Annotated in this window: 52 protein-coding genes and 10 pseudogenes; 25 read left to right on the top strand and 37 right to left on the bottom strand. The window is 68.4% G+C overall.

Going from position 1 to position 55,317, the window contains the following annotated elements:
- Positions 1-72: 72 nt before the first annotated feature.
- The 3 genes and pseudogenes from ACZ5NH_RS35200 to ACZ5NH_RS35190 form a co-directional block, all read right to left on the bottom strand.
- Complete coding sequence (locus ACZ5NH_RS35200) at positions 73-1,062, bottom strand: glycosyltransferase family 2 protein (RefSeq protein ID WP_468781124.1); 990 nt, start codon at positions 1,060-1,062, stop codon at positions 73-75.
- 287 nt (positions 1,063-1,349) lie between these two features.
- Complete coding sequence (locus ACZ5NH_RS35195) at positions 1,350-3,344, bottom strand: GtrA family protein (RefSeq protein ID WP_468781122.1); 1,995 nt, start codon at positions 3,342-3,344, stop codon at positions 1,350-1,352.
- A 120-nt stretch (positions 3,345-3,464) separates the two neighbouring features.
- Positions 3,465-3,725, bottom strand: a pseudogene (locus ACZ5NH_RS35190) (IS5/IS1182 family transposase); the annotation flags it as partial.
- 484 nt (positions 3,726-4,209) lie between these two features.
- Between ACZ5NH_RS35190 and ACZ5NH_RS35185 the strand changes: the two are divergent.
- Both ACZ5NH_RS35185 and ACZ5NH_RS35180 read left to right on the top strand, forming a co-directional pair.
- A complete protein-coding gene (locus tag ACZ5NH_RS35185) occupies positions 4,210-4,815 on the top strand; it encodes a PRC-barrel domain-containing protein (protein ID WP_468781120.1) in 606 nt (201 codons plus the stop codon).
- Positions 4,812-5,252 (top strand): PRC-barrel domain-containing protein, encoded by a 441-nt coding sequence (locus ACZ5NH_RS35180; RefSeq protein ID WP_468781118.1) that lies wholly within the window; start codon positions 4,812-4,814, stop codon positions 5,250-5,252. Before ACZ5NH_RS35185 ends, ACZ5NH_RS35180 begins: the two co-directional genes overlap by 4 nt.
- A 247-nt stretch (positions 5,253-5,499) precedes the next feature.
- On the opposite strand, the gene ACZ5NH_RS35175 is transcribed toward ACZ5NH_RS35180, so the two are convergent.
- Complete coding sequence (locus ACZ5NH_RS35175) at positions 5,500-6,345, bottom strand: RNA polymerase sigma factor SigF (protein WP_468781215.1); 846 nt, start codon at positions 6,343-6,345, stop codon at positions 5,500-5,502.
- Positions 6,346-7,265: 920 nt separating this feature from the next.
- Between ACZ5NH_RS35175 and ACZ5NH_RS35170 the strand changes: the two genes are divergently transcribed.
- The gene (locus ACZ5NH_RS35170; protein ID WP_451551672.1) at positions 7,266-7,775 is read left to right on the top strand and encodes a MarR family winged helix-turn-helix transcriptional regulator; all 510 of its coding nucleotides are present in this window, start codon (positions 7,266-7,268) and stop codon (positions 7,773-7,775) included.
- 336 nt (positions 7,776-8,111) lie between these two features.
- On the opposite strand, the gene ACZ5NH_RS35165 is transcribed toward ACZ5NH_RS35170, so the two are convergent.
- The 6 genes from ACZ5NH_RS35165 to ACZ5NH_RS35140 form a co-directional block, all read right to left on the bottom strand.
- Positions 8,112-9,842, bottom strand: a complete 1,731-nt coding sequence (locus tag ACZ5NH_RS35165) for a PP2C family protein-serine/threonine phosphatase (protein ID WP_388635596.1) — start codon at positions 9,840-9,842, stop codon at positions 8,112-8,114.
- Entirely contained in the window at positions 9,829-10,887 is a 1,059-nt protein-coding gene (locus ACZ5NH_RS35160; RefSeq protein WP_468781115.1) for a SpoIIE family protein phosphatase, read from the bottom strand. Before ACZ5NH_RS35160 ends, ACZ5NH_RS35165 begins: the two co-directional genes overlap by 14 nt.
- Positions 10,887-11,330 (bottom strand): anti-sigma regulatory factor, encoded by a 444-nt coding sequence (locus ACZ5NH_RS35155; RefSeq protein WP_351605392.1) that lies wholly within the window; start codon positions 11,328-11,330, stop codon positions 10,887-10,889. Before ACZ5NH_RS35155 ends, ACZ5NH_RS35160 begins: the two co-directional genes overlap by 1 nt.
- Positions 11,330-11,743, bottom strand: a complete 414-nt coding sequence (locus tag ACZ5NH_RS35150) for an STAS domain-containing protein (protein WP_468781112.1) — start codon at positions 11,741-11,743, stop codon at positions 11,330-11,332. The genes ACZ5NH_RS35155 and ACZ5NH_RS35150 overlap by 1 nt, the downstream gene beginning before the upstream one ends.
- On the bottom strand, positions 11,740-12,624 hold the full coding sequence (locus tag ACZ5NH_RS35145) for an STAS domain-containing protein (RefSeq protein WP_468781213.1): 885 nt from the start codon (positions 12,622-12,624) through the stop codon (positions 11,740-11,742). The genes ACZ5NH_RS35150 and ACZ5NH_RS35145 overlap by 4 nt, the downstream gene beginning before the upstream one ends.
- A 140-nt stretch (positions 12,625-12,764) precedes the next feature.
- The gene (locus tag ACZ5NH_RS35140; protein WP_468781110.1) at positions 12,765-13,913 is read right to left on the bottom strand and encodes a PP2C family protein-serine/threonine phosphatase; all 1,149 of its coding nucleotides are present in this window, start codon (positions 13,911-13,913) and stop codon (positions 12,765-12,767) included.
- A 158-nt stretch (positions 13,914-14,071) separates the two neighbouring features.
- On the opposite strand from ACZ5NH_RS35140, the gene ACZ5NH_RS35135 reads away from it, so the two are divergent.
- From ACZ5NH_RS35135 to ACZ5NH_RS35125, 3 genes and pseudogenes are all read left to right on the top strand, one after another.
- Positions 14,072-14,557 carry a MarR family winged helix-turn-helix transcriptional regulator gene (locus ACZ5NH_RS35135; RefSeq protein ID WP_468781108.1) on the top strand — a complete coding sequence of 162 codons (486 nt, stop codon included), beginning with the start codon at positions 14,072-14,074 and terminating at the stop codon, positions 14,555-14,557.
- A gap of 312 nt (positions 14,558-14,869) precedes the next feature.
- A complete protein-coding gene (locus tag ACZ5NH_RS35130) occupies positions 14,870-15,247 on the top strand; it encodes an ATP-binding protein (RefSeq protein ID WP_451551665.1) in 378 nt (125 codons plus the stop codon).
- A gap of 239 nt (positions 15,248-15,486) precedes the next feature.
- A pseudogene (locus ACZ5NH_RS35125) lies at positions 15,487-15,828 on the top strand (metallophosphoesterase); the annotation flags it as partial.
- Here the strand turns inward: ACZ5NH_RS35125 and ACZ5NH_RS35120 are convergent.
- The 4 genes and pseudogenes from ACZ5NH_RS35120 to ACZ5NH_RS35105 all read right to left on the bottom strand — a co-directional run.
- Positions 15,829-16,070: pseudogene (locus tag ACZ5NH_RS35120) on the bottom strand (IS630 family transposase); the annotation flags it as partial.
- A gap of 132 nt (positions 16,071-16,202) precedes the next feature.
- Positions 16,203-16,862 carry a hypothetical protein gene (locus ACZ5NH_RS35115; protein ID WP_468781106.1) on the bottom strand — a complete coding sequence of 220 codons (660 nt, stop codon included), beginning with the start codon at positions 16,860-16,862 and terminating at the stop codon, positions 16,203-16,205.
- Positions 16,863-17,000: 138 nt separating this feature from the next.
- Positions 17,001-17,303 (bottom strand): hypothetical protein, encoded by a 303-nt coding sequence (locus ACZ5NH_RS35110; RefSeq protein WP_468781104.1) that lies wholly within the window; start codon positions 17,301-17,303, stop codon positions 17,001-17,003.
- Positions 17,304-17,695: 392 nt separating this feature from the next.
- The gene (locus ACZ5NH_RS35105; protein WP_388635614.1) at positions 17,696-18,301 is read right to left on the bottom strand and encodes a class I SAM-dependent methyltransferase; all 606 of its coding nucleotides are present in this window, start codon (positions 18,299-18,301) and stop codon (positions 17,696-17,698) included.
- A gap of 1,623 nt (positions 18,302-19,924) precedes the next feature.
- Between ACZ5NH_RS35105 and ACZ5NH_RS35100 the strand changes: the two genes are divergently transcribed.
- A complete protein-coding gene (locus ACZ5NH_RS35100; protein ID WP_451554988.1) occupies positions 19,925-20,929 on the top strand; it encodes an alkaline phosphatase family protein in 1,005 nt (334 codons plus the stop codon).
- A gap of 684 nt (positions 20,930-21,613) precedes the next feature.
- Here the strand turns inward: ACZ5NH_RS35100 and ACZ5NH_RS35095 are convergent.
- A pseudogene (locus tag ACZ5NH_RS35095) lies at positions 21,614-21,967 on the bottom strand (integrase core domain-containing protein); the annotation flags it as partial.
- A 116-nt stretch (positions 21,968-22,083) separates the two neighbouring features.
- Between ACZ5NH_RS35095 and ACZ5NH_RS35090 the strand changes: the two are divergent.
- Positions 22,084-22,653, top strand: coding sequence for a DinB family protein (locus tag ACZ5NH_RS35090; RefSeq protein ID WP_468781102.1), 570 nt, complete (start codon positions 22,084-22,086; stop codon positions 22,651-22,653).
- Between the two features lie 389 nt (positions 22,654-23,042).
- Complete coding sequence (locus ACZ5NH_RS35085) at positions 23,043-23,216, top strand: hypothetical protein (RefSeq protein WP_388633965.1); 174 nt, start codon at positions 23,043-23,045, stop codon at positions 23,214-23,216.
- Between the two features lie 71 nt (positions 23,217-23,287).
- Here the strand turns inward: ACZ5NH_RS35085 and ACZ5NH_RS35080 are convergent, their stop codons facing one another.
- The 3 genes from ACZ5NH_RS35080 to ACZ5NH_RS35070 all read right to left on the bottom strand — a co-directional run bounded on the left by ACZ5NH_RS35080 (position 23,288) and on the right by ACZ5NH_RS35070 (position 26,094).
- Complete coding sequence (locus tag ACZ5NH_RS35080; RefSeq protein ID WP_468781100.1) at positions 23,288-23,509, bottom strand: STAS domain-containing protein; 222 nt, start codon at positions 23,507-23,509, stop codon at positions 23,288-23,290.
- Between the two features lie 495 nt (positions 23,510-24,004).
- The gene (locus tag ACZ5NH_RS35075; RefSeq protein ID WP_451337167.1) at positions 24,005-24,358 is read right to left on the bottom strand and encodes a hypothetical protein; all 354 of its coding nucleotides are present in this window, start codon (positions 24,356-24,358) and stop codon (positions 24,005-24,007) included.
- A 215-nt stretch (positions 24,359-24,573) separates the two neighbouring features.
- Complete coding sequence (locus ACZ5NH_RS35070) at positions 24,574-26,094, bottom strand: helix-turn-helix domain-containing protein (protein ID WP_468781098.1); 1,521 nt, start codon at positions 26,092-26,094, stop codon at positions 24,574-24,576.
- Between the two features lie 1,015 nt (positions 26,095-27,109).
- On the opposite strand from ACZ5NH_RS35070, the gene ACZ5NH_RS35065 reads away from it, so the two are divergent.
- Positions 27,110-27,634, top strand: coding sequence for a hypothetical protein (locus ACZ5NH_RS35065; RefSeq protein WP_468781096.1), 525 nt, complete (start codon positions 27,110-27,112; stop codon positions 27,632-27,634).
- A 205-nt stretch (positions 27,635-27,839) separates the two neighbouring features.
- Here the strand turns inward: ACZ5NH_RS35065 and ACZ5NH_RS35060 are convergent.
- Positions 27,840-28,259: pseudogene (locus ACZ5NH_RS35060) on the bottom strand (DUF6928 family protein); the annotation flags it as partial.
- A gap of 212 nt (positions 28,260-28,471) precedes the next feature.
- The gene (locus tag ACZ5NH_RS35055; RefSeq protein ID WP_388633952.1) at positions 28,472-28,906 is read right to left on the bottom strand and encodes a hypothetical protein; all 435 of its coding nucleotides are present in this window, start codon (positions 28,904-28,906) and stop codon (positions 28,472-28,474) included.
- Between the two features lie 587 nt (positions 28,907-29,493).
- Between ACZ5NH_RS35055 and ACZ5NH_RS35050 the strand changes: the two genes are divergently transcribed.
- Complete coding sequence (locus ACZ5NH_RS35050) at positions 29,494-29,871, top strand: hypothetical protein (protein ID WP_030825962.1); 378 nt, start codon at positions 29,494-29,496, stop codon at positions 29,869-29,871.
- A gap of 72 nt (positions 29,872-29,943) precedes the next feature.
- Here the strand turns inward: ACZ5NH_RS35050 and ACZ5NH_RS35045 are convergent.
- A pseudogene (locus ACZ5NH_RS35045) lies at positions 29,944-30,554 on the bottom strand (transposase); the annotation flags it as partial.
- Between the two features lie 415 nt (positions 30,555-30,969).
- Between ACZ5NH_RS35045 and ACZ5NH_RS35040 the strand changes: the two are divergent.
- Both ACZ5NH_RS35040 and ACZ5NH_RS35035 read left to right on the top strand, forming a co-directional pair.
- The gene (locus tag ACZ5NH_RS35040) at positions 30,970-32,427 is read left to right on the top strand and encodes a nucleobase:cation symporter-2 family protein (RefSeq protein WP_468781094.1); all 1,458 of its coding nucleotides are present in this window, start codon (positions 30,970-30,972) and stop codon (positions 32,425-32,427) included.
- Positions 32,428-32,697: 270 nt separating this feature from the next.
- Positions 32,698-32,841, top strand: coding sequence for a hypothetical protein (locus tag ACZ5NH_RS35035; RefSeq protein WP_468781092.1), 144 nt, complete (start codon positions 32,698-32,700; stop codon positions 32,839-32,841).
- Between the two features lie 308 nt (positions 32,842-33,149).
- Here the strand turns inward: ACZ5NH_RS35035 and ACZ5NH_RS35030 are convergent, their stop codons facing one another.
- On the bottom strand, positions 33,150-33,488 hold the full coding sequence (locus ACZ5NH_RS35030; RefSeq protein ID WP_468781090.1) for a DUF1801 domain-containing protein: 339 nt from the start codon (positions 33,486-33,488) through the stop codon (positions 33,150-33,152).
- Positions 33,489-33,664: 176 nt separating this feature from the next.
- Here ACZ5NH_RS35030 and ACZ5NH_RS35025 point away from each other — a divergent pair, with 176 nt between their 5' ends.
- The 5 genes from ACZ5NH_RS35025 (at position 33,665) to ACZ5NH_RS35005 (ending at position 36,888) form a co-directional block, all read left to right on the top strand.
- Entirely contained in the window at positions 33,665-34,114 is a 450-nt protein-coding gene (locus tag ACZ5NH_RS35025; protein WP_468781088.1) for a response regulator transcription factor, read from the top strand.
- A gap of 6 nt (positions 34,115-34,120) precedes the next feature.
- On the top strand, positions 34,121-34,318 hold the full coding sequence (locus ACZ5NH_RS35020) for a helix-turn-helix domain-containing protein (RefSeq protein WP_468781211.1): 198 nt from the start codon (positions 34,121-34,123) through the stop codon (positions 34,316-34,318).
- Entirely contained in the window at positions 34,309-35,013 is a 705-nt protein-coding gene (locus ACZ5NH_RS35015) for a COG4705 family protein (RefSeq protein ID WP_468781086.1), read from the top strand. Before ACZ5NH_RS35020 ends, ACZ5NH_RS35015 begins: the two co-directional genes overlap by 10 nt.
- Before the next feature lie 29 nt (positions 35,014-35,042).
- Positions 35,043-35,966 (top strand): helix-turn-helix transcriptional regulator, encoded by a 924-nt coding sequence (locus ACZ5NH_RS35010; protein WP_468781084.1) that lies wholly within the window; start codon positions 35,043-35,045, stop codon positions 35,964-35,966.
- A gap of 220 nt (positions 35,967-36,186) precedes the next feature.
- Positions 36,187-36,888, top strand: a complete 702-nt coding sequence (locus ACZ5NH_RS35005; protein ID WP_468781082.1) for a class I SAM-dependent methyltransferase — start codon at positions 36,187-36,189, stop codon at positions 36,886-36,888.
- 167 nt (positions 36,889-37,055) lie between these two features.
- Here ACZ5NH_RS35005 and ACZ5NH_RS35000 read toward each other — a convergent pair.
- A pseudogene (locus ACZ5NH_RS35000) lies at positions 37,056-37,310 on the bottom strand (Tn3 family transposase); the annotation flags it as partial.
- A 134-nt stretch (positions 37,311-37,444) separates the two neighbouring features.
- On the opposite strand from ACZ5NH_RS35000, the gene ACZ5NH_RS34995 reads away from it, so the two are divergent.
- On the top strand, positions 37,445-37,807 hold the full coding sequence (locus ACZ5NH_RS34995; RefSeq protein WP_468781080.1) for a transposase: 363 nt from the start codon (positions 37,445-37,447) through the stop codon (positions 37,805-37,807).
- 48 nt (positions 37,808-37,855) lie between these two features.
- Here ACZ5NH_RS34995 and phoU read toward each other — a convergent pair whose 3' ends face one another.
- The 3 genes and pseudogenes from phoU to ACZ5NH_RS34980 form a co-directional block, all read right to left on the bottom strand.
- Positions 37,856-38,530, bottom strand: a complete 675-nt coding sequence (phoU, locus tag ACZ5NH_RS34990) for a phosphate signaling complex protein PhoU (RefSeq protein WP_468781078.1) — start codon at positions 38,528-38,530, stop codon at positions 37,856-37,858.
- A gap of 99 nt (positions 38,531-38,629) precedes the next feature.
- Positions 38,630-39,114: pseudogene (locus tag ACZ5NH_RS34985) on the bottom strand (DUF6328 family protein).
- Positions 39,115-39,372: 258 nt separating this feature from the next.
- Positions 39,373-40,511: pseudogene (locus ACZ5NH_RS34980) on the bottom strand (PP2C family protein-serine/threonine phosphatase).
- A 325-nt stretch (positions 40,512-40,836) separates the two neighbouring features.
- Here ACZ5NH_RS34980 and ACZ5NH_RS34975 point away from each other — a divergent pair.
- Both ACZ5NH_RS34975 and ACZ5NH_RS34970 read left to right on the top strand, forming a co-directional pair.
- Positions 40,837-40,962, top strand: coding sequence for a hypothetical protein (locus tag ACZ5NH_RS34975; RefSeq protein ID WP_468781076.1), 126 nt, complete (start codon positions 40,837-40,839; stop codon positions 40,960-40,962).
- Positions 40,929-41,360, top strand: coding sequence for a GNAT family N-acetyltransferase (locus ACZ5NH_RS34970; protein ID WP_468781074.1), 432 nt, complete (start codon positions 40,929-40,931; stop codon positions 41,358-41,360). Before ACZ5NH_RS34975 ends, ACZ5NH_RS34970 begins: the two co-directional genes overlap by 34 nt.
- Positions 41,361-41,426: 66 nt before the next feature.
- Here the strand turns inward: ACZ5NH_RS34970 and ACZ5NH_RS34965 are convergent, their stop codons facing one another.
- Positions 41,427-41,888, bottom strand: a complete 462-nt coding sequence (locus ACZ5NH_RS34965) for a DUF6417 family protein (protein WP_468781072.1) — start codon at positions 41,886-41,888, stop codon at positions 41,427-41,429.
- 406 nt (positions 41,889-42,294) lie between these two features.
- On the opposite strand from ACZ5NH_RS34965, the gene ACZ5NH_RS34960 reads away from it, so the two are divergent.
- On the top strand, positions 42,295-42,552 hold the full coding sequence (locus tag ACZ5NH_RS34960; RefSeq protein ID WP_468781070.1) for a hypothetical protein: 258 nt from the start codon (positions 42,295-42,297) through the stop codon (positions 42,550-42,552).
- A 242-nt stretch (positions 42,553-42,794) separates the two neighbouring features.
- On the opposite strand, the gene ACZ5NH_RS34955 is transcribed toward ACZ5NH_RS34960, so the two are convergent.
- Together ACZ5NH_RS34955 and ACZ5NH_RS34950 are read right to left on the bottom strand one after the other, a co-directional pair.
- Positions 42,795-42,998 (bottom strand): hypothetical protein, encoded by a 204-nt coding sequence (locus tag ACZ5NH_RS34955; RefSeq protein ID WP_468781068.1) that lies wholly within the window; start codon positions 42,996-42,998, stop codon positions 42,795-42,797.
- A complete protein-coding gene (locus ACZ5NH_RS34950) occupies positions 42,995-43,213 on the bottom strand; it encodes a LexA family protein (protein WP_468781066.1) in 219 nt (72 codons plus the stop codon). The genes ACZ5NH_RS34955 and ACZ5NH_RS34950 overlap by 4 nt, the downstream gene beginning before the upstream one ends.
- A gap of 278 nt (positions 43,214-43,491) precedes the next feature.
- On the opposite strand from ACZ5NH_RS34950, the gene ACZ5NH_RS34945 reads away from it, so the two are divergent.
- Entirely contained in the window at positions 43,492-43,644 is a 153-nt protein-coding gene (locus ACZ5NH_RS34945) for a DUF6233 domain-containing protein (protein ID WP_468781064.1), read from the top strand.
- 11 nt (positions 43,645-43,655) lie between these two features.
- Here ACZ5NH_RS34945 and ku read toward each other — a convergent pair whose 3' ends face one another.
- The gene (gene ku / locus ACZ5NH_RS34940) at positions 43,656-44,579 is read right to left on the bottom strand and encodes a non-homologous end joining protein Ku (protein WP_468781063.1); all 924 of its coding nucleotides are present in this window, start codon (positions 44,577-44,579) and stop codon (positions 43,656-43,658) included.
- A gap of 95 nt (positions 44,580-44,674) precedes the next feature.
- Here ku and ACZ5NH_RS34935 point away from each other — a divergent pair, with 95 nt between their 5' ends.
- On the top strand, positions 44,675-44,896 hold the full coding sequence (locus tag ACZ5NH_RS34935) for a hypothetical protein (protein ID WP_468781061.1): 222 nt from the start codon (positions 44,675-44,677) through the stop codon (positions 44,894-44,896).
- A gap of 235 nt (positions 44,897-45,131) precedes the next feature.
- On the opposite strand, the gene ACZ5NH_RS34930 is transcribed toward ACZ5NH_RS34935, so the two are convergent.
- The 7 genes and pseudogenes from ACZ5NH_RS34930 to ACZ5NH_RS34900 all read right to left on the bottom strand — a co-directional run bounded on the left by ACZ5NH_RS34930 (position 45,132) and on the right by ACZ5NH_RS34900 (position 54,794).
- A complete protein-coding gene (locus ACZ5NH_RS34930; RefSeq protein ID WP_468781059.1) occupies positions 45,132-47,360 on the bottom strand; it encodes a Hint domain-containing protein in 2,229 nt (742 codons plus the stop codon).
- Positions 47,361-47,509: 149 nt separating this feature from the next.
- Positions 47,510-49,906: a phage tail family protein gene (locus ACZ5NH_RS34925; protein ID WP_468781056.1), complete on the bottom strand. Its 2,397-nt coding sequence runs from the start codon at positions 49,904-49,906 to the stop codon at positions 47,510-47,512.
- Positions 49,907-50,116: 210 nt separating this feature from the next.
- Positions 50,117-50,971, bottom strand: a pseudogene (locus tag ACZ5NH_RS34920) (RNA polymerase sigma factor); the annotation flags it as partial.
- 409 nt (positions 50,972-51,380) lie between these two features.
- Positions 51,381-51,671: a hypothetical protein gene (locus tag ACZ5NH_RS34915; RefSeq protein WP_468781054.1), complete on the bottom strand. Its 291-nt coding sequence runs from the start codon at positions 51,669-51,671 to the stop codon at positions 51,381-51,383.
- On the bottom strand, positions 51,644-52,447 hold the full coding sequence (locus ACZ5NH_RS34910; RefSeq protein WP_468781209.1) for an IS630 family transposase: 804 nt from the start codon (positions 52,445-52,447) through the stop codon (positions 51,644-51,646). The genes ACZ5NH_RS34915 and ACZ5NH_RS34910 overlap by 28 nt, the downstream gene beginning before the upstream one ends.
- A 239-nt stretch (positions 52,448-52,686) precedes the next feature.
- Positions 52,687-53,604, bottom strand: a complete 918-nt coding sequence (locus tag ACZ5NH_RS34905; RefSeq protein ID WP_468781052.1) for an RNA polymerase sigma-70 factor — start codon at positions 53,602-53,604, stop codon at positions 52,687-52,689.
- Positions 53,601-54,794 carry an NAD(P)/FAD-dependent oxidoreductase gene (locus ACZ5NH_RS34900; RefSeq protein ID WP_468781050.1) on the bottom strand — a complete coding sequence of 398 codons (1,194 nt, stop codon included), beginning with the start codon at positions 54,792-54,794 and terminating at the stop codon, positions 53,601-53,603. The genes ACZ5NH_RS34905 and ACZ5NH_RS34900 overlap by 4 nt, the downstream gene beginning before the upstream one ends.
- Before the next feature lie 167 nt (positions 54,795-54,961).
- On the opposite strand from ACZ5NH_RS34900, the gene ACZ5NH_RS34895 reads away from it, so the two are divergent.
- A complete protein-coding gene (locus ACZ5NH_RS34895; RefSeq protein ID WP_468781048.1) occupies positions 54,962-55,099 on the top strand; it encodes a hypothetical protein in 138 nt (45 codons plus the stop codon).
- Positions 55,100-55,317: the final 218 nt, after the last annotated feature.

Here is a 55,317-nt window from a genome sequence, read left to right as displayed (position 1 = left end):
CTCGCCGATCTGCGTCAGCGTCGGGTACTCCCCCTTGTACGCCACCCACTCGCGGATGATGCGGGGGATTTCTCAGGCAACGGCCCCCGGCCCGGACCCCTGCGGCGCGCTGCCCAGCTCCTCCGGCACGAAGTCGACGCCGCGGGACGGTGCGAGATAACGCAGGTGGGCGAGGCGTGCCTGCTCCTGGCGCATGTGCATGAAGGACTCGAGTATGTAGCCGACCAGCAGAACGAGCACCGCGATGATCATGATGGCGGCGGCCAGTAGGGCGGTCGGAAGCCGCAACACGACGCCGGTCTGCACGAAGTCGATGACCACCGGCAGGCCCAGGGCGAGCGAGATGATCGTCAACAGAGCGGCGATCACTGCGTGGAACTGCGAGGGCCGCTGGCGCCGGGCCAGGCCCAGGATGAGCTTCAGGATGCGCCAACCGTCGCGGTACGTGCGCAGCTTGCTCACGCTTCCGGCGGGCCGATCCTTGAAGTCGATCTCCAGCTCGGTGGTGGGCAGCCGCAGACTGAGGGCGTGCACCGTCATCTCGGTCTCTGTCTCGAACTCGTGTGACAGTGCCGGGAAGGACTTTATGTAACGCCGGGAGAACACGCGATAACCGCTGAGCATGTCACTCACGTCGTTGCCGAACAGCATCCGCACGGCGCCCGTGAGCATCTTGTTGCCGACCGCGTGCCCGGGCCGGTAGGCGCTCTCCTCGACCTCTCGACGAGCGCCGACTACCTGGTCGTAGGGGCCTTCGAAGAGCAGGTCGACCATCTCACGGGCACGGGAGGCGTCATAGGTGTCGTCGCCGTCGATGATCAGCAGTGCGTCGGCCTCGACGTCGGCGAACGCCCGTCGAATCACGTTGCCCTTGCCCTTGCGCGGCTCTTGGCGCACGATCGCGCCCGCCGCCAGAGCCTCGGCGACGGTGTTGTCCGTCGAAGCGTTGTCGTAGACGTAGATGACCGCCTCGGGCAGCGACGCACGCAGATCGCGCACGACCTTGCCTACGGCAGCCTCCTCGTTGTAGCAGGGTACGACGCACGCGATTGTAGGGTTCATTCCGTGATCCTCTAGGGAGTGTTCTGAGTTGAGATCACGAGATCGGTCTTTCTTGCTACAGGGTGGAGCTGGGTGCGGTAGACCGGTCGCGTGACGCGTGGTGATCTGACAGATGGGCAATGCGGGAGTTGATCGAGCCGCACCTGCCGCTGGGGGCGCTCGGCCGATCCCTGACCTGCGCAGCCACTTCAACGCGGTGATGTGGCGGTTCCGTACCGACAGGCCCTTGGCGGGACGTGCCGGAGAGCTGCGGCAGCCACCCGGCACGGGCGCGACCGGCGCCGGGATCAGCCGGTGGTCACGTCCAGGCGAGGGCCGGAGCCGACGGGGTGCGGCGCGGTCGGGTCTGCCGTGAACGGACCGTTCACGAGTGCCTCGACCGCCGCGGTGGACCCGGTGTCCTGGGTGGCGTGGGCCGTGCGCCGGGCCACGATCGCTCCGCTCACCGCCAGCAGCATCCCGACGGTGCCGGCGATCGCCGGCCAGTACACGTAGCGGTAGTTGGCCGAAGGGGCGGTGGGCAGGTAGGTGGCGATGTAGATGACACCACTCACGCCGAGCAGCCGCAGCTCCCGCGACCACGGGCCGGGCCAGCGGCGGCGCAGTGCCAGCACCAGCGAGACCACCAGCCAGAACCAGCCCTGGAACAGCCAGGGGAAGTCGCGGTCGAAGCCCATCACATAGGACTTCATGGCCGCGTCCAGTGTCTTGTTGACCTGGACGTCCTTCGGCATGACGGCGGAGTCACCGCCGAGGTACTGGAGATTGCCCTGGAACAGCAGCCGGGCGAAGGTGAGGGAGCGGTACTCGACGTAGCCGGTCGCGTGGTGCGGCATCTGCTGCGTCCACATCTTGAGCAGGACGTCGGCCTGGTCGGCCTCGAAGCCGACCTGATCACCCGGCTTGTGCGGGTAGCAGGCGAGGTAGGCGTCCCAGACGATGTCCTTGCGTTGGCAGGTTCGCGCGGTCGCCACCAGGTCGTCGGTGAACTCCGGGGTCGCCCCGGCCTTCGTCGCGGCGGAGCGCACCTGCTGAGGGGTGAGTACGTGGACCACGTCGTCGAGGGGTATCTGCGCATACTGGCGCACCGCGAGCGGATGGGCGGCCGAGGACACCCCCAGGCTGCCGACGGCGGCGAGCGCCAGCAGTGACCCCGCGGCGACCAGCCAGCGGCGCCGCCCGGGACGCGGCCAGAGCGCGAACATCAGCAGCAGGAAGATCGGTACGACGGCTGGGAGCCCGTTCTTGCGCACCAGCATCGCGTAGGTGAGGAAGAGCATGCCGAGGAGCAGCAATCCCCAACGAGCCCGCTCCCGTCCCTCCGGCAGCTCTCGCGCGACGAGCGCGATCGCGCACGCGGCCAGCAGCGTGTATGCCATGTGCACGTCCTTCCACACCACCCCGGTGAAGGTAAGGACATGCGGGGCGAGGCCGAAGCCGAGCATCAGCAGCGACAAGGGGCGGCTGCCGGTCCGACGCCACAGCACGACCGCGAGCACCCAGAGGGTGCCCCACAGCAGGGCGGCCTGGAGCGCGGCCATCGCCGACAGCGCACCGGTGATGTCGATGAGCGTGCGCCAGAACAGAGCCAGGATTGGCGGGTGCCAGTCGGTCACCGGCTGCTTCCCCTGTGCCTGCGCCAGCTGGGAAAGGCTGTCCGGGCTGAGGAAGCCGGGGTGGAACGCGACGGAGACGGCCCACCCGCAGATCGCGGCCACCACGGCCAGGAAGCCGGGCCAGAGCAGGTCGTCCGGCCGGGTGGCACGGGAGATCGCACGCCAACTGCCGGTCGTCGCGGGCATGTCCAGGGAGTCCTCTCGGTATGCGGTGAAGACGAGGGTGCGGTACGCGGCGAACCGCATCAGCGTCGCCACCGCCCAGCCCACCAGGCGGGCCGCGTTGTCGCTCAACGGGGAGGACATTCCGAACACTTCGTGCGCAACGTAGACGGGGAAGGCGGTGACCGCCAGCCCGGCCAGGTTGACGGCGATGAACCAGGCGACCTCGCGTCGGTCGACCGCTCCCTTGCGGTCCCGATAGGTCCAGTAGCGATTGCCCAGCCAGCTGACCATCATGGCCAGGAGCGTGGCGATCACGGAGGCGAGGACCGGTGTGGAGCCCAGCGGCCCGCCGTGGTCCGGCGAACCGAAGAGCAGGAAGTTGAAGCTCGCGGTCTCCACCACGAACGCAACGGCGCCGACGAGACCGAAGGCCACGACCTCACGCCAGATGTTGCGTACCCATGAGGACATATGCCGGCGCCAGAGCGTCAAGTGCAGCATGGCGGGAAGGTAAGTGTTTCAATTAAGAACATCATGCAACTTGTACATGATTCAAATATGAACACTTGTCGTCGAGCTTAGAGCGTCCGCCAGTGGGTAGTGAGCCGGGTTATCGGATGCGGGGCCTGGGGGGCGGGTGTCCCAGCGGTGGGTGTACCAGGCGTGGCGGATGAGGCTACACGCAGCGATAGTGGTAGCAGCCAGGGCAAGGTAGAACTCCGCGCAGGAGCGGCGTCGTTCGGTGTTGCGGCGGAGTTCGCCGAAGTTGTTCATCCACGAGTTCGCGTGCCCGACGACCCAGCGGCCGTCGGTCTGGATCGGAGTCTTGGTGCCGCGATTGGTGATCAGCAGCTCGGTGTAGACGGGTTGGAAGTCATAGCCGTCGGCCTCGACGGTCCGGGCACGACTGCCCAGTCGCACTCCCCCGCTGCAGAACGTCCCGTATCCGGGCGTCAACAGCCATGCAGGATTCCTCACTTCCACCGGTGTCATAGTCATCGCGTCCGTGCTGCTCTACTGAGCCTCCTTCAAGCGCAAGGACTGGACCTGAGCTCTTGCCGCAGCGAGGGCCCTGCCCGTTCCGGCGCCTTACCCGCCCCGCCGACTTCCGCCACCCGGCGCACCGATGGCGTGCCCTGCCCGAACCAGGGGCAACCGGATAGCGAAGGGACAGGCCGGACCGGGGGCGGCCCGGCGATGACGGCACCGAGGAGGTCGTGGCGATGCAGTGGTGGGGCTTGATGGTCCTCCTGGTCGCGCTGGCGGGTCTGCTCACAGCGGCGACGCTGGCAGTCCAGGCCAAACGCCGCGGGGGAACGGTGATCGCGGTGCGCTCGGCCCGCTGTCCCCGCCGGGAGGGACCGCGGTGATCACCCTCATTCTCGCGTCGGAACTGACCAAGCGGGTGGTCGTGACGCTGAGCGGCGACGCCGTCGCCCAAGTCCGGGACACCGTGTTCGACGCGCGGGCGGGCCGGATCAGCGGCTTCACCTTGAGCGGGTGCGGTCTGCTCGCCGGCCCGCTCAAGAAGAGCCTGCCGTTCTCCGGGGTGCACGCCATCGGACCGTCCGCAGTGATGATCCCCAGCGAGGCCGTCGTGGAGGAGTCGGACGTGGTCGTGGGCGCCGGCGAAGCCGACCGCGGCCAGGTCATCGGCGCACCTGTTCTCACGGACCACGGAACCGCGGTGGGCACAGTGCTGGACGTCGTGATAGAGGCCGGCACGAGCGGACGAGTCATCGGCTTCGAAATGGCCAGCAACGAGAATCCGGACCACCGCAAACGGAAGGCGTTCGTCCCGCGCGGCGAGACACTGGCCGTCTCCGGGCGGGCCATGGTCGTCCCGGCGCACGCCCGCCGCTTCATCGCCGAGGACCTGCCCAGCTTCGGCGCCCAGGTCGAGGCGTTCCGCGCACACACGGCGCAGCCGTACACCGACCCGACCGTCAGCGCGGAAGGGGGCCGACCATGATGCTCTTCACACAGGCCAAGGGCCTTCCCGTGATCACCGCCGAAGAAGCCGAGTCCCTGGGACGGGTGGAGAGCCTGACCATCGACGCCCGCACCGGGAACATCGCTTGCCTGCGGCTGTCCGGTGCATCCGAACACGCCCGGGTCATCGTCTGGGACGCGGTCGAAGGGATGGGACGGGATGCCGTGATCGTTCGTTCCCGTGCCGCCGCCGACCCGAGTCGGCGCGCGCTCCCCGACCATCAAGAGGCCCTCGGGCACCGCGTCCTGACGGAACACGGCGCCACGCACGGCACGGTCAAGGACATCGCCTTCGACGACACGACCGGAGCCGTACTGACGCTGTACACGGCGCTTGGCGACATCTCCGGAGACCGTCTCATCGGTCTCGGCTCCTACGCCGTGGTGGTGTGTGACGAGCCCGTCCGGCAGGAGTGACCGGGGCCATCGCTGCGCCGGACAATGGCGAGCCCGGCCTGCCGGAAGGCCAAGGCGCTGGTCGAGTAGCCCACCCGGCCACGCCCGGCAGGCCGGGGAAGACGTCGAGGGCCAAGGGTGTGCAAAGCCGTCGATGGCCACTCCTGATCGACGGCTTTTCCTCATCGACGGCTTTGCCGGCAGGCTCTCGGAGATCCGGCGGGAACGAGGTGTCGGTGTGGACCGCCTGTGCGGCCGGTCCCGGCCGTTATTCCGTGCTGAGCATGCCTTCGCGCAGGCGTGCCAGGAGCCGCTTGATCAGACGGGAGACGTGCATCTGGGAGATGCCGAGGCGTTCGCCGATCTGTGCCTGGGTCTGTTCCTCGACGAAGCGCCAGTGGATGATCTTGCGGTCGCGTTCGTCGAGTTCCGCGATCAGCGGTACGAGGGCATGGAAGTCCTCGACCAGTTGCAGAGCCTCGTCCTCGTCGCCGATGAAGTTCGCCAGCGCGGCCTCGCCGTCCTCGCTGCTGTTGATCGCCGCGTCCAAGGAGGCCGACTTGTAGCCGTTGGCGGCCAGTTGAGCCTCGACGACCTCGTCCTCCGGAAGGCTCATCAGCTCGGAGAGCTCTTTGTTCGTCGGCGTCCGCCCCAGTCGGGTGCGCAGTTCCTCGTTGGCCCGAGCCAGTTGGGAGCGGGCTTCCTGGAGCCGTCGCGGCACGTGCACGGCCCAGGAGGTGTCACGGAAGAACCGCTTGATCTCCCCCACGATGTACGGGACCGCGAAGGAGGTGAACTCCACTTCCCGGGACAGCTCGAACCGGTCGATCGCCTTGATCAGCCCGATCATGCCGACCTGGACGATGTCCTCCATCTCCTCCGGCCCCCGGCTGCGGAACCGGCCGGCCGCATAGCGGACGAGGGACATGTTCATCTCGATCAGCGTGTTGCGCGCGTAGCTGTACTCGGGCGTGCCCTCCTCCAGCACGGCCAACTGACCGAAGAACAGTTTCGACAGCTCCCGCGCGTTCTTCGGCGCGACCTTGGACGGGTCCGCGATCTCCGGAACGTCCACCGTCTGCCCGGCAGTCCGTGTGGTCGTCGTCGGCGTCATGCGCCCCTCCCGGTCGTTGGGTCTCGTCCTCGCCGGCACATCGTCCGGCAGCACCCGTCTACCCCAGCCGCCGATCAGCACTCCTCGAACCTCCGTCAGTACGGGCCACGGCAGTCGTCCACGTCGGACGGTGAAACGGTCCGGATCGGCGGCCTTCCAGTCGGTCGCCCACGAAGGTGGTGGTTCGGCGAGCAACTGCTCCGGTTCCAGCCACTCCGACATCTCCTCGTACGAGCGCTCGGTGAAGGGGTCGACGCGTCGACGGAGCATGTGAGGACGCAGGTCCGCGGCCTTGCCGGAGAACTCGGCCGCGTCGAAACCGGCGTCCTGCGTGCGGCAGCCGAAGTACCCGGTGCCTATCTCCCACACGAGCTCGCCGCCCGGACGCAGGTGGAACTCCGACAGGCCGCCCTCACCGGTGTCCTGCGCGAAACCCCCTGCCGCCGCACCACCGAATGTCGACGCTGCACCGGACACCCACCGCCCCCACGAAAGCGAGCGGGAGCGCCGCGAACCACCAGGAGGGCGAGATCCCAACCGCCGCGGCCGAAGCCGACAGAGCGGTCACCAGAGTCAGTACGACGACTCCAACGTGTGTCACACCCGGCGCATTGCCCGGATGGCGGTCGCCATGCGCTCTGCAATCTGGATCCGCCCCTGGCCCTGAGGGCGCCGCCGCTCCGTCCGTCGCCTACTGTCTCTCCAACCACAGCAGCCGGATGTCCGCGCCGGCCGCTTACGACCGGGTCCCCCGGTTCCGAGGACGTAAAGCCATGGGTCTTACCATGAAGCGACGCCCAGGCGGCCCACTTCGGTCGGGGTCGGCCGGGAAACGGCTTGCTGCCCCTGCCGTCGGGTACACAGCGATTTGATGAGGGTGACCTCAGCAGCGTCCGATACCCAGTGAAAGCGATGTGTTCGTGACCCGTCTCGACGGCTCTGGCGATGACCGTGTGGAGGGGCCGGGCGCTGGCCCGGACGCCGTCGCGCTGGAGATCGCGGACGCCGTGGAGAGTCTCACGAACCTGTGGTCGCTGGCCGCTCAGGAAGCGCCCCTGCGCCTGTCCCTCCACCAGCTCCGCGCTCTGCGGACGCTGGAGGCGGCACCTGAGCTGAACCTCACCGCTCTGGCCGAGCGGCTGCACATAGGGCTGCCCACGGCCAGCCGGCTGTGTGACCGGCTGGAAGCGGCGGGAATGCTGGAACGCGCACTGCACCCGCGGAATCGCCGTGAGGTACGGCTGAGCCTCACCGCGCAGGGACGACGGGTGCTGGACGACGTGGCGTCGCGCCGGGCCCAGGCACTGACGGCTGCGCTGACGGCCTTGCAACCGGCGGAGCGGTCGGCCCTGCGTCGGGGGCTGAAGGCTTTACTCGCCGCTCAGAGAAGGGTATCGCCCGCTCCGGACGAGCCGCCTGGCAAGCGGTGACGGGGCTGGTCCAGGAACTCTGGACCGGCCCTGCCGACGGCCCTGCGAGTCCTCCGGTCCGCTGATTCCGTCGCGGTCTCGTGCGGCGGGCTCCGCGGGCCGCGCTCAGGACCTGGCGCGGTGGGCGCCCGCCGCCGAGGTCCCCGGTCGCCGAGCGGAGGCCGCGGGCGCCGGCTCCCAGGCGGCCGCCAGGCTTCATGTGAGCAGACTGCTCGGACAGGGTCTCTTCGACCATCGCCAGGAGCGGGGCGGCCCGGAGTCGGGCCCTCCGCGGACGGGAGCGGTGCAGGGTCATCCCGGGACCGGCATCGGCCGCATGCCGGTCCGTGTCTCCTGTCAGGGGCTCCGGAGCGGAGCGGTGCGGCACAGAAGGACGCACACGTCGTCGTCGCGCTCCGACTCATGGACAAGGGGTTTGAGGAGGGACTCCGCGCTCGCGTCGAGGTCTTCGAGGTCGGGTTCGTCCAATGCTGCCAGGGTCCGGGCGAGCAACTCAATCCCGGCATCGATGCCTTGGGCACGCCGCTCGACCAGGCCGTCGGTGTAGAGCACCAGCGTGGAGCCCGGTTCGATCTCGGTCGTACGGTCCTCGTACTCGAAGGGGATCGGGACGCCCAGCATGACCCCGGGCCTGTCGTCCAGGACGCGGACGGCGCCGCCGGGAGCACGGACCACGGCCGGCGGGTGGCCGGCGGCGGCCCACGTCACCTGGAAATCGTCCGGTCTGAAGCGCGCGATCGTGGCAGTGGCGTAGAGGTTGGGCTGCTGGTGGCACAGCATGCGGTGCAGCCGTGTGAGGATCCGGGCGGGGCTGGTCTCGTCGATCGCGTACGCCCGCAGTGCCGTGCGCAGCTGGCCCATGATGACGGCGGCGCGCAGTCCGTGCCCGGTCACGTCTCCTATGACGGTCAGCAGGCTGCCGTCGGGCTGGAAGAAGGCGTCGTACCAGTCACCGCCGATGTTGAGGCCGCGGGTGGCGGGCAGGTACCGGGCGGCCAGGTGCAAGCCGTCCGCGGAGGGCAGGTCGGTGAGCTGGGCGCGCTGGAGTTCCTCGGCGGTGTCCCGGTGCTGTTCGTAGCGCAGGGCGTTGTCCAGGGCGATGGCCACACGGCGGGCCAGTTCGAGCAGCATGACGCTGGTGTCGGCGTCGAAGCGGTCGCCGGGTGCCGTGAGCGTCAGGACACCCAGGGATCGCCGCACGGTGAGGGGGATGCACAGCAGAGGCCGGTCCGGCGACAGGGCGGAGGGCGGGCGGTCGTCGATGCCGGGCAGGTCGCCAGGGTGCGGTCCGGCGTGCTGCGGGCGGTCGGTGCGGGCGGCGGCCACCGCGGCGGCGGAGTGGAGGTCGTTTCCGGCTGTCTTCTCGTCTTCGTCGAAGAGCCACACGTCGACCTGGCTCGCGTACTCCGGAACGAGGAGGTCGGGCAGGCGGCGCACGATGTCCCGGTGATCGAGCGACGCGGTGACGACCGCGCTGGCGTTGGCGAGGAAGGTCAGCAGGCGTCGTGCCTTCTCCGCCTCGCCGCGCGCGGCTCGTTCCGCGTCAAGCAGTTCCTGTTGGGTCAGCGCGGCGGCGTCCAGTTCGGCGTGCAGGGCCAGCACGCCCTGGTTGGTCTGGTGCAGTTCCTCACGGTGGAGCTGGAGCAGCTTCTCCGACTCGTCCAGCTTCTGCAGAACCGCCGCGGTCTCCTCGTCCGCTGCCAGCAGAGCTTCGGCGGACGCGGTCGCGGTGGCGTCGGGGTGCGCCGGGCAAGGCGGGTCCTGTGTCAGGGGACCGGGGCAGGAGAGGGCCAGGCGCCACGGCGAGGCCTGTCCCGGGGACGGCGTGGCCGGTTGTACGGCAGCCTGTACGCGTACGGGCTTGTCCGGGGCTGATTGCCGGACAGTGAGGGTGAGTTCGGCGCCGCCTTGGCCGAGAGACTTCCGCAACTGTGCGGTGAGGGCGGTGAGGAAGCGCGCCCGTCCGATATCGGGCGCGCCCAGGGAGGCCGTGAGGTGTGCCGCGAAGCTCCGAGCTCGGGCGGCCTCGGCGGGTGTGGTGATCTTCCGGATGTCAGGCGGGATCATGGCGTCGGTCCACGGGGTCGGAGGCCAGGACGGCCACGCTGGTGTCGTCGCGCACTGGGTTGGCGGCACTGCTGGCATCGCGCAGGATGGTCGCCGCGACCACTGCCGGTTCATGGGCGAGGAGGCCGAGATCGTTCGGCGGTATCCATCGGCTGGGCAGACCGTCGCTGTGCAGGACGAGCAGGTCACCGGGCCGCCAGGGCCGGCGGCGTACGGGCACGGACGCCGGGAACTGGGCGCCGACGATGCCCGGGTGGGAGACCAGGTGGTCCCATGAGTCGCCGGCGTGCAGGCGGGCTCCGATGTTGCCGACGCCGGCGAAGGCCAGTTCTCCGGTGTCCGTGTCGACTTGTGCCACCGCGACTGCCGCGCCGCGGGTGGGCCGAAGGGCCGGGTGCATGTGGCGCAGGATCTCCTCCGGTGGCAGGTGGGCCGAGCGGTGCAGCTCGTCGGCGGCGGCGCTGGACGCGTGCGCCGCGTGCGCGCCGTGGCCGAGGCCGTCGGCGAGGATCAGGGTGAGGCGGCTGCCCGCGCGGGCGCAGCTCCAGGCGTCTCCCGAGTGCTCGGCGTGGCCGAGGGGAACGTTGATCCCTCCCGCTCTCGGGCCCTGCCGGTTCCCTTCCCGACGCGTTGCCGGCTCCTGGTCGAAGCGGGCGACCGCGACGGTGCCACGGGAGGTGCTGTACAGGTCGAAATCGCTGGCTATGCGCATGCACGTACCCAGGCCGGCGCCGAGTGACGCCTCGCTGGTCGAATACCCGTCGCGCAGGGCCGCGGTGATGTCCGGGATGCCCGGGCCGTAGTCGATGGCTGCCACCTGCACGGCGGGGGCGCGGGTGGCTCCAGGCCGGTCGACGAGGTCGATCAGGACCCGACCGCCGCTGGCGTGCTTGACCAGGTTGGTGGCCAGTTCAGTGGCGACCAGGGCGGCGACCGCGGTGCGGTGCGGGTCGAGACGGGCATGGGCGCTGGCCGCCTCGACCGCCACCCGGACGTCCCGTACGCGGGTGGAGTCGTGCACCGGGATGTCCCAGACGCGTCCCATCACGCCCCCGGCCGTGCCGCGGGTACGCCTGTGGTCCAGGCGATGACCGTGACGGTCGTGCCCCGGCCCGGCTCGGTGTCGATCTCGAACTCGTCGACGAGGCGCTTGGCACCGCTGAGACCGAGCCCCAGGCCGCCGCCACTGGTGTACCCGTCGGTCATGGCAAGCCCGACGTCGCGGATGCCCGGACCGCTGTCGGCGAAGGTCAGCCGCAGACCCCGGCTCACGCCTCGGTTCAGTGGCGTGATCTCCACGTGTCCGCCGCCGCCGTGGACCAGGGTGTTGCGGGCCAGTTCACTGGCGGCCGTGACCAGCTTCGTCTGCTGCACCAGTCCGAAGCCGAGGTCGGCCGCGCTCTGGCGTACGTGCTGGCGCACCCACGCGAGGTCCGCGTCCGAGCGGATCGGCAGGCTTGTCTCGACGGCGGGGTCGGAAGCCGGCATCACGTCGCCCTCTCGCGTGCGGTCGAGGCGCCCGGCGTGGACGTTCCAGCAAGGATTTCCAGGGCGCGGTCGACGTCGAGCGCGGTGGTCAGTCCGGGCAGGGTGAGGCCCAGCTCGACCAGGGTGATCGCCACGGCCGGCCGCATGCCGGCGACGACCGTGCGGGCCGCCAGCAGACTGGCGCTGGCCGCGATCTCGGCGAGGATCCGGCCAAGAAAGGAGTCGACGACCTCCACACCGGAGATGTCGATGACCACGCCGGTCGCCCCGCTGCCGGCGATTCGGTGACTGATGTCCTGCTGGAGTTGCTCGGCCATGCCGTCGTGCAGCTCACCCTGAAGGCTGACCAGCAGGGTGTCCCCCAGCGCCAGGACCGGCACCACGGTCGCGTGGCCCGGGAAGGGAGCGGTCACCGCATGCTCGCACGGGGAGAGACCTCGATGCCCAGCCGGCTGAGGGCGTAGGCGAGGGCGTCGGCGAGTGAGGCGCGGGTGAGAACGGAACTGAGATCGATGCCGAGTTGCACGATGGTCTGTGCGATGGCCGGTCGGATGCCGGAGACGATGCACTCGGCGCCCATCAGCCGCGCCGCGGCCACCGTCTTCATCAGGTGCTGCGCGACGAGCGAGTCGACCGTGGGCACACCGGTGATGTCCAGGATGGCGTATCGGGCCCGCTGGTCCACGATGCCCGCCAGCAGGGACTCCATGACGACCTGACTGCGGGCGCTGTCCAGCGTGCCGATCAGCGGTACGGCGACGACGCCTTCCCACAGGCTGATGACCGGCGTGGCCACTTCGAGCAGCTGCTGCCGCTGCCGTGCGATCAGCTCCTCGCCCGAACTCAGCGCCGTCTGCATCACCACCAGCCGCAGGGTGCCCATCAGGGCCGTCAACGCCAGCAGGCCCTCGGCCGCCTCGGGCGTTGAGGGGTCGGAGTACTCGCCCCGCAGCAACTCGGCCGCCGGGGCCCGCAGGGCGGTCACCTCGTCCGCGATCCGGGCCGGACTCCATCCCGCCCGGGTCTGACTACCGGACATGCGTCCCAACTGGTCGCGCACGCCGTCGAAACCGGACGAGGTGATGTCCTCCAGGCGTCCGGACAAGGCTACGTCGGACAGCGCGTCCACCACTGCCTTGCACGCCTCCACCGCTTCTTCGCGCGATACGGTGAACACCGTCCGGAAGAGCGGCGCATCGGCCCAGCGCTGAGCGATCTGCTCCCGGCGGCGCTTCAGGAAAATCCCCAGCCGGCGCGCCGTCGACTCGACCGCCTCCTGCTCCGACACCTTCATCGCCTCCTCCTGTACAGGGCCGTCGATCGACCACGCCTGAGACTGGATCATTGCCTCATGGCAAACGTTAGCGTCGACGGTCTGGTGCGAACAACACGGGATCGCTACACATCAAAGTGCCCGGGCGATCCGGTCCGGGGTCAGGTGCCGTGCCAGTCGAGGCAGACGACGAGCGCGTCGTCGTCGGGGGCGCAACGACCGCGGTGGCCGGTCAACTCCCGCAGGATGGCGCGCGGGACATCGGCGGCCGGCAGCAGCCGAGTGGCCTGGATCGCCCGGGCAAGGGCGACATCGCCGTACGCCTCACCCTTGGGGTCGGCGACCGCGTACACCCCGTCGCTGACGAACACGAGCCGGTCACCGGGCTCGACTTGGAACTCCTGAGCCACGTAGTCGGTCTCCTCGAACATGCCCAATGGAAGCTGCGCCTCGAATGTGACGTGTTCCACCGTGCCGCCGCGCAGCCGCAGCATCTGCGGCGAGCCGGCGTCCACCACCTCGGCGCGGCCCGTCGCGAGGTCGAAGTCGAACATCAGCACCGACAGGTAGCCGCGGCCCCGGTAGTGGGCGTACACCGCCTGGTCCGCCAGGGCGGCCTGGTCGTCGATGGCGAGCCCGGCGCGGCGTGCGTTGCGCAGGGCGTTGATGGCCAGGTTCGTCAGCAGGGAGGCTTCTATTCCCTCCCCCATGCCGTTGGTGACGTACAGCGTCAGGCGGTCGGCCGTGGCGGACCAGTCGAAGTTGTCACCGAAGATCGCGTACGCCGGCTCCAACTGCCCCGCCAGTTCGTACTCTCGGCGGGAGCATGAGCGTCCGGGCAGCAGCTGCCACTGCATCTCGGCGGCCAGGGTGAGCCGGTCCTTGCGCCGCGCCTGCACGTAGATGTCGGTGTCCCGCTCCGCGACGAGCAGCTCGTGGCCGAGCACCTCAGCGATGTCGGAGAGTTCACCGAGCAGTTCCCGGACCCCGCCCCTGCGCGCGAGGGTCACGGACAGCACTCCCTGCCGGTCCCCGCGCACGCTGACCGGCAGGTGCACCCGCACGCGGCCGCCGGAAGCGGATTCGACGACCGGTTCCTGGGCACCGAAAGCACGGCCCGCCGCACTGTTGTGCACGGACACCGGCTCCTCGGTGTTCGGCAGCACCGACACAGGCTGAAGCACCGTCAGCCCGTAGTCGGCCATCAGCAGGTCGACGGACTCCGCGCCGTACTGCTCGACCAGCACGCGACGGACGGCGTCGAGCAACTCGTGGGATGCCGCTGTGCGCAGAGCCCGCTCAGCGGTCACGTATCTGTTCACGGTGGTAAACACACCAATCCTTCGGCGGACACGTACCGGCCTCGCTCGCGAGGAGGCCGCTCGGTAGCCGCGCCAAGCCGTTCAAACCATCTGTTGCCGTTGCGGGTGCCTAGTACGCTGGCGACCGTCCCAGTGCCTGCGAGAGTGTGACAGTGACCGCATTCCGTCCCCGCCCGGAACCCCTCGAGGTCGCCCGAGTGACCGCGACGGCCGGAGAGTTGCTGGAAGTCCTGTGGGGCCGGGCCTCCACCGCGCCGGCGTCGGCGTCGCAGATGCGGGTGCTGTTGACCCTGGAGCACCAGGACGGTATCAACCTGCGCGCCCTGTGTGACGCGCTCTCCTCCGCGCCCCCCGCGACCAGTCGGCTCTGTGACCGGCTGGTCGCGGCCGGCTTCGTCGAGCGCGTGATCGGCAAGGCCGACCGGCGCGAGATCCGGCTGCACCTCAGCAAGCGGGGCCGCGCCTTCCTCGACGAACTTCGCACGCGCAGGGAGCAGGAGCTGCAGACGGTGCTGAGGCTCATGCCCGTCGGCAAACGAGCGGCGCTGCTGGAGGGGTTGGAGGCGTTCTGCGACGCGGCGACACTACAGATGGACGACAAAGACGCGCGGACCGGCGACCGCACGGCCTGAACGCCGGGTCGCGCCACCGGGTCTCCCGACCCTCCTGGGCGTCGATGGGTGGTGCGCGGAGCGGTTGCCGTCCGCCGGAACATTCCACATCCCTCCTCGTGCGGTACGGCACGGCTGGTTGGTCGGTCTTCGGTCATTGTTCCCGCAGGGCAACGAACGCCTTGGGGGCTTTCACGGCTTCGGATACCCCCAGACCGCCGTCGATCGACCTGCGGACTCACCTGTAAGTGGAACGCGTCTGATCCCGGCCCTGCCGGGTAAGCGGACAAAAGCACCCATTGAGATCGGAGGTGAGTGATGGTGCCCTCCTTCATGGAGGATGTGCACCGGTCCGCCAGGAGCCCTCGAACAGCCGAGGACGCACGGGGTATCACGCGGATCTTCCTGTCCGTCCTGGAGCCCGACGACTCCGCTCAGGCGGAAGCGATACTCCTCGCGGTGTCGGAGCTCGTCGCGAACGCCATCCGGCACGCCGGCGGAGTGACCGGCTTCGGACTGCGGGCGGACGAGGAAACCGTGACCGTACGGGTGGCGGACGCCAGCCCCACGCCTCCTCACCGGCGCAACACGCCGCTGTGGGAGCCCGGCGGATTCGGCTGGCCGCTGGTCTTGGAACTGGCGCAAGAGGTACGAGTCAGCACACACAGGTCCGGCAAGACGGTAGAGGCCGTGCTCGCGCTGGCCCACTGAGCCCGGCGCTCCACACCGAAGGAGGCCGGTGCCAACTCCGCCGCCCTCCAGATCTCCAGCGCCCTCTCCGACGTCGTGCTGCTCGCCGCGACCGGCGCGGCCTTCGCCTCCCTCGGCGACGGCCGACTCCGGTTCCCAACCGACCGCCTTCCTTCGCCCCACGGGGCCGCACCCATGAACGCCCCTCCGGCCGGCCCGAGGACGACCGGCTACAGTGCGCGAGACGGCAGCCTGGTCAGGTGGTCGCCGGCGTGGACGACGTCACCGCCGAGTCCTCCGGCCTGGCAGGCCATCGCGCCCACCTCGCCGGAGCCTTGGACGGCGCCGACCCCGACCTGCCCGTCCTGCTCCTGGCACACCAGCCCAAGTTCGTCGACCGGGCGGCAGCCGCCGGCGTCGACCTCCAGTTCTCCGGCCATACCCACGGCGGCCAGATATGGCCCTTCCACCACCTGGTCCGCATCGACCAGCCCGCCCTCGCCGGCCTCAGCCACCACGGCACCCGCACCCTCCTCTACACCAGCCGCGGCACCGGCTTCTGGGGCCCGCCGTTCCGCGTCTTCGCCCCCAGCGGGATCACCCCCGGTGCCGGCGAGGCAGCCGTCGACGAGGTCAGGGCGGAGCTGGATGTGGCGCAGACCTCGGCGGAGGGTGCGTTCCGAGGTGCTCGTCGTCGGTGAAGGCGGTGTTGGCCAGTGGAACGCGCCGTAACAGCGACGAGACACCCTCGACCGGATTCAAGTCCAGTACGTGTGACGGAAGTTGCCAGCCAGTCGTGTGCGGCTGCGTACCCACGCATCCCGGCAGCCCGGTGCGTGTGGAGAGGGTGGTACGCGAGCTGATGCCCGTTTTGCTACTTCGGTTGGGTGCAGATCCCTTCAGGGGACCGCACCTTTACGGATAACTGGAACATCGCAGGTCGCGCTCCCCCGGCGCTGCGGCCAGGCGTGGCAGGTTACTCCTTGTCGATGGTCTGCAGCTCGACGGGCCGGTCGGCCACGTCCATCGTCTGCGGCGTGGCCAGCAGCTTGTTCAGCCCAAGGGTCAACTGCACCACGAACACGCTCAGTAGGACGGCCAGGGCTATTCGGACCAGGCTGTAGCCGGCGTCGACGTTCGCCGCGGTCTCGTAGTCGCCGGGCGTTTGGAGGTTGGAGTTGGTCACGAACGAGACGTAGACCGCGGCGAAAACCGACAGGAACCACGCGCCGTAGGTCCAGACGACTCCGCGGCCGCCTGGCAGGGCCCTGATCCAACCCAGCCCGATGTCGGCGCGTGACATGGCGTTCGCGTGGCCGGCGCGCGCCCACCGCTGGTAGGCGTACCAAACTGCCATGAAGACTACGAAGCGCAACATGCTCGTGGTGTTGATCGTTTGGAGTGCGCTGTGCAAAGCCTGCCGGTCATAGCCGTTGTTAGCGGCGGCCAAGGCCCATTGGTGGGCCCGCGTGCGCTCGGCGTAGAACCGCACAGCCTCGGCGACGATGGATACCGCGGCTGCGGCCAGCACCATAAGCAGTGGGCCCGACAGCGAGACCCGCCCGGGACTCACCTTGGACTGGACCAGCAACGCCGCCTTGTCGTTGCGCCCCCGACGCTGAGGCGGCTTCGACAAGTCGCTCTCCTGCTGACAGACCGGACACAGTCCTTTGATCCCGTCAAAGGCAACTCCGCGCTGCCGACACTTCCGGCACGTCAGTAGCATCCCGCGCCCCCCTCCTTGCTTGATCGCGGTTGAATTGAGCGCCGCATCCTATTGGGCCCGCCAGAGACGCGTCGATACCTCTAACGCAGTGAAGATCGAGAATGGGTGCAGATCCCCTGAGGGGACCTGCACCCATTTCGGTTGGTGCGGGCGGCCTGGCCGTGGGCTCGATGGACGGCTACGGCCGCGGCCGGACAATCCCTGCTCGGTCTCGATCAGAATCCCGCTCTCGGCCAGCCGCTTGAGCTTCAGGCGGACATTGTTCACGTGGTCGGGCGCGATCTGCACGTCCATCGCCTCGCACACCGCCCGCGCCCGCAACGGGGAGCCGGCCGCGGTGAACACCGCCATGATCTCCTGGACGGCCGGATGGTCTGGCAGCTTCGAAGCTTGGACCAGCCAGAGAGTGTTGACAGGTCGTCGTAATCGTTGGAGGTCTCTCGGGACGGCCAGGTGCCACAACCACCACTCCGGTGACCTCTCGTCGGACCGTCCACTACTGTCGAACGCGACCGAGCCTTGCCGCTGAATACGTGACAGCGTTGCAGGTGGTGGAGAACGGATTGGCGTCGCGTCCCCGTCGCGCCGAAGACCGGCGCGGGAATCGTCGCCACACGTGACCCCAGGCAGAGGCGGCACACCAACCCACGGGCCCCCTCCGATGTACGTCGTCACCGATCGGCGGGGTGAGTCGACGGCAGACGATACGTTCGTGGTGGCGGAAGGACACCTCGTGGTGCAGCTCAGCGGCGGTGGACGCTGACGGCGTAGCCGCCGCCGTCGTAGGGGTCGGCGTCCCAGGTGGCGAAGCGGTCGACGAGCGTGAGGCCGGCCGTGGCGCAGCAGTCGTCGTACTCGGGCAGCGTGATGCTGGGCGGCAGGGGCAGGTGGGCTTCGTCCAGTCCGAAGCCGGCCACCAGCAGACCGCCCGGGCGCAGGGCCGCGGCCAGGCGTTCGACCACCGTGGCCTCGGTGCCGGCGGCCAGCAGCGGGAAGATGTTGCCCGCCGCGACCACGAGATCGAAGTAGGCTGCGACACCGAGCGCGGCCGGCTCGAATTCGGCCAGATCGGCCTGGAACCAGGGCAGCTCGGGCGCCTGTTTCCGGGCCACTGCCAGCATCGACGCATCGAGGTCCACCCCGACACACTCGTACCCGAGACGCGCGAGCCGGATCATGACCCGGCCGGTACCGCACCCGGCGTCCAGCACCCGTGCTCCGGCGGGCACGAGCGACGCGCAGAACCGCGCCTCACCGTGCATGTCCTTCCCGCTACGGGCCAGAGCCGCGAACCGTGCAGCGTAGTCCTGTCCGGACGTGCCCCCGGTCAACTCCTTCCAACGGCTCATGCGGTCCAATATAGGGCGCCGTGTACGCTCGACGATGCGACTGAGTCCGCGGCGCTGAAGGCCGTCGCCGAGAAGGACGGGAGGGCAGCACGCGTCGGCGTGGCGACGTCATCAGCACAACCGACACCGGGCCGGCGGCGGCGACGTCTGCGCCCCGGTCCGAGACCCGACCTGCGTCTCGGGGCAGAGTGTGAGGCCGATCGGATCCTCGACACCGTCGTGAGCCGACCGGACGAGCACACCGGCCACGGGCGGCAGCTGACGGGAACCGCTCGCAACCGTCGAACGAGCCGGGAACCACCGCATGGCACTGCGACGCTCAAGGGCCGGCCGTCCGAGTCCGTTCCTCCCACGGTTCGTCAAACCCTCCTCGCCCGCTCCTGCGGGGAAGCCCGCCCTCGAGTCAGCACCGGCCGCAGCGCGGCCGTCGCAGCCGCGGACGACATCATCACGCACCGACGCCGACTGATCCTGCTCATGACCGCGTCGGACCCACCGGCAGGAAGCCGTTGGTCGGACCGCTCAGCCACTCAAAGGAGAGCCGGAAGTTTAGCCCGCGGGAATGATTCCCAGGCGCCGCAGGGTGAACCACGCAGCGTGACTCCGTGTCTGCGGTTGTCGCCGGCGTACGGCCGTTAGCGTCGGCTCCTGTGCCGCTGAGCTATGTATGCGTGAACCTCAAACCCGGAGTGGGGAAGACGATCAGCGCCGTCTGGTCGGCCTACGCGCCGCACACTTCGGGCCTGTCACCCTTGCTGGTGGACAGCGACCCGCTTTCTTCCGCCGCCGCGTTGGAGCGAACTGGCGGGCGTTTTTCCGTTCCCCGTGCTCGCCATGCTCGACGCCCCGCAGCTGGAAGACCACGCCCACATCGCCCGGGGCGTCATGCGGCAGGCAGGCGAGTGGATCGTGCCCGTCACCCCGACCCCGATCGAGCCGGACCGCACGGCGCCCGTCGACCGCGAAATGGATGACATGCAGTCCCTGCCCTCCCAGTCGGCCCGCACCGCCGTCCTGCTGAATCTCGCGAATCGTCCCGACACCACGCGTACCGGTCCCGAATCCGACGCACGCGAAGCCCTCACCGAGCGTGGTCTCGAGTGTTGCCCACCCATATCCAGCGGCTCGACGTGTACCCCCAGTCATTCCGCAGCCCCGTCAAGGTGAAGGGTACGGCGTACACCGCCGCTCCCGCCAAAGCCACTCGGCTGGATACCCGCTACGTCAAGGTGATCACCGAACGGGACCGCCTTTGCCCATGCACTCACCGACTGGGCCGGACAACCGCTCTCAGCCCTCGTGCGCGCCGACGGGGCAGTCCTACGACCACTGTTACGCACGGGTAAGGCCTTGCAGTTTTCCCGATGGTGAGGGAGCCTCAGGCGCGCACGCCGTCCCGTCTCACGCAACGAGTTGTAAATCTAGCAACATGAGGCAGAGCTCGGTCGAGGCGGTGTGCCCTCAGTCCGGGAGAGAGAAGGGGTCTTGTCGATGCGGAAGGCGAAACGCCTTGTCGGGGCAGTTTGTGCGGCACTGCTGGCGGGAGCGGCGTCCGGAGTGGCCGACGCCGCTCCTCGCCCGCACGATGAGGGCAGGGGCCGCCTCGACCACATCTTCGTGATCATGTTGGAGAATCACTCGAAGGACGGCGTCATCGGCGATCCGGACGCCCCCCGTATCACCCGGCTCGCCCGCACATATGGGATGGCCGACCACTACTTCGGGGTCACCCACCCGAGCATGCCCAACTACCTCGCGGCGACGGCCGGTGACACCTTCGGCATCCAGGACGACGAGGACGAGAACGTCACTCGCCTCACCGCCCGCAACGTTGTGGACCAGTTGGAGGAACACGGCAGGACCTGGGCGGCGTACATGGAGGACCTGCCGACGGACAAGCAGGCCCGCTTCGGCCCCGTGGTGAACGGCAGCCAGGTCCATCTGTACGCGCGCAAGCACAACCCCTTCGTGCTCTTCAACGACATCGCCGAAAACCCGGCCCGGATGGCAGCGGTGAAGCCTTACAGCGCGCTCGCCGCAGATCTGGCGAGCGGTGACATCCCGGACTTCGCATGGCTCACGCCGAACCAGTGCAACGACATGCACGGCGGAGTGAACGTCGCGGTACCCGGTCACCCCGAGACGCCCTGCCCGTACGCCGGGTCCCCGGGCGACGCCAACGACCAGGCCCTCAAGGGGAAGTCCGACGTCTGGGTCCAGCAAGCCGTCGACACGATCACGCACTCTGCGGCCTGGAAGGAGAACAGTGCGATCTTCATCGTCGCCGACGAGAACGACTGGATCGGCGGCGAGGACAACGGCGGATACGAAAGCGCCGATGGCTGCTGCGACTCCCCGTACGTGCCGCTGCACGACGTCCGCCTCAACCCGGACTACCCCGCCTCCACCACCCCATCGAACTGGCCCGGTGGTCCCTACGGCGGCGGTCTGAGCCCGGCCGTGGTCATCACCAGCCGCGGTCCGCGCGGTGCCGTGAGCCACACGCCGTACAACCACTACTCCCTGCTGCGCACCGTCCAGGACAACTGGCGCCTCGGCCACCTGCGGTACTCCGGTGACACCGAGGGCGGCGTCCTGCCGATGACGGACCTGCTGACCAGGCGTTAGCTCACGGCGGTCTTGTCCTCGCACGTCGCTCGCCCCGCCGCGACACGTGGTTCCGACGGCCCGTGACACGGCCGCCCTCCATGCTTCGAGGCCGGGCAACCGAGCATGCCGGCAAAGCCGTTCAGCACGGGTTCTTCGGCCGAAGCCCCCGCCGTGCCGGCGAGCCGGCACCGGCGGGAAGGCACCGGCGCGGGGCTGTGCGACGGCTCACGGATGGGCCCTCGTCGAGGCGCGGTACGGTGCCCATCCGGCCGACCCGGGACACCCGCCGCGCCTTCCCGACGGGAAGTCAGCCGCACGTCCGCGTGCCCGCCGACGCGCTGACGGCTCCTTCCCCTGTCGGGCCGGAACGGCAGCGGGTGTCCTGGCCTTTTCTGTCCCTGGGCTCGGGCCGGTTCCTCAGGCGTGGGGAACCAGGTTGTGCTCGGTGCCGGGGCGGTCCATGTCGGTGTCGGCGTACAGCGTGGTCTCGCCGTCGGATTGATATCGGCGATGCGGTGGATCACGGCTGTTCCAGCTTGGTGACGGTGGCCGGCGCCGGCTACTCGGGGGTTGCCAAGAAACCGCGTCGGCCGAACGTGGGCCGATGGTCGCCTCGCGGTCGGGTGGCGATGGTGGCCAGCCCGGCGGTGCCCGCCTACGACCCTGTCGACCTGCGCAGATGGCTCCGATGGAATCGGTGAGCCTCGTGTGGTGGGGGCGGTGCTGGTTGTAGTGCCGGATGTACTCGGCCAGGACCGCTTGGACGGGGGCCTCGTTGTAGATCAGGATCCGGTCGAGGAGCTCGCGCCGGAGGGTGCCCACGGCTCTCTCACAGATCGCGTTCGCTCTCGGTGCCTGCGGCGGGCTGAGCAGGATCTGCACGTCGTCGGCCTGGAAGACGGCGTCGAAGGCGTCGGTGTACTTCGCATCCCGGTCCCGCGGCAGAAAGCGCAGCGAGTCCATCCGGCACCCCAACGTCATGGCGAGATTCCTCGCCTGCTGGACGGCCCACTGCGCGGTGGGGTGGGCGGTGACGCCGGCGAGGTGTAGTCGGCGATCGGGGAGTGGATCACGGAAATCTCGCCTTTCCTCGATTTAGGTCAGAATCTGACCTCTATGGCCCCTAGCGTCTTCCTTGCCCGGCGGAACACAAACCACGGAAGGCAGCGACCATGAGCGAGACCATGACTGTCAACGAACTGGCCACCCACGACCCGGCCGATGCGCCGACCGCCACCGGCGAGCGCGCCGACTTGTTGGAGGCGCTGGCCAAGCAGCGGCACTTCCTGCGTTTCACCACCCGCGACCTCACCGACGGGCAGGCCGGGCGCCGGACCACCGCCAGCCAGCTGTGCCTGGGCGGCCTGATCAAGCATGTCACTGCGGTCGAGCGAACCTGGGTGCAGTTCGTCCTCGACGGCCCGTCGGCAATGCCCGACTTCACCACCATGACCGAGGCCGACTGGGCCCGGCGGGCCGACGAGTTCCGGATGCTGCCCGGCGAGACGCTGGCCGGCGTGCTCGCCGACTACTCCGAGGTGGCCCGCCGGACCGATGAGCTGGTCGTCACCCTGCCCGACCTGGACGCCACACAACCGCTGCCGAAGGCCCCATGGTCCGAGTCGGGCGCGCGATGGTCGGCCCGCCGGGTGCTGATGCACATCATCGCCGAGACCGCCCAGCACGCCGGCCACGCCGACATCATCCGGGAGTCCCTGGACGGCGCCAAGACCATGGGTTAGCCAGCGACACGCCCTGTGACCCCGCAAACGCCTTGCCCCATGATCCGCGGGTCAGGGCGTCGGGCGAGCCAGCTGACATCTACGCCATACATCAACGGGCGCGGGCGGTTCTCCCGTCGCTGGCAGGTGCCGAGGAACTCGGCTGCCCTGCAGCCGCGCGAAGGGGGTCATGCCAGAACCGCGCCAGGTTGTGCGGGGAACCACGGGGAATGGCGGGGAGCAGGTCGGCGGCCAGTCAGATGCTGTAGCTGCTCCGCCGCAGGCCAGCCCAGCAATGGCCCGTCGAAGACCCAAGCTTCCCAAGCTGAGGGCGCTGATGGGACATCACGCGCTCAGGGGTTGCTTCCCCTCGTTAAGGGGCACTCGCCCTGTTGCGTGGAGGTAATGAGATGAGCGCCGGAGAGAAGGCCAAAGCAAAGGCCGAACAGGTGGTAGGAAAGACCGTTCGAACACTGGCTCACGCCGTACACAAAGATGATCTCGCAGCAAAGGGTGCAGCCCTCGAAGCGCGGGGCAAGATGCGGGGCGCGAAGGAAGGGGCCAAGGGCTCCTTCAAGCACTAAAAATGTCACCACCTCCGAGGGTGATCTAGCGGCGGCAGCTGAACCGGTCCGAGACCGCAAGCGTGCTGCGATCATGCAGTCGCGTTGCGGTCACGGTGGAGTCCGCCCTCCAGAACCGCCACCGCTTCCGCAACGGTGTCATGAACGGCTGGCAGTTGATCCACGCCGGTCATCTCAAGCACCCGCCTCAATACCGGTGGCGCACGCGCCAGGGCAAGGGCCGTCCCGTTGCTCGCTGCGATCCGCTGGGCCGCCAGGAGAGCGTTGAGGCCCCCAGAGTCGCAGAACGTCACCCCCGGACAGGTCCAGGACGACGCGGGGATGTCGAGTGGCTATGAGGTCATCCAAAAGCGCCTGATAGATGGGTCTGGTCAGGTAGTCCATCTCACCGATGACCTCTGCCTACCAAGCAGCTACCTGCAAAGCTCCTCGCGATCGAGGGCATATCAGGCATGACCATCCACCGCTTCCCCAACCTGGGGCGCTGCAGGCCAAGCGCCCGCAGGTCATCCCCCGTCGATTGCTGCTGCCGTGCGCACCGTAAAGACGGAGGGGCGGACAGTGACTATCCGCCCTCCCAGTGCCTGCCCGCAGCGGCCAACCATCGCCGACCACACAGGGCGCCCTTGGAAAACGTGCACCTGTCCAGCATGCAGTGAAGATACGGCGCGGGCGACGGTCACGCACCGTGTCCACTGGCCGCGACCCCAGCGATATCTGCGTCTCGGCTGTCGATCCATCATCTGTCGTCTGCCTGTGGGAGGTTGGTGGGCCTCTTTGAACTTTGGCTAGGCGCGGCTGACGCTGACGCCGCCAACCAGGCCCCAGGCGTCGATCCGGACCGTCGGGCCACCCGGCTCGCTCGGACCATCGTCCTTCACTCCGCCCAGGCGCAGCCCGTGGACCTCCACCCGGACGTCGCGGCGGACCTTGAGGCTGACGCCGCCGATCAGGCTCAACTTGGTGATGCGCAGCTCGGTGCCGTCCGGGATGTCGATGTCCGTCAGATCGACGTCGGCACCACCGATGAGGGAAGCAGTGACGGTCCTCTCGTGGAGGGTGGCTCCTGCCAGGCGATGACCACCGATCAGGCTCACCTTGATATCGGTCTTCTGTGGGTTCTCCCCGTTGCTCTTCGTCATGAGAGGTACCGTACGGACGTCGACCCGCGAGCCCCAGTGCTCTGCATCCGGTATTGTATATGACAGGTGTCATGCCAGAGCCGACACCGAACCTGAGTGGAACGCAGCGGGCGTTCCTAGCCGAAGCGGCAGCAACCGGCCCCTCCAGCAGCATGGGCCTGGGTGACGGGGAACGGTCACATCGCGAAAATGGCCCGAACAGCTCCCACGTTCCCTCAAGAGTCGGTGGGTACCCACTGACGCACACCGTGGTCGTTCGTGCCGTACCAGTAGTGGGGCAGGCCCTTGATGCTGCTGGTGCGGAACGGGTGGCCGTGGTCGTCGATGCGGACCGTGCCGGTGCGGCCCTGGGATGACCAGTCGAGTTCCAGGTACCAGTTGCAGTCGTAGGCCTCGGTCGTCGCGGTGACCCGCAGCACCTCCGGGTCCTCGGCGGAGACGCGGTAGGGGAACTGCACCGCGGGGACGGGCTTTCCGCTGTCGTTGCCGGGGCGCGCGTGGGCGATCGGGCGGTCGACGTCCAGGTTCACGGAGAAGTTGCGGGGCGGCAGATCACTGCCGCAGCCCTGGCCCATGGCGTACGCGTTGCCGGTGACCGGGGTGCCGCGGCTGACGATACGGACCCGGAGGGCCGCGAGGACCACGGCCGTGGACGACTTCCCCTGAACCGCGATCTGCACCATCGTCTGCCGCCCAGGTACCGCCTGCTGCGTCGCTGCCCACACTCCGGCGTCCTGCTCTGCCGGCGGCGGGGGCACCTGGGCCGGCTCCTTCCCGATGACGTAGTCGTGCCCGCAACCGCCGTCCCAGATCTGCGAGTCGGCGGTCCACGCGAGCGGCACACCGGTTGGCACGGGGGCGTCGCTCTTCGTCTCTGCCGACGATCCGCCCTTCGACTCGGGGCTCCCTGAAGCCCGTACTCCTGTGGAGGGCGAGGCCGAAGAACGGCTGCGGGAGGGGCTGGCCGCAGTGGCCGAGGGGTGGTGTGACGTACCGCTTCCTGTCGTACGGGACTGACCGGGGGCCTTGGCGGAGTTGTCGTGAGACCGGTCGGCCGACAGCGCCGACATACTGCCCAGCGTCACCAGCAGTACGGTCGCCGTGGCTGTGCCGACGACGGTACGGCGACGGCGGTACCAGGGCTGTCCAGTTGAGCGGACCGCATCGCACTGGGCCGTCGACTCGGGACTGCCCGGTTCAGGAACGTCGGGAGCAGCCAGTGCGGCGTCGGGGGCGCCCGCATCGAGTCGCGGTGGTGAACCGCTCGTGCCGCCCCCGTCACCACCGATGCCGTCGGCGCCACCACCCACACTGCACGTGCCGCAACCCGCACGCCCCGCCGTCCGGCTGTCCGGACCCGAAGCCCACTCGTCCCCTGTCGGCTTCAGTGCCCCTTCGGTCTTTGTCGGCTCCGCTGCCTCCTCACCCGCCCTCGGCCGCTGTCGTGCCGTCACCGCGAGCAGCCACAGGCGGTGCAGATCGAGGCGTTCCTCCGGTGTTGCTCCGCAGAAGGCGGCGAACCGCTCCACCGGGGCGTAGTCCTGCGGGACCGTCTCGCCCGCGCAGTAGCGGTGCAGCGTGGAGGTGTTCATGCCGAGACGGCGGGCCAGGGAGCCGTAGCTCCGGTCCGTGCGGTCCTTCAGCCGGCGCAGCAGCGCCGCGAACTGCTCGACGTCGTCCTCGGTCGACACCGCTCCCCCAAACTCCCACGTGTCCCCGTATCTCAGGCGGTCCATATACCTGCACGTCAGATGGGCTGGGATGGTTCCACCCTCGCCGGGCGGGCGTCCGGCGTTGCGCGGAGCCGTCGTGACGGCTGATGCTCTTGGTGTCGCACCGACCAGGACCGGACCGGCCAGTCGGCGGCGGGCGACAAACGACACTCATGCACTCATTCATCCACGGGAGACACCCATGCCCCAGCGCACCCGAGCAGGCCCGCCCCTCGCACTCGCCGTCACGGGCTCGCCCTCGGCACGACGCTCGCCACACTGGCAAACGTCGCGGCCAAGGCGTCGGCTTCCTCACGGCGGCCCAACTCCCGTCGTATCCAAGCTCGTCCTGAACGGTCGGCAAGGTCACCGCCTGCGTACCGGAGGCGGTGGAACAGGACCGCTGTCTACGCATGGCGGTGGGCGGCGACAGCCCGGACCCGGTACCGGGAGCTCCGCACCGAACTCGACAGGAGCGACCGTCCGTCAGGTCAGCGTGCAGTTGTCCAGGACGGCTGTGGCGAAGGGGCGCTTCTCGCGGCCGAGCAACGGAGTCAAGTCCTGTGCGCACGCATCGAGAAGGCCGGCTCGGAGACCGAGGCCACGCTGAAGGACTACGGCACGCTGCCTGCCGAAGAGGGCAGGCACGGATACGGCCTGCACACGGTGACCCCCTGGGGCGTCTTTGACACCCGTCTCGCGACGTCGGGCATGCGGCGGTGAAGGCCTCCAAGAAGACGGCCGTCACGGGCCGTGGACAAGCTCCGCTGACCGCATGACCGGGGCCGCCCTCCGCCACGGGGGTGGGGAGGGCGGCCAATCGACCACTGACAGGGTTATTCGGCGCGATTCAGCAGGACTTGGTGTCGTCGATCGCGCCCCGAGCCGCGGCAGGGGGGAATGGGTCCGCGCAGCAGTAGATGTTCATGACTCCGGGGCAGCGCCCGCCGACCCGAAAAGGCGATAGCCACACGACGGCCCCGGCACGAAGACACCGGGCCGAGAGCAACCACATATGGACCAGAAAAGGAAGATGCACATGAACAGGAAGTCCCTCGCACACCGCCGTACGGGCCGCCGCGCGGCCGTCGCCGCCGGCCTCGTCCTGGCTGTCGGACTCGGTGTGTCGACACAGGTGTCGGCACAGGCATCCGTCCATGCCCCCGCAAAGTCGTCCGCCGCCGCACCGCAGTCCGTCAGCGGCACGAGCGGCCAAGTGGTGACCCGGGTCGCCGACTTCTACGGCGCGTACATCGACGCGATCGGCGACTACACGGACCCGGACGCCACGCTGGAAACGGTGCTCCGCAAGCACTACCTGACGCCCGACTTCGCCAAGCGACTGGCGGCCTGGGAGAAGAAGCACGCGGCGGACGGTGTCCTGCGTGCCCAAAACGTCCCGCGGAAGTGGACGGTGACCGACAACGGCGCCGTGGGTAACGGCCATGAGGTCATCGTCACCCTGACCTTCGGCAGCGGGCAGACGACGCAGAAGATCAAGCTTTTCGTGCTGGTGGAGCGGTACAACCACATCGTCGACATCGGCACCACGAGCAACCGCTGACAGCGGAGCCGCTCCACCCGGTCTGTCATACCCCTAATGCGGTGCTCACGCAAGAGCACCCTCCCGGGCCGTCCTCGGGCCGTGGAAGGGCGCTCAGCGACGACGAACGTCGACAGCTGGCGACAGCTCAGCAGCAGATCAGGGCCTTGATCGGTTAGACGGCCGCAGGTCACGGCCGACGGTGATCAGTTGTGGCTGAGCTGAGCTACAGGCCTTCGCGCTCAGCCAACGAACCATCAGGCCCCAGCATGTAAACGCGCGACGGCTGCATCGCTTCAACCGTCCTCCGTAGTGCCGATTCCTGCTCGGCACGAGCAGGCACATGCGGGTCTTGTACATGGAATCCGTACAACTCGATGGCCTCCGCGTCGACATCATCGGGCTGTGGACGGCCTTCCTGGATGAAGCCGCAGAGCGCACGCAACGCGTCCTCGCCCAGGTCCAAGGGGTGAAAGGCTAGGGGGTAGGACTCTTCCTCCTCGTCGGGCCAGGGGACGATGTTGGCCGGGCGGTCTCCAGCCCAGTAGGGCAACTCAAAGGGGAGCGGTTCGCCGATGTTCTCGATGGTGCCGCTGTCCGGGGACAGGCTCAGGGAGCGGACGAGGCGCCCGTCCTCCCAGACGGCGAACGCACCATAGCCTCACGCACTGACAACGGAGGAGACTCAGCCCGGCTGTCGGGCTGGGCCGTCCCCGGGTCGTGCGAGGCCGCCCGACGCCGACCAACGACGACAGAAGCCCACGGCATCTGAGCAGTTCAGAGCCGTGGGCTTCGTCAGTCCCGCTGGTCGGCGGGACCCGTGATCAGTAGACCGGCTATTGAGATCGCGTGGAAGGCTCAGACGTGTGACTGTTCGTCGGTGGCCGAGTGACGGCCTCCGTACGAGGTGACCAACGCGTCGGCGACGGCCGCCGCGTCTGCGTCGGCTATGTCCGCCGGGTACTCCGGCAGAAGGTCGTCCCAGACGGGCAGCCACGATCCATACAGCTGGGCCTGCCCCTCGGGTCGGGCGAAGAACCAGATGTGCAGGTGTGCAGCTCCGTCACCGATCCGGTAGACGTGAGCTCGGGAGATATGCGGTAGTGCCTGCACTTGGCGGACGATGTGAGTGGTGAGCACCCCGAGTTCGGCGGCCATTTCGTCGGACAGTTCCGCCATGTCGTAGTGATCGCGGGAGTACAGCATGAGCACCAGAGGCACACCGACGCCCTTGACCCGGGTCAGTCGCCAGCGTTCGTTGAACCAGATGCCTTCGTCTCGGGCGCGGCACACGTCACAGTTCGACGGGTCCTCGCCGTGTCGTTCTGGCTCGGGCAGAACGGGTGGTCGCAGCGGTGCGACGCGAAGTCCATCAGGCTCGAACGGGCTTATGTCCCAGCTGGTCATCCGTGCCAGCGGAAGCCGAAGCTCACCATCCGCGGCCGCACGTGCATGGTCGTAGAACTCATCAGGTCGCAAAGCCATGATCGGAGACTAATTCGTTGGTAACAGCCCTAGAGACGGCAGGGTGCCGTTCCCGGGGTGTTCGAGTAGTGAGGGCCGTCACGCCTTCTCGGAGGTGGGCTCGCGAAGCCTCTGGTTAGACCGTGCGGCCGGCCCTCACGCTCGCGGTGGCAACGGTCGCGTGGACGCCAGGCGGATGTCTATTGCTGCCCCGGCCTTGAGGCCTTTGGTTAGAGCGGCGGCGCCCGGCGTCTTCGCGGCCGCCGCCACGAGCGGTGCTTTCGCCCGTCGGCGCCGGACGGACACCTTGTACTGCCCCGGCGGAAGATGCCTAGTGCTGTGACCGGGATGGTTCACCGTTATCGGAAGGCGGCTCGCGGGACGAGCGCACGCGCAACGGCTGGTATTACTGGGGCATGCAGGAAGAGATTGCACGCTCCGCGATCGACACGTTCATCTCCGCGTTCAACGCCTCGGACGACAGCTATGTGACTGCTCTGCTCTCCCAGGCTCTGACCTCAGACGTGGTCTTCTGGGGGCCGTTGGGTCGCAGCGAAGGAATCGCGGCGGTCGAGCGGTTCGTGCTGGACATCCGGCGCCACCCGGCGGGGACCGGCACGATGGTGCGCTGCTCGGCGGTGGACATGCCTGACGAGTGGGCCCGGTACCAGTGGGTCTTCACCACGCCGGATGGAGGTCCCCGCCTGGCGGGAACGGACGTCGTCCATCTGCGGCGGAGCCTCATCGACCAGGTCATCGTCTTTGCGGGGGAGATCGAACCGTCCGCCTCCTGATTCATCCTTCTGTCACTGTCCTTCTCCTGAACTTGCCCCCTTCGGCGCTCGGGGGCTGCGGTTCGCGGTTGGTCAGGCTGCGGTGTTGAGGGGGCGTCCGCCCCAGCGGATGCCCTTCTCGCTGCGGACGCGGGCGCGTTCCTTGCGTTGGGCGGCAAGTACGTCGGGGTGGCGGGCGTTGGTATTGCGCCAGCGCAGGTAGCGGTGCAGTGCCTGGGTTTGCGCGGGGTGGCTGCGGTGGTGGGAGTTGGCCAGGGTGAACTGCCGCAGCGGGCCGAAGTGGGCCTCGATCGGGTTGGCCCAGGAAGCGTAGGTCGGGGTGAAGCACAGCTCGACCTTGTTCTTCTTCGCCCAGCGGCGGATGTCCGCGCCGGTGTGGGCGGAGAGGTTGTCCAGGATGATGTAGATCGGGGCGCCGTCGGGTCGGGCGGCGCGGATCGACTTGAGGCGGCCAGGGTGTTGGCGGTGCCCTTGCGACGTCGGTTGACGCCCCACAGGCGGTCGTCGCCCACGGAGTAGCAGCCGTGGAAGTAGGTGACGCCGTGAGTGCGGCGGTAGGTCGCCGGCAGCCGGTTTGGCTTGCCCTGTTTCACCCAGCAGGAGCCCGCGGTGGGCCGGATCCCCAACGGCCCGAACTCGTCGGAGGCGAAGACCCGGTCCGGGAAGCGGTCCAGCACCTGCTCGCGGCTGCTGGTGCGGCTAGACACGGTGCTGAGCTGACACCGCGATCTCGTCGACCGCCGACACGCTGCCGGTGGGTGAGCGGATGGCCACCGCGCCTGCGCAAGTCGGTCCGTGGGCAACCGAGTTGCTGGATTCCGCTGAACCGATTCCCTGTTCACGACTGATTCACCCGCTCCCCTCCGTTGTCGGAACCCACAAGCAGATGTGACGCCAAAGTCAACATTTTGTGTAAACCGCCAATGTTCACGGGGCGGCTCATGGCGTTTGATCTCGGTCACACGACGAGACTCCTGCTGCCGTCACCAGCGAGGCTTCGACGACGTGACGCACTGAAACTGGGGCCGCCATCAGAGCGTGACCAGGGATAACCAGATCTCCTCTCACTTACCTACCTCATTGAAGGGCAAGGCAGAGATGGCACGTGTCGCCGCCCGACTTCCCGCTCCCGCAGAGCAGACCACGCACCCGGTCAACGAGGTGCTTCCCATTCCCAAGCTGGCGCTCTACGGCTTCCAGCATGTGCTGGCCTTCTACGCCGGCGCGGTGATCGTTCCGATCATCGTGGGAGGGGCTCTGAAGCTCGGCACGGGACAGCTGGTCTACCTGATCAACGCAGACCTCTTCACCTGCGGTATCGCGTCCATCATCCAGGCCTTCGGCATCGGCCGCATCGGTTCGCGGCTGCCGCTGATCCAAGGCGTCACCTTCACCGCCGTATCGCCGATGATCGCTATCGGTCTCGGGGCCGGGGGCGGTACGGCAGCGCTGCTGGCGATCTACGGAGCCGTCATCACCGCGGGTCTGGCGACCTTCGCGTTCGCATGGCTGCCTGCCGAGGCGTTCCGTACGGCCATGCGGCTCTTCCCGCCGGTCGTGACCGGCACGGTGATCACCGTCCTCGGCATCGTGCTGATCCCCGTGGGCCTCAACGACGCGGCCGGCGGACTCGGCAGCCCGGACTTCGGTGAGCCCAAGAACTTCGCCTACGCCGGCGGCACGGTGCTCTTCATCCTCCTGCTGATGAAGTTCGGCCGACAGTTCCTCTCCAGCATCGCCATCCTGCTCGGCCTGTTCGGTGGCACCGTCGTCGCCCTCCTCCTCGGGGACGCGCACTTCGCGGAGGTGGGCAACGCCGACTGGATCGGCATCACGACGCCGTTCCACTTCGGGGCACCGAAGTTCCAGTGGTTCCCGATCCTCCTGATGCTCGTCGTCATGCTGATCACCATGGTCGAAACGACCGGTGACACGTATGCGATCGGCGACATCGTCGGCAAGGACGTCGACAGCGAGACGGTGGCCAGGGCCCTGCGCGCCGACGGCATCGCCACGGCTCTCGGTGGCGTCCTCAACTCCTTCCCGTACACGGCGTTCGCCGAGAACGTCGGCCTGGTGCGGATGACGAAGGTCAAGAGCCGTTTCGTCGTGGTTGCAGCGGGCGTGTTCATGATCATCCTGGGTCTTCTGCCGAAGGCCGCCGCAGTCGTCGCTTCTGTCCCGCGCGCCGTGCTCGGTGGCGCGGCCACCGTGATGTTCGCGATGGTGGCCCTGGCCGGTATCCAGTCCCTCGCCAAGGTCGACCTCAAGGAGGAGAAGAACGCGCTGGTCGTTGGCGTGTCCCTAGCCTTCGCGCTGGTGCCCGCCACCGTCCCGGTGCTCTTCACGAAGCACATGAACGCCGACCTGTCCTCGCTACTCAACAGCGGTGTCACGCTCGGCGCCACGGCCGCGATCGTGCTCAACCTGATCCTCAACGGCATGGCCAAGGACCAGGCGCCCAAGACTGCGGAGCCCTCAGCGGTCGCTCATCGTGAGTCGAACGACCAGAACAAGACGAACACGGACGAAGCAGCCCCGGCGCCGACCGCCTGAACCGTCCGACCGTCAGGAACCTCCCAAGGGGTGACCCCGGCCGGGCCGATGCCCGGCCGGGGTCACAGCCCTCCACCGATACCCGGAGCATCGGCGGCTGGTACGACCTGATCCATCTCCCCGACCGCGTGCCCTGCCTGATGGTCGGCGATGTCATGGGCCACGGTCTCGAAGCCGGGGGCTAACCGGCAGCTGTCAAGGTGATCATGGCGTCGGTCGTGGACGCCACTGCCGGCTGCGCTTCACACAGGAGATCGAAATCCTGAAACGGTGTGGGGAACCCGCATCGAGCAGCTTCTCGACGCGGACCCCGAGGCGGAGCAGACCTGGCTGGCCACCGAATACGTGGAGGGCCCGGACCTCGGTGGCTGTGACGATCGGGGTGACCGCAATGTGGTCGAGACGGTCCCGTAGGACTAGGAGGAGCACCTGTGGGAGTGCGTCCTTGGCCTTGGAAGTGGCGCTCTGTACCCAATGGTGAATGCCGGCCCCTCGGATACCACAGTGGAGGGCAGAGGAGCACTCGGCGCCGTGGGCGCCGCAGATCGGACGGCTGGAGGGCTCATGGAGCAAGTCCCCGTCCGTGAGCTGGTCCGAGTCCTGCGGCGCCCGAGTGCACTGATCGCCGGGCTTGCGCTGAGCCTGGCGATCCCGTTGCTGGTCATCCCGCTCGTCGCGGTCCTGCCTCCTGGCTGTGCCTGCGCGCAGGGCCGGGTCCCCGGTCAGGGCTTCAGCGCGGCACGGATGAGAGCGCGCAGTTCATCGTCGGTGACGACCGCCATGTCCGTGGACCGCAGCCGAATGGTGGCCTTTCCGCTGATGAGCGTGGGATGGCGGGAGCTGAAGCCACCATCGCGGTCCGTTCCCCACCCGTAGATCGAGACGCCGTGCTGCCAGACACCGATGTGCAGCCTGCGCTTTTCGACCCGGTAGGTGGGCATTCCGTAGGACAGCGCCACGCTCGCCTGCGGGAATTCCTCCAGGATCAGCCCGCTCACCCGGTCGAAGAGCGAACGATGACCTGGCGCAATGGAGTCGACGTACTCCTGCACAGAGTCCATGCGACCCATTGTGGTCCTCCCGCGAACCCCCGCTGCTGCGGGCTCGACCCCTCGCGCCCGACCGTCGCGGCTTCAGGGCAGGGCAGGGCCGTGCGGCACCAGCGGCCTGCTCCCGAACGTCAGGCGGCTGAACAGGGAAGATAGAGAACTGGGACGGGAGTATCTAGGGTCAGCACGTGGCTTTCATCATGGTGTGTGAAGACGACGCGGCGGTCCGCGGCGTCCTCAAGCGCGCCCTGGAGCACGACGGCCACACCGTCTCCGTCGCCGCCACGGCCGACAGCCTGCTGCGGCAGCTCGCACCGGCGCCCCATCTGGTCGTCCTGGATCTCGGGCTCCCGGACGCCGACGGCCGCGACGTCTGCCTCGCCCTGCGGGCTCGCGGCGTCGACGCGCCGGTGTTGATGCTCACCGCCTTGGACGGCCTGCATCACAAGGCGGGCGGCTTCGAGGCCGGCGCCGACGACTACATGACCAAACCCTTCGACATCCCGGAACTGCTGGTCCGCGTCCGAGCGCTGCTGCGCCGGGCCACCGTGGCGCCCGCACCGCGCGAGGTCGTCCTCGATCCGGCGAAGCACGTGGTGACCTACGATTCGGTGAGCATGAGCCTGACCCCGACCTAGTTCCGGCTGCTGGGCCGCCTGATCGCCTCGCAGGGCGACGCGGTACGCCGCCACGCCCTCATCGCTGCCGGCTGGCCGCACGGAGCGCAGGTCAGCGACAACACCCTGGACTCCTTCGTGCGCCGGCTGCGGGCCAAGCTCGCCCCGCTGGGTGTGGCCGAGCGTCTGGCGACCGTCCGCGGCGTGGGCTACCGATGGCAGTGACGGGATTCCGTAAGCGGGTCGTCGCGCTGACCGTGGTCGTTGTCAGCGTCACGGGCACCCTGTACACCGACATCCTGACCGACCAGCTGAACGTGCCGCTGTGGATCAGTTCCGCGGTCTTCTCGGTGCTGCTCGCGGTGGTCTTCGGCGTGTGGTGGGCGCGTGAGCGCACGCTGTCGATCCACTCGGTCACGACGCTGCCGCGTGAGTCGTTCTACTGGCTCGCCGTTCTCGTCACCTTCGCGCTCGGCACCGCGCCCGGCGACTGGACTCTGGAGCTGACCGGCTGGAGCCCGGTCGTCTCCGTGTTGCTGCCGCTCGGCCTCATCGCGGCGATCACGCTGTTGTGGAAGTTCGGCGCGAGCCCGGTGCTGTCCTTCTGGCTCGCCTACATCCTGACCCGCCCGCTGGGCGCGAACATCGGCGACTGGCTCGCCTCCCCCAAGGTCGCCCAGAACCCGGGCGACCCGACCGGTCTCGCGCTGGGCACGTTCACCACCAGCCTGATCTTCCTCGGCCTGATCCTGGCGACGGTGGTCTACCTGACGGTGACGCGCTCGGACGTGACCGAGACCCACGAGGCGACCCACGCCGCACCGGCCACCAGCAACCCGCGCAAGGAGCACACCGCGCTGGCCGGCTTCGGACTGCTGGCCGTCGCCACCGCGGGCCTGCTGGTGAGGCCCTCGGGCTGACAGCCGCCGCAGCAGCGGTGTACCAGGCGATGCTCGACCACCCCGCCGACGGAGTGGATCAGCTCACGCAACGCTGCAACCTGAGCCCCGGGCAAGTCCACGACTGCCTGGACGAACTCGGGCAGTTGATGCTGGTCCGCGCCTCCAGCGAGCACCCCGGCCAGATGCGCGCTGTCAGCCCAGAGGTCGGCCTCGCCGACGTGCTCGCGCGTCAAGAGGCCGAGCTTGCTGTCCGCCAGGCCCAGGTGGCTGCCTCCCGAGCCGCCGTCACCCGCATGGTCACCGAACGCGCCGAACACCGCGCCACTCACGGCGAACGCCTTCTCGGCATGGATGCCATCCAGACACGTCTCGAACAACTTGCCCATGCCATGACCCGCGAATGCCTGGGAGTCCACCCCGGCGCCAGCCACCGCCCCGAAGACCTCGCCGCAGCCAGAGCTGCCGACGAAGGGCCCCTGGCCCGCGGGATCACCATGAAGACTCTTTACCAGGACAGCACCCGCAACGATCCCCACACCACCACCCATGCGCACTGGCTCCTCAACCAGGGCAGCGAGGTCCGCACCGCCCCCGTCCTCCCCCAGCGCCTAGTCATCTTCGACCGAGCCCACGCCATCGTCCCCATCGACCCTGCCAACACCCGCAAAGGCGCCCTCCACGTCACCGAACCGGGCATCGTCACCGCCCTCATCGACCTGTTCGAACAGACTTGGAACACCGCCGTCCCCCTCGGAGCCCTCCGCCGCGACGACCCGCAGACCGGCCTGACCGACACCGAGCGCGAACTCCTGCGCCTCCTCGGCAACGGCCTCACCGACGACGCCGCAGGACAGCGGCTGGGAATCTCCAGCCGCACCGTTGGCCGCCACATGGCCTCCATCATGGAACGCCTCGGCGCCACCAGCCGTTTCGAAGCCGGCATCAAAGCCGCGCAACGAGGCTGGCTCTGACACCCACGCCGTGATCGCGCTCCCCCCAGGCAGCGCCGTTCAGGTACACCCGACTTGCGACCATCTCTGCCCGTGCGGGAACGGTGTCCATCACGGCACCGAGCGTCGGCTCGGCGGGTGCCGACCCTCGCCGAAAAGGCGCTCGAAAGGCTCTTCGCAAGATCCACCTCCGCGCCTACGGTGAGGCTTGAGTCGCTGTCGCAGCGAAAGGGATGCCGGGGTGACGAACACAGGTGAACGTGCGGCGCAGGTTCGCGAGGTGCGCCGACGACTCGTGCAGGACGGTCCGCCGCGCACGCGGGATCAGGAGGGAGACTTCGAGACCGTCACGGTACCCGAGCAGCACTGCGACCAGCTGCGCGACCTTCTGATCGCCGAGGAAGCCGAGACGGTCGTCGAGGTCGGTCTCGCCTACGCCAGTTCCGCGCTCGCGATTGGCGAGGCGCTGGCAACCATCGATCGTCCCAACCCCCGGCACATCATCATCGACCCGTTCCAGGAGCGCGAGTTCTCGAACGCCGGCTGGGACCTGCTGTGCTCGGCGGGGCTTGAGACGATCGCCACGCTCATAGCCGCGCCTTCCTCTCTCGCGCTCCCTCAACTGCTGACCGAGGGCTTCGTCGCGGACGCTGCCTTCGTAGACGGCAGCCACCGGTTCCATGAAGTCTTCGTCGACCTGTACTTCCTGCGCAAAGTCGTCCGTCCCGGTGGGCTGGTCGTCATCGACGACGACTGGTGGCCGTCGGTGCACACCGCCGTGCAGTACTACGAGAAGAACCTGGGATGGGCGGTGATCCCCGACGCATTCCCCGGTGAGACGGTCGGCGTCGGGCCGAAGGGCAACCACGGGGCCCGGTGCAAGGCCTATCGCTTGCCCGATGCTCCGTTTGAGCCCTCCTTCGAGGACTTCCGCGCGTTCTGAGCCGTGACCTCAACTGACTGGTTCGAGAGCCCCGACGATCTGTACGCCGAAAACGTTGATGCCCAAGAGGAAGACGAGGACGGGGACGACGATCCGCAGTGGACGGCTCGGGCCGAGACCGCGCTGCGGCGTGGGTGAGTGAGCTTGCCGGTCCCGGCCTCACCCGGTCAGACCGCGGTCCCGAAGCCCTCGGCGCGCAGGTCCTGGTCGCAGAGCTGGGTGAAGTCGACGTCGAGTTTCGGGTCGTACGCCTCGGGCTGGATGCCGAGTTCGTGGGTGGAGTACTCGCCGAACCGTTTAGTGTGCTCGGTCAGGTACGGCGAGATGCGGGCCAGGTCGTCCGGGTCGATCTCCCAGCCCTCCTCAAGGAGATGGCGGACGATCTCCGCGATGTCCAGGGCGTTATGGAAGATCACCGCTTCTCCGCGAAGTCTGCGACCTCGGTTACACCGGTGGCCGCCATGTCGTCAGCCGTTACGTCGCCCAGCTCCGTGATGGCACCGCCGTGCCCGCGACCGCGGTGGTCCCCGCACCCCGCACGATCACATCCTGGATCATGCGTCCCCGGGAATCGCTGAGCCAGGCGGAGAGCGCAGCCCTCGACCAAGCGCGGCTCGCCTGCCGGGACATCGCCGCAGCCTGCGACTTCGCCAGAGTCTTCGCCGACCTGAGCCGCCACCTCCGCGGCCACCTGCTCATGGAATGGATCAAGCAGGCAGAACGAGACGCTCCCACCTCGATCCGAGGCTTCGCTGGCTACCTCCGCCAGGACCTCGACGCCGTCACGGCCGGCCTCACCCTTCCGTACAGCTCGGGAGCGGTCGAAGGGCACGTCAACCGGATCAAGACGCTCAAGCGCCAGATGTACGGACGGGCATCGTTCTCGCTGATCAGAGCCCCCATCCTCATCCAGCCGTAGGCACCACGCAATCGCGGTGAGAGCCTCACAGGTAGCCGCAGGGTGCGGTCAGGCGGTCTCGGGCGGGTCGGTGGGCAGGTCTTCCGCATGCTCGCCGGTGACGAGGTAGACGACGCGTTGGGCCACGGCCACGGCATGGTCGGCGAAACGTTCGTAGTAGCGGCCGACGAGCGTGGCGTCCACGGCCGTCTCGACGCCGTGGTGCCAACGGTCGTCCATGAGGTGCTGGAAGATCGTGCGGTGCAGTTCGTCCATGCGGTCGTCGTCCTTCTCCAGCTGGAGTGCCGCATCAACGTCATGGGTGATGAGCGCCTCGGCGGCCTGCGCCATGAGGCGCTGCGCGAGCTGGCCCATCACCAGGATCGTACGGCGCAGGTCGCGTGGAACCGCCCGCTCGGGGTAGCGCAGCCGGGCCAGCTTGGCCACATGCTGGGCCAGGTCTCCCGACCGTTCCAGGTCGGCGCTCATCCGCAGTGAGGTGACCACGATCCGCAGGTCGGTTGCGACCGGCTGCTGCCTGGCCAGCAGGGCGATCGCCCGGTCTTCCAGGTCACGCTGGAGGTCGTCGACCTGCGCGTCCGCTGCGATCACGTCCTCGGCCACCTTCAGGTCAGCGTCGAGGAGAGCGGTGGTGGCCCGGCCGATAGCGGAGCCGACCAGGTGTGCCATCTCCACCAGGCCCTCGCTGATCGCGTCCAGCTCCTCGTGATAAGCCTCTCGCATCGCGTCCTCACCATCCGGTTATGTCCGTCAGCCTCCACCCTCTGTCAGGTTTGCACACCTCGCGGCGCAGGCAGCGGCCACGCGGAGTTCCTGGCTGGATCACATACGTCGGGCGGTCCAGGGCAGCAGGAACCACAGGCCGGCGAAGATCGCTGTGGTCACGGTCGTGATCAAGGTGGCTGCCGCACCGCCCAGGACTACGTCCATCAGCAGGAGAACGGCGCCGTTGAGCGCCGCCAGCACCAGAAGGGCCAGGCCGATCTGCGCGTGCCGGGCAGACAGGGCCACGATGCGAGGCTTCACCCCGCGGTGGAACAGGCCGCGGTGCAAGGCGACGGGGGTGGCAAGGACCGCGGACGTGACAACGGTCAGCAGCAGCTGATCACATAGGTGTCGCGCTGGAAGGCATCGAGTTGCGGGAAACGGCTGGTGAACGCCGGCCCCAGGAGGAAGGCGAAGAGGATCTGCACGCCGGTCTGGACGACGCGCAGTTCCTGAAGGAGCTCGGCAAGGTTGCGGTCGGCCCGCTCCTCGGGCGTTTCGTGGCGGGGCGTCTGCGGCTGCTGTCCTGACTCTTTCGACATGGCCTTCACTGTCCGCTCGGCTTCAGGGTCACACCACAACCGGCGGAGTATGTGTCGGGCCCGGGTACTGCCTGCGCCGCTTCTCGGAACATGTCCCCGGCCTGCATGGCAGCCGTCGCGCGGCCGTCCTTCCTGCCTACGGGCTCTTTGCCCAGGGAGTGTGAAACGCCCACGGCCCGCTGCCGGGGGGCAGCGCGCCGTTTGCGCGCGTCGCACAAACGGCCGCCCGGATGTCCCGCCTCAGATGGCATGTGCAGTTCAGGAGCTTGCGCCGAACCTGCTCGTGTGGGTGACGCGCCCGTGATGGCGGTGTCGGTCGATGTCGGGCTCGCGGCGGAGCGCGACGAGAGCCGCGTCGTCGTCAAGGCGTCCACGGGTGTAGGCGAGCAGGTCGCGCCGGATGTGGTGCAACAGCGATTCCGGGCCGGTCTCCCTCCACTGGGCGGCCCGTGTCTCGAAGGGGTAGAAGTCTCCGTCGGCGTCGCGAGCTTCGATGACGCCATCGGTATAGAGCAGGAGCGTGTCACCGGGCTCGAAGGCGAGTACATCGATCTTGTATTCCTCCGTCCCCAGCTTGCCGATCCCCAGCGGTGGCGCGGGGTGCAGGCTGGGCACGGTGAGGGAACTGTTGGGGCTGAGCACCAGGGGCGGGGGTGCCCGCAGCTGACGATCCGGGTGATGGGGTCGTCGTCGGGGAGTTCCAGCAGCAAGGCGGTGGCGAAGCGTTCGCCGGCCTCCTCGGCCGGCTCGAAGTCGGCCAGGTAGCGGGTGACGCTCTGTTCCAGGGAAGCGGCCAGATCGGGCAGGGAGGTGTGCTGGTGGGCGGCTTCGCGGAAGGCTCCGAGCAGGAGGGCGGCCTCGCCGATGGCGGACAGCCCCTTGCCGCGCACATCGCCGATCATGATGCGCACACCACCGATGATGCGGGTGGCCGCGTAGAGGTCACCGCCGATCTGCGCCTCGTCCTCGGCGGCCAGGTACAGACAGGCGATCCGCAGGGGACCGATCCGCTCAGGCAGCGGCCACAGCAGGACGTGCTGCGCGGCCTCCGCGACCGACCGCACCTGGGCCAGCTGGCGTCGGGACCGCTCACGCACCACGCAAAAAAACACGATCATCGCTGACAGCACTGCCAGAGCGAGGATCTGTACCAGCACGTTACGCGAGGTCAACACGCCGAAGTGCCAGCCGATGTACGACTGCGCCGCCACGGCCAGGAACCCGATCAGCCCGGTCAGCCATGGGCCGGCGAACGAGGCCGTGATCGCAGGAGCGATGACCAGCAGCGGACCCAGATGGATGTCCGCCGGGACCAACTGGTCCACCACTGTGATCACCACGATGAGCACGATCGGGATCACCAGCAGCGCATGACTCGACTGCCACACCTGCCGCACACCAGCCAAGCCATGCCCGGCCTCCACACCCTCCAGATTGCCACCACCCAAGGCAGCTGACGAACGACGACTGGGATAGGAGCAGCGGCGGCAACGACATGCCTGTGATGCAAGTGCATGTTGTTCCGCTCAAGTCTTCGGTGTCACGAACTCCCTGATCAGATGCTCCAGCCCCGTCTGCGTAACGGCCATCGCCACGCATGGCAAGCACACCTCCGTCAGAGGTCGTAGTCATCACGAAAACGCGGTCAGACCCACCTCCGGGGCTCAGCAGCCTGCCGCATAACAGCTAGGCCCACGGCAGCCCGACGGGCATCATGGCGAGATGCCCGAGCTGATCGATCCGAGAACCGACCTGCGGACGTCATTCCTGGCGGCGGTGGCCGAGTTCCGCACGGATCGCGACTACCCAACTCCGTGGTTCTCAACGACGTTGACCTACCGGCCCTGACCGACACCGCGGCCTTCACCACCTACGTGAAACGCGTGCTGAGTGAACGGGACGAAGCAGCCGGGCGAGCCGATTGGTTCGTGCCGATGACCACGCTGTGGTGGGCCGAGAGCGACCAGATGCTCGGCAGACTGGCCGCCCGCCACCGGCTCACGCCGGCACTGGAGAAGGCGGGCGGCCACATCGGCTACGACGTGCGACCCAGCGCCCGCCGACAAGGACACGCGACGGCGATGCTCGCCGCAGCATTGCCCATCGCTCGTTCGCTCGGCGTCACACAGGCCCTCCTGCCTGTCGACGAGACGAACAGCGCCTCCCGGCGCGTGATCGAAACGAACGGAGGCCGGTTCATCGACACAGTTGGCGAGAAACGCCGCTACTGGGTGCCGACATCCTGAGACACCCGGCTTCGGGACCACTGCTGATCGCAACCTGCCCAGGCCGCGAGGCCACCACCTGGGGAATTACGTGACCGCAGGGGGAATTACATGATCGTCCACATGGGCGACGGCTGTGGGGGTCAGCAGCCGGGTCAGCCGCAGACTGCTCGTCGACCGGTCCGGGCGGAAGACGACGCCGTACTCGCGAGCGAACCTGTTCGCCTCCGCGCCAGAACCGCTCGTCGAGCGCGGGTAGAAGGCGTAGGCCACCGACTCGATCTGCGCCGCGTCCAGGCGCAGCGACCAGCGGTTGCCCCAGTCGGTCGAAATACGCTGTGCGCACTCGTTCTGCCAGGCCCTCGGCCGGGCGGTACGCGCAGCAGTGCTCCGATACGTACGTACACGCGCAGCGCGTCCATCTCCGACGGGCGTAGCTCGACCAGCGTCTCGCCATCCGCGGGATCGTCGTGTGGCGGGACGAGGGCTGGGCTGGCGTCGGTGTAGGTCAACACGTCGTGGCCGGAGGGCGAGAGCCGCGCCGCCCACAGGATGGGCCGGCCCTCGTATGCGGACAGCTCCGCGCGCGTCTCCCGGTCAGCCATTTCCGCCAGCCCCTGCCCTACCGCGCTCTCCACTGCCTGCTGGTGGTGCGGCTCCAGGTCTCCTGAGAGCAGCCAGCCCCACCGGGCTTCCCGTTCCCGGTCGCGCAGAGCCCGCAGCGCCTCGAACCAGGCCTTCCTGCCCCGCATGGTCCACCTCACCCTTGGGTTGCTGACGGCGGCGAGCCAACGGAGGAGCCGGACCCTGGTGAGCACGCGGGAACCCCGGAAAGATCACCGGCTCGTGCACCGCTCGCCGACTGGGTTCATGCGCCAGGCCGGCGGTTACGGAGCTCTACCCGCTCGAACGGCAGGTCTGATCGTCCGCGGGCTGCACCCGCCGCTCAGGATCCGTGGCAGAGGTCCCCGATAAGTTGATCACGCTGGAACGATCCGCCGAGGAAGAGCGGGCGAAGCTCGCGGGCCTGGCGGGTGAGGAGTACGACGTCCAGTGGGTGCGCTGGCGTGAGGTGGTCGAGGCCGCGCAGGCTGCCATCACCGCGCACGCCGAGGCGTCCGGGGAGAATAGCTACGAGCTGGAACAGGCCGTAAAGAAGGCGGTCCGCCATGCAATGGAGGATCCAGCCGACCGCCGCCCGACCGCCTGCTGATGCGTACGCCGGGCAGACTGCCTGCTGCACATCACCGGCGTCGAGCGGGCCGCTGACCCTACCCGCCACGGAAGGCCATGTCACAGCGGTGGCTTGAGACACCGGAGGCCCGGAAGGACCAGATGCGGGAGTGGTGGAGTAAGGCGGATGACTGGAATCTCCCGCCCGCCGACGGGCCCGACCCCACCGAACACCGCTGACCGACAAGACGCCGGCCCCGCCCGCCGCGCGCGAGGGGCGGGCTACCGCCGGTCGGGCCACGCGTCCAGGACGACGCTGCTGTCCTCGTCGGACAAGGTGACGCGGGCTGCGGGCATGGCGTCCCCGTACAGGCCGACCCAGTCGCGGAACTTGTCGCGGGCGACGTCCTCGTTCCACCACCAGCCGTGCTGCACCGACTGCCCGGCGGTGGCCAGCAGCAGGTGGTAGCGGCCCGGACTGGTCATGCGAGCCGGATCCCTCTCGCCCGGCCCGGCTCCCGGACGATCGCCTGCTTCGTCTCCAGCTCGACCAGCTGGTAGTGGACGCTGGACCGGCTGCGCATGCCGACCGTGTCCCCGATCTCCCGCACCGTCGGTGCCTCGCCATGGTCGGCGATCGCCTGCCGGATGCAGCGCAGGATGCGTTCCTGGGTGTCGGTGAGGTGCTCTACACGGTGCATACTGAGGATTAGAGCGCGCGTTCGATTTCTGGGGAAGGCGAAACACGCCGGCACTGCGCGGAGGAACACCCACGTGCACGACGATTCCCCGCTGACCCGTCTCGACCTGTTGCGGTTCGTCCGCCGCGTCGTCGAGCAGCAGACCGCGCGGCAGCTGGCCCTGATCGACCGCTGGATTGCCGATGAGGAACTCCGGGAGCACGAGCGGCGGCAGGGCGAGGAGCGCCGGCCGCCGCAGCCGGACTGGCTGATCCAGTACGGGCTCAACCGCCAGAAGCGTGGATGCCGTGCACACCGGCGGCTGCTGGCCAGCGGCCAAGAGCGGGCGGTGCCGCCCGGCGACCCGGCAGCAGGCGCTCGACGCGCTGCAACGGCAGGTACCGGCATGCGTCCACTGCCGGCCGGGCACCGCCCTGGGCATCCTGGACTAGCGTCAGCGCGGTCAGGCGCTGCACTGGCGGCGGCCCGTCGCCTTCTTGGCGGCTGCCTTCTTCGCCGCGGTCTTCTTGGCCGGCTGCTCCTTCGCGGCCGCCATCTTCTTCGGCTTCGGCAGTTCGTGCACCTGAGCCGGGCCCGCGCCAGCGGTGCGGGAGGCCTTGACCTTCTGCACCGACTCGTTCAGCGCAGCCATCAGATCCAGGACTGGGGTCGGCTGCTTCGGCTCGGGCACTTCGGGAAGCGGCTTCTCCTCGCGCTTGGCCACGATGATCTGAGCGATCGCCTCGGTGTAGCGGTCGGTGAACACCTCGCCCTCCAGCGCGTCGAGGGTCATGGTGTCCATGAGGGCGAGCGCGCCGTCGATCTCGTTCTCTGACACCTCGGTCGGTGACGGGAGCAGCTCGGTGGGGTCGCGGATCTCGTCGGGCCACAGCAATTCCTGCAGGACCAGGGCCTCTCCACGGACCCGGAGCATGCCCAGCCTTTCTCGGCCGCTCCACGCGTACTTCGCGATGGCCACCCTGCTGGTGCGGCGCAGCGCTTCGACGAGGAGCTTGTACGGCTTCGCGGCGACCTGTCCGCCGGTGGCGAGGTAGTACCCGGCGCCCATGCGGATCGGGTCGATGTCCTCCAGCGGGACGAAGGCGTCGATCTCGATCGCCTTCGCCGTCGGCAGCGGAAGATTGCTCAGTTCCTCATCGGTGATCGGGATGACCCGGTCACGGGTCAGCTCGTAGCCCTTGCCGATCTCGGACTGGTCGACCTCGCGATCCTCCAGCTCACACACCTTGCGGTAGCGGACACGCCCCATGTCCTCGAGGTGGTACTGGTGGAAGTGGATGCTGTGATCTTCGGTCGCACTCTGTACGTTGATCGGAACGGTGACCAATCCGAAAGAAATAGCGCCTGACCATATGGTGCGGGGCATCGGTAGACCTCCGTGATGGCCCGGAGCACCACCAGACTACGAACGACTCTGGCATCCCGCATGCGCGCTCCCGGCCCGCGCCGCACGCTGAAAAGGTGACCGAGACACCGCGGGTCGTCGTCTACCCGCCGGCCGAGGATGGCGGCAGGCGGGTCCGCGTCGGCAGCCACTTCATGGGCATGGCGTACACGCTGCTCGACATCGTCGAGTTCCTACGCCAGGCCGGATCCGAAGACGTCGAGCCCGAAGACGTGGCGAGCGCGGCCTGGGTGGAGTGGCGGGAAGCCGGGCCCGACGTTTGGGCACCGCCCGGCTAGGGCCACCCTATGTCTCTCGTAGCGCCGCGTGGCCAGCGGCTGGCGCGGCGGCCCCGCCCGGCGCGCAACACCGGCAAGCACGGCCCGATCCCCGGCCTCGTCCGCGCCGCCCGGTCCAGGTGTATTGACCGGCGGCGTTGTGTGCACGGCCGACCAGGAGTCGGCCTCCGAGTGCCGGCCGGCTCCACGGCAGGCACGAGTCGCCCACGGCCGGTCGCGGTCATCGAAGGCAGGGTCAGTACTGCGGTGACCGCTCGGAGTTGCGGTGGATCTCCCGCAACCCCGACAGGGTGGGTTCGACCATGGCGACGCCGAGGGCGTTGGCGTATGCCTCGATCGCGTCCTCGGTCCACAGGCCGCTGTTACCGAGCTCCTGGGAGGCGGCATCCTGACCCAGCCGTCGGGTGTCGAAGCGGATGGCGCCCACCACCGTCCCGGACGAGTCGCGCAGCTGCGCCGACCGGAACGTGTGTGCGGCATCACCCAGCGAGTCGGGCACGTGTGCGAACAAGGTCGGTACGGTGGCGCCGTCCATGCTGACGGCGAAAGACAGGTCGTCGGGCCTGTCCGCACCAGTCACGTCCAGGTGGACGAGCTGGTCGAAGTAGTGGTGGAAGCGGGTGTTGCCCCGGCCGCGCCGGTCCCACATGCGGATGCTTTTGGCCGCGTTCCGTCCCGTTGCCGTGACGGCCAGCTCGATCGTGGCATCGGCACGGACGGGATTGCCGGGTGTCAGGGCGATGTCGAATACCGTGAGCGCGAGCGTCTCACCCCCGAGCAGCATGCAGGTCCGCCAGCCGAGCGCGACGACCGACGCCAGCCACTGGCCGCTCGACGCCAGCAGCCCGTCGAACAGGCTTGCCATCACCGCAGCGGTCTCCGGCGTGGTGTCGGCGAGACCGCGGTAGAGACGGTCGATGCGCTCGTCGAGCGAGTCGGGGGGCTCCGGGGCACCGAAGGAGGACGTCGTGGCGAGTGCCTGCATCAGGGCGCCATGAAAGATGCCGGGGCCGAACCGGCTGACTCCGTCGTTGATCCATGACGGCCATCCCGACTTGTCCGGCCCACCGGACGCGACCAGTCCCTCCATGAGGGCGACCACCGTCGTAGCCGCCGCACCCGCTTCGTCGAGAATCGGGTACTCGGGTGACACCAGAAAGAATCTCTCGCCGTCGCCCGCCCAGAATTCCTGCCGTGCCCCGGATCGGGTGGCCAGTCGCAGGTCGTACAGATGGGTGTCCTCAGGGGGCTCGGGCACGGGCTCCACCCCGGACACCGTCACGGTGACCGGATCCTGTCTCGGGCCCGGGCCGCGGCACAGCAGCAGACTTCCGGTCTCCAGGATGCCGATGCCGTCCTCACTGAGCGTCGGGACCTGCCATGCGAGGGCTTCCGGCTCCACCGCCAACACTTTCGGGAGAAAGCCGAGGGGTTTCGCCGGCGCCGCGTTCAGAAACGGGTGGGTGGTGGTGAACACGGGGCTGCCGCCGCCCGTCAGCCGGTAGAGCGGCCGACCGGAGCGCAGGGGCCGGGCAGCGTACGCCACTGTGGAGACGCCGTCCCGGGTCAGTACGGTGTCTCCGCGCTTCACGTCCCGCAATGGGACGGCGCGGCCGGCTTCGTTCAGCACCTGGGTGTCGCCGGTGAAGCAGGAGCCTCCCGGCGGTCGGCGGTAGCGCGTACCTGGCTGGCTGTTCGCGGTGAACTCGTAGCAATTGCCGTTGGGCATCGAGGCGGACATGCCGTTGCCCGCCGGGATGTACGTCGTCTGGGCGATCGGGCCCGCGCACTCGTTCCGGATGTCGGCGAGATCGACGTTCGGCTTGTCCCGCAGCTCTTCCGCATACGTGCGCCAGCCCTGCCGGTTGACCGTGGCGGGAATCGGCAGCCCCGCGGCCGCGAGCTCATCGATCAATGTGTCCACCTCGGCGTCCGACGCGCCCAGGGCGATGTACTTGGCGTACTGGTTGAACATCTCCCAGTCCGGGCTGGTCCACATACCCGCCTGGTACCACAGCTGCCGGTTGAGCACGTTGCTCAGCAACGAGTCGTGAAACTGCTGCTTGGCGGTGTCGGGGTTCACCTGTTGCAGCAGGGTGGTGAGGGGGGTGTACGCGGCCGCCAGGACCTTCGCATACGCGCGCGAGGATCGTGCGCGCAAGTCGGCGTTGAAGGACGCGACATCGCCGTTGATCTTGTCGGTCAGCATCTGGCCGCGGATGTCGCTGCCCAACTCCGCGATGGCCTGGCACAGTACCGCCACCGAAAAATCAATCCACCATGCCGCACTCAGGCCCGTGTCGGCCACGAGCGACAGCAGCGAATCGGGCTGCCAATTGGGGAAGAACACACTACGGAACGCCGGGCCGGTACCGAACATCTGCGAGTAGTTCCCGGGCAAAGCGCTCTGCGTCTTGTTGACGTAGAGGCTGTGCAGACGCCGACCGGCACTGTAGTCAGGCATCAGGTTGACTATGGATTCGATGACCGGGTCAACGGCTCCCGACAGTGTGACGGCCGGAGGTGATACAGCGATGAACATCAGGCGGCTCTCCCTGCGCTTCGTGCCCGACAGCGGGGTCGAGCCGACCGGAGCCGGCTCGACCAGTACGCTCAGCCCGCCGTGGCGAAGCCCCTGGCCACCATGGGACCGTCCACGAACTCTGTGATCGGATCCGGCGCCGGCTGCGGCGGATCGATCAGGTTCCAGATGAACTGGACCAGCGTAATGATGATGCCGACGACGGCCAGTGCCAGACCGGCAGGCCCTGCCCAGGCGAAGCTCATCAGCTCGAACCCGATCAGAGCGACAGTCATCAGACCGATGAAGGCGTTCAGCGCTTCGAACACGATGTTCCGTACGTCGCCCGACTTGATGGCGTCGTACAGCATGAACGCCGACAGCACCAGGCCACAGACGGCCATGGCGGGGCCGATGCGCCGGGCCATGAACTCCGCCGAGTTCTCGCCGAAGATGGCCACGAAGGCCTTGCCGACCGGGCCTTCGGGCACGACCTTTCCACCCTCCTTGAACCAGGAGGCGAGGTCACCCGCGAAGGTGCGGAACGCACCACCGTGACCGCCCAGGGAGAAGTTCTCCAGAAAACGGCCCACGCCCAGGGACATCATCTTCTCGATGCCCTTCACGAGGATCGCCAGGGCGAGGACGCCCAGGTTGACTTCCGTCGTGATCTGTTTGGGCGTCTGCGGGTTCTTGCTGTCCTGGGCGATCGTGTAGATGAGGTAGCCCGCCGTTGCGCCGTAGAACATCATGCTCAGCAGGCCGCCGACCTTTCCCTTGGTCGTCAGGTCACTCCACGCTTCGTACTGAGCTCCCTGGAGCTGCTGGCCGATGAGGGCCTGTGCCTGCGGGTCCTGCGCGAGCTGCTGCAGCGGCTTGTCCAGCTGGTAGGCGCTCATGGCCGCAGCGATGCCGTCCACCAGGAGGGCGATCTGGTCGGCGGTGGTGACCAGGGTACTCATGAGCTCCTGGTTCTCCTTGGCAGCCTGCTGCTGGACCTCGTCCATGATCGTCGGGTCGACCTTGCCCGCGATGGCGTTCTCGATCAGCGCCTGGAGATACGGTTTGAGGTCGTCCGACCACCGGGACTTCGAGTAGGTCACCCCGAGCAGCGCCGCGTAGGCGATGGTCATGAAGCGTTGGCCATAGTCCTTGTCCGGCGCGAGCACCTGGAGCTTGACGTACCACTCGTACATGCGGGACTTGACGTTGTCGAACTGCTTGCTCGCAACCTGGATCTGCCAGGTGAGCAGATTGGCGTCGTCAGACAGCCAGTTGAAGTAGTCCAAGGCCCATTTCTCGGGGTCGTCCTGCAGATACGCCTGCATCTGCGGGACTCCGTCGCGATAGCCCTCGATGTACAGGGCGTTGCTCGCCTCCTGGTACGCAGGGCCGACCGTCTGGCTCTTGCCCATGTCCTGCCAGACGGTCTGCATGGTCTGGGGCTGGATCCTCTTGATCAGATCCCGGTACTGCGGGTTGGTGCCCAGGTTGTCGTAGAGCATCTGCCCCGTTCCGAGGACGGCATAGTCCTTGAAGTACTGCGTGGAGTTCGCGAACACCTGCTGTACACCGGGAGGCAGATAGTACGCGTGGCCGTAGATACCATCGACCCACTTCTGGTCCAGGGCGTTGACCAGGCACTTGTTGAAGTAGCCGCCGCAGGTGGTCTGGGCGAAGTCGACCGTGAACTGTTTGCCCTTGTCATCGGTGACGACCTGGATCGACGAGATGTTGTCCAGGTCCTGCAATGACATCGTGGTCGAGGGCGTGCCTTCGGCAAAGGCAGACGGGCGGCTCTCGTGAGCGGCGCGGAACACGGCGGCGCGGGGCTCGGGCAGCTCCGGCGCCGTGGCGCCGCGCCAGTCGTAGTCGTTGCCGTCGTCATCGGTCAGGGTGCCGGTGAACGTCTGGGACCCCGAGACCAGGACGATGTTGAACGCGTTCTGGCGGAAGGGCGGCTGGAACTGCGCGACCATCTCCAGCCACGTTTCACCCTTGGCACGATCGACCTTGGTCACGCGCGTGCGATCGCTGACGTTGTCGGAACCGAGCAGGTAGGTGATCTTGAGCTCGCCGCTCACCCATTCGGACTTGATGGTGAAGTCCTCCCAAGGGAGGAACGGTGCCGCCGGGTCGGCCTTGAGGTGTCGCTGTGTGTGGTACACCTGCTCCAACGCCGTACCACGCAAGGCCTGAGGCTTCCCGCCGCCCGTGGACATCGTGCCGACGAACGCGTTCCCGCACTCCGTCAGGTTGAGCCGCGCCTGGAACGTGGGATCGCCGACTTTGCCCCGCATCAGCAGCGCGTGGTTGGGGCCGTGGTAATCCACTGTGTGGATGTGGTTCCCGTCATGGGTGATCATGTCCCGCATCACGGCGAGTCGGCCGTGGGGCACCCACTCCTCACCGTCGTACACCTCGGTGTCGTAGATGCGGCCATGAGCGACGCGGCAGTCACTCAGGTCGTAGGTTATGGGGCGACTCAAGGGCATGGCTGACCGCCTTAGTGGTCGTCGGCAGCGCAGGAGCGCGCGGATCGTACCGGCGCAAGCGCAGCCTCAGCCCACGAGAGGACCGTGCACGACGCACTTCGCCAACACGTACTTGCTTTCAGCTTTGGGCGATAGCAGCCGGCCGGGCAAAAGGTAGGCGCCCACTCGGGTGAACACCTGGAGTCGGTACTTCGACAAGACCACTCAGCGACACTCCGCCGAGCGCCCTTCCAGCAGTTCCCGCTCCCGTTCGTTGCGGGTGAGCGAGGCAGCGCGCTCGAACTCGTCGCGGGCCTCGGCCGTGCGTCCCCCCGCGGGCCAGCAGGTCGCCGCAGACGCTCGGCAGCAAGTGGTCGTCGCGCAGGGCGGGTTCGAGGGCGAGGCGGCCGACGATCTCCAGGGCCGGACCGGGGCCCTGGGCCATCGAGACGGCGACCGCGCGGTTCAGCTCGACGACGGACGACGGCGACCGAGCGGCCAGCAGGCCGTAGAGGGTCGCGATACGCGCCCAGTCCGTCTCCTCGTACGTGTGCGCGTGCGCGTGACAGCCGGCGATCGCGGCCTGGAGGGCGTACGGCCCCGGGGCCCCGGGGGGACCGCGTCGGCGCGGCCGAGGGCGGCGACGCCGCGGACGATGAGCATGCGGTTCCAGCGGGCCCGGTTCTGGTCCTTGAGGAGAATGGGCTCACCCGAAGGGCCGGTGCGGGCCCCCGTGCGGGAGGCCGGGAACTCCAGCAGTGAGGCCAGCGCGTGCACTTCGGGCTCCTTGGGCATCAACTCGGCGAGCACGCGCGCCAGCCGCAGGGCGTCCTCGCAGTGGCCGGGGCGCATCAGGTCGTCGTCGATGTCGTCCGGGTCGGCCGGCCCGTCCAGGTAGTGCGGGCAGGCCGTCGCGAGGTCCCGTCCGACCTCCGCCAGCTTGCGCGCGTACCGCTCCCGGCAGCGTACGAGATCGATCGCGCGATGCTTGGCGGTGGCCGTCAGCCAGGCGCCGGGGTTGTCGGGGACGCCGTCCCGCGGCCACTGCTCCAGGGCGGCGACCAGCGCCTCCTGCGTCAGCACGCCTCCGGAGGCGCCCCCTCGGCGGTACCGCTGTGGCAATCGGTGGCCGTCCCGCTTGAGCTGTGGCCGTCGGCTCCGGTCTACCATTCACCGGCCGCAGTTGATGTTCGCGGGGCGATAAGCCGACTGATGAGTGAGGCGGGTGACGGCCTCGGGTTTCTGGTGCAGAACTTCGCCGAAGCGCTGTGCGATTTGGCAGGAGTACCTGCCGTGCCGCTGACCCTGCGGGCGGCCCAGGCCGCACTGCCAGTTGCCGCGGAGGTGCTGGCGGACCCGCACTTCGTCTCGCTCTTCGACGGTGGGGATGGGCAGCCAACCGTCGCAGCGACCTGGACATGGGGGTTGAGGAACATCCGCGCCAGATCGTGCGCTAAGTGGTCGGCTCCGGAAGTCCTTCGAGGGTTGATCACGCTGTCAGCGCCACGGAGGATTCTTCTGGGTGATTGGCGGTATGCCGGTCGAGCCTGGCCAGCAGATCGTCCAGTTCGGAGGTGGTGAACTTCCACTGGAACGGCTGTGCCGTGGCGTTGTAGCGGTCTTCGAAGGCTCGGAGCCGGTCCCCGACCTGGGCAAGGTCGGTGAAGTCGTTGGGCGCCACGACTTTGCGTTGCACGACGGAGAAGAAGATCTCCACCTGGTTCAACCAGGAGGCATGCACCGGAGTGTGGATCAGCACGGCGTTCGGGAACGCGGCCACAAAGCGGCCGCTGCGGCCTTGCCGCGGTGGGAGGAGCCGTTGTCGACGATCCAAAACACGCGCTTCGCGCTCGCGTAGGGCTCCTGGCTCATCACTTGGGCGACCAGGGCCATGAATGGGCCTATACCGGTAGTCGGCTCGCAGTGGCCGAACACTGTGGCCTGGTGGACGTCGTAGGCGGCCAGGTAGGCCAGCGCGCCGCCGCGCCCGTAGGTGTGATTGAGCCGCATCGCTCTCGCCTGGCCTGGTGCCAGGGTGGGATGGCAGCGGCAGCGGGCCTGGATGGAGGTCTTCTCGTCCGCGCTGATCACGTAGTCGTCCGCACCGAGCGGGGTGCCGTCCCAGGTGCGGGCATACAGGTCCAGCACGCGCTCGGCCTTGGGCCGGAAGTCCGGGTCGGTGATGAAGATCCACGAGTGGTGCTGCCAGGGCTTGAGCGCGTCCTGGTCGAGCCAGCGGCGCACGGTGGACGCCGACAGGAAGGGCGCGATGCCACGCTCGACGGCCTCGCGGGCCAGCTCCGGGCACGACCACCGCGACAGCGGCGCGCCGGCCTCGGCCGGAAGCTGGCAGGCCAGCGCCTTAACCTGCGCAGCTTGCAGCGCGGTGAAATTGGCGGGCCGCCCCGGGCGCTTGCGGTCGGCCAGGCCTGGCAGGCCCAGGTAGGCGAACCGGCCCCGCCACGTGCGCACGGTGTCCACGTGTACTCCCATCTCAACGGCGATCCGCGCGTTGGACCTGCCCCGAGCCGCCCAGAGCACGATCTGCGCCCGCACCCTGGCCCGGTACTCGGTCTTATGGCCCCAGGCCGCCTTCTTCAACCGGTGCCGCTCGGCGGAGGTCAGGGCTATCGGGCGCGCGGCAGCAACAGGCAAGGCAGGCAAGCCGATCTGCAGAAGTGGATCAGGACGGCCGCGGCCTGCCGCATCCGGTTTCGCCTGTGGCCGGGTCGGCTGGGGCAGCGGGCCCGGGCGCTCACGGGGATTCCGGAGGGCGTTGACAACGATCAGGCGGCTCAGGAGAGTTCGTGCCGAGTGCCGTCGGCGACTGCGTGGAGCTTGTCGGGATTGGCCACGTTGTGGATGGTCGATATACGGCCTTCCGGATCGAAGTCGAAGGTCAGCGTGGCGACCACGCCGTCCGGGCCGCAAAAGACCACGCCCGGGCCGCCGTTGATCCAGGTGAGCTCTGCCCGCATCTGCCCGGGCTCGATGCCCTGGTAGGTCGCGGTGCCGAGCGCGGCGAACCAACGGGCCACGGTCTGCAGGCCGACGACCGGCTTGAGGGCCTGGCGGACCTTGCCGCCGCCATCGGTCCACAGCGTCACGTCCGGGGAGAGCAGCTCCATGAGGGTGTTGATGTCACCGCCCGCCGTCGCCGCGAAGAAGCGCTCGGTGACGTCGCGTTGGCGGGCGCGGTCCGCGGTGAAACGGGGCCGGCGGGCCTGGACGTGCTCGCGGGCACGGTGCGCGGCCTGCCGGACCGCCGCCTCCGAGCGTTCCACCGCCTCCGCGATCTCCGCATAGCTGAAAGCGAAGACCTCCTTCAGCACGAAGACCGCGCGCTCCAGGGGACTGAGCGTCTCCAGCACAACCAGCAGGGCCATGGAGACCGAGTCCGCCATGGCAACGCCGTCAGCGGTGTCCGGGCCGGTGAGGATCGGCTCGGGGAGCCATGGCCCGACGTAGGTCTCGCGTTGGTGGCGGGTCGAACGAAGCCGCTCCATCGCCAGGTTGGAGACGATCCGGGTCAGGTAGGCCTTGGGGTCGGCGACCTGGGAACGGTCGGCCGCCGACCACTTGAGCCAGGCGTCCTGGACCGCGTCCTCGGCGTCGGCGGCGGTGCCGAGGATGCGGTAGGCGACGGAGAAGAGAAGGGTGCGGTACTGCTGGAAGGCAAGCTGGTCGGGGCCCGCCTGCTGCGGCTGGGTCACTTGGCGCTCCGAATCCGGGTGTAGCGGCCGCCGCGCGGCCAGAACGCGCCCGAGGCAGGCATCTTCTTCATGCGGACGAAGGTCGGCCATGGCGCGGCGGTGACCGTCTCCTTGTACTTTGCGGCTCGCTTGCCGGTCAGCACGATCCGGCGCGGGCTGTCGTCGGGGTGGGTGAACTGCACGACGGCGTCGTTCCGGCCCAGGCTGACAGGTGTGTGGTAGTAGCCGAAACGGAAGGGCTTGGGCTGCTTGCCGGCCAGCACCCGCAGGATCGAGAGGGCCGCGTGCACGCCGGTGGGCATACCGCCCTGACAGGTCCCGTGCATCACGCCGTAGCCCTGACGGATCGCCGCCGCATCGCCCACGGCGTATACGTCCGGGTGGGACACCGAGCGCAGCGCGCTGTCGGTGACCACACGGCCGCGCTCATCGACGGTCAGGCCCGCGGCGGCGGCCAGCGGCGAGACGCGGGTGCCGCTGGTCCACAGCACCGCGCCCGCCGGGATGCTGGAGCCGTCCGCGAGCTCGACACTGTCCGGCAGCACCTTGGCCACCTCGACGTCGCTGCGCACCCGCACGCCGAGCCGGGCGAGCGCCGCGTCCAGGTAGGCCTTGGCCTTCGGGTGCATGCTTGCGCCCGGCCCCTGTCGGCCCAGCAGCACCACCTGGAGCTCCGGGTGCCGCTCGGCGATCTCCGCGGCGGCCTCGACGCCGGTGAGGCCGCTGCCGCCGACCACGACGGTCCCACCGTCGAGCCGGGTCAGCCGGTCGGCGAGGAAGGCTGCGTCCTCCGGGCTGTTGAGGGTGTAGGCGTGGTCGTCCACGCCGGGGACGGCGACGGTGTCCGCGATGCTGCCCAGGCCGTAGACCAGGGTGTCGTAGCACAGGACCCGGGCATCGTCGATCCGGACGGTCTTCGCCTCGGCGTCCACGGCGGTGACCCAGCCGCGGACGAAGCCGGCGCCAGTGCCGTCCAGCAGCTCCGGGATGTTCATATCGCCCGTCCCCTGACCGGTGGCGGTCATGTGCAGTCGGAGCCGCTCGGTGAAGGTGTCGCAGGGGTTGACCAGCGTCACTCGCAGGTTCCCGCGTTTCCTGGTGCGGGCCGCGAGCTGGATCGCGGCGGAAAGCCCGGCGTAGCCGGCGCCCAGGACCAGGACCTCATGCTGCTGCGCTGCTGTCGCGTTCATCGCTCTGCTGTCTCTTTCGCGTCGGTCGTTCCCGCTGTGCGGACGACCACCAGACGCAAGCTGCCTTTCCGTTCGTGACATGGGGCAGATGTGACCCGCGCCACATCGAGAGGAGAGAGCGTGCGCGACATCAGCACTCCGAGCACCGCGACGCGCTGCATTCAATCATGATCGGCTGGCTTCCATGGGAACTGACGGAACAACAGGAGCAACAGGTCAGCGGCAAGGCCTGGTGCTTTGCCGCCCGCGAGTACGACCGCCTCCACGCCACCCCCGATCAGCGGAACAACACTCTCACCCTGTGATCGCGAGCTTCACTCGAAACGAACCGCCCCCAAATCACCGATCACCATCACCTCGACACCTGAGCGGTGCCCACGACCGACTCCGGAGTCAACCCTCGAAGGACTTCTGTAGCCGACCACTAAGGGCTTGCAGATCTTTAACTCATCTTTTTGACCTTGGTCTGGGTGCAGTCGGGAGCGAGGAACGTCGCGACGTCGCCTGGTGTGCGGAGGCGGGC

This window comes from Streptomyces sp. NPDC031426 (genome assembly GCF_055581585.1).
Note: the sequence above shows the minus strand (reverse complement) of the source record. Positions and strands in the feature narration are given on the sequence as shown.

What these genes read in the sequence shown, in the direction of transcription:
- ACZ5NH_RS35195 (WP_468781122.1), bottom strand. Translation starts at nt 3,344, where the DNA reads ATGCTGCACTTGACGCTCTGGCGCCGGCATATGTCCTCATGGGTACGC.
- ACZ5NH_RS35030 (WP_468781090.1), bottom strand. Translation starts at nt 33,488, where the DNA reads ATGGACTCTGTGCAGGAGTACGTCGACTCCATTGCGCCAGGTCATCGT.
- ACZ5NH_RS35070 (WP_468781098.1), bottom strand. Translation starts at nt 26,094, where the DNA reads ATGGACCGCCTGAGATACGGGGACACGTGGGAGTTTGGGGGAGCGGTG.
- ACZ5NH_RS35145 (WP_468781213.1), bottom strand. Translation starts at nt 12,624, where the DNA reads ATGAAGGTGTCGGAGCAGGAGGCGGTCGAGTCGACGGCGCGCCGGCTG.
- ACZ5NH_RS35155 (WP_351605392.1), bottom strand. Translation starts at nt 11,330, where the DNA reads ATGCCGGCTTCCGACCCCGCCGTCGAGACAAGCCTGCCGATCCGCTCG.
- ACZ5NH_RS35100 (WP_451554988.1), top strand. Translation starts at nt 19,925, where the DNA reads ATGTTGGAGAATCACTCGAAGGACGGCGTCATCGGCGATCCGGACGCC.
- ACZ5NH_RS34950 (WP_468781066.1), bottom strand. Translation starts at nt 43,213, where the DNA reads ATGCACCGTGTAGAGCACCTCACCGACACCCAGGAACGCATCCTGCGC.
- ACZ5NH_RS34895 (WP_468781048.1), top strand. Translation starts at nt 54,962, where the DNA reads ATGATCGGCTGGCTTCCATGGGAACTGACGGAACAACAGGAGCAACAG.
- ACZ5NH_RS34930 (WP_468781059.1), bottom strand. Translation starts at nt 47,360, where the DNA reads ATGCCTGACTACAGTGCCGGTCGGCGTCTGCACAGCCTCTACGTCAAC.
- ACZ5NH_RS35065 (WP_468781096.1), top strand. Translation starts at nt 27,110, where the DNA reads ATGAACAGGAAGTCCCTCGCACACCGCCGTACGGGCCGCCGCGCGGCC.
- ACZ5NH_RS35010 (WP_468781084.1), top strand. Translation starts at nt 35,043, where the DNA reads ATGCTCGACCACCCCGCCGACGGAGTGGATCAGCTCACGCAACGCTGC.
- ACZ5NH_RS34995 (WP_468781080.1), top strand. Translation starts at nt 37,445, where the DNA reads ATGCGTCCCCGGGAATCGCTGAGCCAGGCGGAGAGCGCAGCCCTCGAC.
- ACZ5NH_RS35105 (WP_388635614.1), bottom strand. Translation starts at nt 18,301, where the DNA reads ATGAGCCGTTGGAAGGAGTTGACCGGGGGCACGTCCGGACAGGACTAC.
- ACZ5NH_RS35075 (WP_451337167.1), bottom strand. Translation starts at nt 24,358, where the DNA reads ATGACGAAGAGCAACGGGGAGAACCCACAGAAGACCGATATCAAGGTG.
- ACZ5NH_RS35160 (WP_468781115.1), bottom strand. Translation starts at nt 10,887, where the DNA reads ATGGGACGCGTCTGGGACATCCCGGTGCACGACTCCACCCGCGTACGG.
- ACZ5NH_RS34955 (WP_468781068.1), bottom strand. Translation starts at nt 42,998, where the DNA reads ATGACCAGTCCGGGCCGCTACCACCTGCTGCTGGCCACCGCCGGGCAG.
- ACZ5NH_RS34900 (WP_468781050.1), bottom strand. Translation starts at nt 54,794, where the DNA reads ATGAACGCGACAGCAGCGCAGCAGCATGAGGTCCTGGTCCTGGGCGCC.
- ACZ5NH_RS35050 (WP_030825962.1), top strand. Translation starts at nt 29,494, where the DNA reads ATGCAGGAAGAGATTGCACGCTCCGCGATCGACACGTTCATCTCCGCG.
- ACZ5NH_RS35110 (WP_468781104.1), bottom strand. Translation starts at nt 17,303, where the DNA reads ATGGCGGTGTTCACCGCGGCCGGCTCCCCGTTGCGGGCGCGGGCGGTG.
- ACZ5NH_RS35175 (WP_468781215.1), bottom strand. Translation starts at nt 6,345, where the DNA reads ATGACGCCGACGACGACCACACGGACTGCCGGGCAGACGGTGGACGTT.
- ACZ5NH_RS35040 (WP_468781094.1), top strand. Translation starts at nt 30,970, where the DNA reads ATGGCACGTGTCGCCGCCCGACTTCCCGCTCCCGCAGAGCAGACCACG.
- ku (WP_468781063.1), bottom strand. Translation starts at nt 44,579, where the DNA reads ATGCCCCGCACCATATGGTCAGGCGCTATTTCTTTCGGATTGGTCACC.
- ACZ5NH_RS35015 (WP_468781086.1), top strand. Translation starts at nt 34,309, where the DNA reads ATGGCAGTGACGGGATTCCGTAAGCGGGTCGTCGCGCTGACCGTGGTC.
- ACZ5NH_RS35180 (WP_468781118.1), top strand. Translation starts at nt 4,812, where the DNA reads ATGATGCTCTTCACACAGGCCAAGGGCCTTCCCGTGATCACCGCCGAA.
- ACZ5NH_RS35130 (WP_451551665.1), top strand. Translation starts at nt 14,870, where the DNA reads ATGGAGGATGTGCACCGGTCCGCCAGGAGCCCTCGAACAGCCGAGGAC.
- ACZ5NH_RS34975 (WP_468781076.1), top strand. Translation starts at nt 40,837, where the DNA reads ATGCCCGAGCTGATCGATCCGAGAACCGACCTGCGGACGTCATTCCTG.
- ACZ5NH_RS35085 (WP_388633965.1), top strand. Translation starts at nt 23,043, where the DNA reads ATGAGCGCCGGAGAGAAGGCCAAAGCAAAGGCCGAACAGGTGGTAGGA.
- ACZ5NH_RS35200 (WP_468781124.1), bottom strand. Translation starts at nt 1,062, where the DNA reads ATGAACCCTACAATCGCGTGCGTCGTACCCTGCTACAACGAGGAGGCT.
- ACZ5NH_RS35090 (WP_468781102.1), top strand. Translation starts at nt 22,084, where the DNA reads ATGAGCGAGACCATGACTGTCAACGAACTGGCCACCCACGACCCGGCC.
- phoU (WP_468781078.1), bottom strand. Translation starts at nt 38,530, where the DNA reads ATGCGAGAGGCTTATCACGAGGAGCTGGACGCGATCAGCGAGGGCCTG.
- ACZ5NH_RS35165 (WP_388635596.1), bottom strand. Translation starts at nt 9,842, where the DNA reads ATGATCCCGCCTGACATCCGGAAGATCACCACACCCGCCGAGGCCGCC.